55 protein-coding genes and 1 other RNA gene (2 of these 56 cut by a window edge) are annotated in these 57671 nt (G+C 38.2%); 15 read left to right on the top strand and 41 right to left on the bottom strand.

Going from position 1 to position 57671, the window contains the following annotated elements; translation table 11 throughout:
• From AC27GZ_RS06015 to miaE, 3 genes are all read right to left on the bottom strand, one after another.
• Window positions 1-1423 carry the 5' portion of a TonB-dependent receptor gene (locus tag AC27GZ_RS06015; protein WP_487094006.1) on the bottom strand. It extends 950 nt beyond the left edge of the window, so 1423 of the gene's 2373 nt are visible here — the first part of the coding sequence; it begins with the start codon at window positions 1421-1423; its stop codon lies beyond the left edge, outside the window.
• A gap of 34 nt (window positions 1424-1457) precedes the next feature.
• The gene (locus AC27GZ_RS06010; protein WP_487094005.1) at window positions 1458-2096 is read right to left on the bottom strand and encodes a hypothetical protein; all 639 of its coding nucleotides are present in this window, start codon (window positions 2094-2096) and stop codon (window positions 1458-1460) included.
• Between the two features lie 237 nt (window positions 2097-2333).
• A complete protein-coding gene (gene miaE / locus AC27GZ_RS06005) occupies window positions 2334-3125 on the bottom strand; it encodes a tRNA isopentenyl-2-thiomethyl-A-37 hydroxylase MiaE (protein WP_487094004.1) in 792 nt (263 codons plus the stop codon).
• Between the two features lie 114 nt (window positions 3126-3239).
• Between miaE and AC27GZ_RS06000 the strand changes: the two genes are divergently transcribed.
• Complete coding sequence (locus AC27GZ_RS06000; RefSeq protein WP_487094003.1) at window positions 3240-3530, top strand: hypothetical protein; 291 nt, start codon at window positions 3240-3242, stop codon at window positions 3528-3530.
• 282 nt (window positions 3531-3812) lie between these two features.
• The gene (locus AC27GZ_RS05995; RefSeq protein ID WP_487094002.1) at window positions 3813-4412 is read left to right on the top strand and encodes a Yip1 family protein; all 600 of its coding nucleotides are present in this window, start codon (window positions 3813-3815) and stop codon (window positions 4410-4412) included.
• Between the two features lie 175 nt (window positions 4413-4587).
• Here the strand turns inward: AC27GZ_RS05995 and purF are convergent, their stop codons facing one another.
• The 10 genes from purF to fabB all read right to left on the bottom strand — a co-directional run bounded on the left by purF (window position 4588) and on the right by fabB (window position 17885).
• Window positions 4588-6105, bottom strand: a complete 1518-nt coding sequence (gene purF, locus AC27GZ_RS05990; protein ID WP_487094001.1) for an amidophosphoribosyltransferase — start codon at window positions 6103-6105, stop codon at window positions 4588-4590.
• A 47-nt stretch (window positions 6106-6152) separates the two neighbouring features.
• Window positions 6153-6635 (bottom strand): CvpA family protein, encoded by a 483-nt coding sequence (locus AC27GZ_RS05985; RefSeq protein ID WP_487094000.1) that lies wholly within the window; start codon window positions 6633-6635, stop codon window positions 6153-6155.
• 81 nt (window positions 6636-6716) lie between these two features.
• The gene (locus AC27GZ_RS05980; RefSeq protein ID WP_487093999.1) at window positions 6717-7382 is read right to left on the bottom strand and encodes an SPOR domain-containing protein; all 666 of its coding nucleotides are present in this window, start codon (window positions 7380-7382) and stop codon (window positions 6717-6719) included.
• Window positions 7383-7418: 36 nt separating this feature from the next.
• Entirely contained in the window at window positions 7419-8801 is a 1383-nt protein-coding gene (gene folC, locus AC27GZ_RS05975) for a bifunctional tetrahydrofolate synthase/dihydrofolate synthase (protein WP_487093998.1), read from the bottom strand.
• A gap of 29 nt (window positions 8802-8830) precedes the next feature.
• Complete coding sequence (gene accD / locus AC27GZ_RS05970) at window positions 8831-9697, bottom strand: acetyl-CoA carboxylase, carboxyltransferase subunit beta (RefSeq protein ID WP_487093997.1); 867 nt, start codon at window positions 9695-9697, stop codon at window positions 8831-8833.
• A gap of 172 nt (window positions 9698-9869) precedes the next feature.
• Complete coding sequence (gene truA / locus AC27GZ_RS05965) at window positions 9870-10652, bottom strand: tRNA pseudouridine(38-40) synthase TruA (protein WP_487093996.1); 783 nt, start codon at window positions 10650-10652, stop codon at window positions 9870-9872.
• Between the two features lie 167 nt (window positions 10653-10819).
• Window positions 10820-14071, bottom strand: a complete 3252-nt coding sequence (locus AC27GZ_RS05960; protein WP_487093995.1) for a FimV/HubP family polar landmark protein — start codon at window positions 14069-14071, stop codon at window positions 10820-10822.
• Window positions 14072-14327: 256 nt separating this feature from the next.
• Window positions 14328-15347: an aspartate-semialdehyde dehydrogenase gene (locus AC27GZ_RS05955; RefSeq protein ID WP_487093994.1), complete on the bottom strand. Its 1020-nt coding sequence runs from the start codon at window positions 15345-15347 to the stop codon at window positions 14328-14330.
• A 31-nt stretch (window positions 15348-15378) separates the two neighbouring features.
• Complete coding sequence (locus AC27GZ_RS05950; protein WP_487093993.1) at window positions 15379-16515, bottom strand: 4-phosphoerythronate dehydrogenase; 1137 nt, start codon at window positions 16513-16515, stop codon at window positions 15379-15381.
• A gap of 155 nt (window positions 16516-16670) precedes the next feature.
• Window positions 16671-17885 carry a beta-ketoacyl-ACP synthase I gene (gene fabB, locus AC27GZ_RS05945; RefSeq protein WP_487093992.1) on the bottom strand — a complete coding sequence of 405 codons (1215 nt, stop codon included), beginning with the start codon at window positions 17883-17885 and terminating at the stop codon, window positions 16671-16673.
• Between the two features lie 248 nt (window positions 17886-18133).
• On the opposite strand from fabB, the gene mnmC reads away from it, so the two are divergent.
• Window positions 18134-20188 (top strand): bifunctional tRNA (5-methylaminomethyl-2-thiouridine)(34)-methyltransferase MnmC2/FAD-dependent 5-carboxymethylaminomethyl-2-thiouridine(34) oxidoreductase MnmC1, encoded by a 2055-nt coding sequence (gene mnmC / locus AC27GZ_RS05940; protein ID WP_487093991.1) that lies wholly within the window; start codon window positions 18134-18136, stop codon window positions 20186-20188.
• Here the strand turns inward: mnmC and AC27GZ_RS05935 are convergent.
• From AC27GZ_RS05935 to AC27GZ_RS05895, 9 genes are all read right to left on the bottom strand, one after another.
• Entirely contained in the window at window positions 20185-20475 is a 291-nt protein-coding gene (locus AC27GZ_RS05935) for a YfcL family protein (protein ID WP_487093990.1), read from the bottom strand. The genes mnmC and AC27GZ_RS05935 overlap by 4 nt on opposite strands.
• Window positions 20476-20514: 39 nt before the next feature.
• Window positions 20515-21690 carry an ATP-NAD kinase family protein gene (locus AC27GZ_RS05930; RefSeq protein ID WP_487093989.1) on the bottom strand — a complete coding sequence of 392 codons (1176 nt, stop codon included), beginning with the start codon at window positions 21688-21690 and terminating at the stop codon, window positions 20515-20517.
• On the bottom strand, window positions 21678-22229 hold the full coding sequence (locus AC27GZ_RS05925; RefSeq protein WP_487093988.1) for an elongation factor P hydroxylase: 552 nt from the start codon (window positions 22227-22229) through the stop codon (window positions 21678-21680). The genes AC27GZ_RS05930 and AC27GZ_RS05925 overlap by 13 nt, the downstream gene beginning before the upstream one ends.
• 116 nt (window positions 22230-22345) lie before the next feature.
• Window positions 22346-22678 carry a Na+/H+ antiporter subunit G gene (locus AC27GZ_RS05920; protein ID WP_487093987.1) on the bottom strand — a complete coding sequence of 111 codons (333 nt, stop codon included), beginning with the start codon at window positions 22676-22678 and terminating at the stop codon, window positions 22346-22348.
• 10 nt (window positions 22679-22688) lie between these two features.
• Complete coding sequence (locus tag AC27GZ_RS05915; RefSeq protein ID WP_487093986.1) at window positions 22689-22958, bottom strand: K+/H+ antiporter subunit F; 270 nt, start codon at window positions 22956-22958, stop codon at window positions 22689-22691.
• Window positions 22952-23488, bottom strand: a complete 537-nt coding sequence (locus AC27GZ_RS05910) for a Na+/H+ antiporter subunit E (protein WP_487093985.1) — start codon at window positions 23486-23488, stop codon at window positions 22952-22954. The genes AC27GZ_RS05915 and AC27GZ_RS05910 overlap by 7 nt, the downstream gene beginning before the upstream one ends.
• Entirely contained in the window at window positions 23488-25020 is a 1533-nt protein-coding gene (locus AC27GZ_RS05905; protein WP_487093984.1) for a monovalent cation/H+ antiporter subunit D, read from the bottom strand. Before AC27GZ_RS05905 ends, AC27GZ_RS05910 begins: the two co-directional genes overlap by 1 nt.
• A complete protein-coding gene (locus tag AC27GZ_RS05900; RefSeq protein WP_487093983.1) occupies window positions 25017-25376 on the bottom strand; it encodes a Na+/H+ antiporter subunit C in 360 nt (119 codons plus the stop codon). Before AC27GZ_RS05900 ends, AC27GZ_RS05905 begins: the two co-directional genes overlap by 4 nt.
• A complete protein-coding gene (locus tag AC27GZ_RS05895) occupies window positions 25376-28168 on the bottom strand; it encodes a monovalent cation/H+ antiporter subunit A (protein WP_487093982.1) in 2793 nt (930 codons plus the stop codon). The genes AC27GZ_RS05900 and AC27GZ_RS05895 overlap by 1 nt, the downstream gene beginning before the upstream one ends.
• 277 nt (window positions 28169-28445) lie before the next feature.
• On the opposite strand from AC27GZ_RS05895, the gene AC27GZ_RS05890 reads away from it, so the two are divergent.
• The gene (locus AC27GZ_RS05890; RefSeq protein ID WP_487093981.1) at window positions 28446-28919 is read left to right on the top strand and encodes an Lrp/AsnC family transcriptional regulator; all 474 of its coding nucleotides are present in this window, start codon (window positions 28446-28448) and stop codon (window positions 28917-28919) included.
• Window positions 28920-29044: 125 nt separating this feature from the next.
• On the opposite strand, the gene dnaJ is transcribed toward AC27GZ_RS05890, so the two are convergent.
• The 3 genes from dnaJ to grpE all read right to left on the bottom strand — a co-directional run bounded on the left by dnaJ (window position 29045) and on the right by grpE (window position 33339).
• Window positions 29045-30187, bottom strand: coding sequence for a molecular chaperone DnaJ (gene dnaJ / locus AC27GZ_RS05885; RefSeq protein WP_487093980.1), 1143 nt, complete (start codon window positions 30185-30187; stop codon window positions 29045-29047).
• 289 nt (window positions 30188-30476) lie between these two features.
• On the bottom strand, window positions 30477-32402 hold the full coding sequence (gene dnaK, locus AC27GZ_RS05880; RefSeq protein WP_487093979.1) for a molecular chaperone DnaK: 1926 nt from the start codon (window positions 32400-32402) through the stop codon (window positions 30477-30479).
• A 289-nt stretch (window positions 32403-32691) separates the two neighbouring features.
• Complete coding sequence (gene grpE, locus AC27GZ_RS05875; protein WP_487093978.1) at window positions 32692-33339, bottom strand: nucleotide exchange factor GrpE; 648 nt, start codon at window positions 33337-33339, stop codon at window positions 32692-32694.
• Between the two features lie 179 nt (window positions 33340-33518).
• Between grpE and nadK the strand changes: the two genes are divergently transcribed.
• The 3 genes from nadK (at window position 33519) to AC27GZ_RS05860 (ending at window position 36718) form a co-directional block, all read left to right on the top strand.
• Entirely contained in the window at window positions 33519-34400 is an 882-nt protein-coding gene (gene nadK, locus AC27GZ_RS05870) for an NAD(+) kinase (RefSeq protein WP_487093977.1), read from the top strand.
• Between the two features lie 115 nt (window positions 34401-34515).
• A complete protein-coding gene (gene recN, locus AC27GZ_RS05865) occupies window positions 34516-36198 on the top strand; it encodes a DNA repair protein RecN (protein ID WP_487093976.1) in 1683 nt (560 codons plus the stop codon).
• A gap of 109 nt (window positions 36199-36307) precedes the next feature.
• Window positions 36308-36718 (top strand): outer membrane protein assembly factor BamE, encoded by a 411-nt coding sequence (locus tag AC27GZ_RS05860; RefSeq protein WP_487093975.1) that lies wholly within the window; start codon window positions 36308-36310, stop codon window positions 36716-36718.
• Between the two features lie 83 nt (window positions 36719-36801).
• Here AC27GZ_RS05860 and AC27GZ_RS05855 read toward each other — a convergent pair whose 3' ends face one another.
• Window positions 36802-37182, bottom strand: a complete 381-nt coding sequence (locus AC27GZ_RS05855) for an RnfH family protein (protein WP_487093974.1) — start codon at window positions 37180-37182, stop codon at window positions 36802-36804.
• Between the two features lies 1 nt (window position 37183).
• Complete coding sequence (locus tag AC27GZ_RS05850) at window positions 37184-37624, bottom strand: type II toxin-antitoxin system RatA family toxin (RefSeq protein WP_487093973.1); 441 nt, start codon at window positions 37622-37624, stop codon at window positions 37184-37186.
• Between the two features lie 143 nt (window positions 37625-37767).
• Between AC27GZ_RS05850 and smpB the strand changes: the two genes are divergently transcribed.
• The 3 genes from smpB (at window position 37768) to AC27GZ_RS05835 (ending at window position 40799) form a co-directional block, all read left to right on the top strand.
• Window positions 37768-38253, top strand: coding sequence for an SsrA-binding protein SmpB (gene smpB / locus AC27GZ_RS05845; protein ID WP_487093972.1), 486 nt, complete (start codon window positions 37768-37770; stop codon window positions 38251-38253).
• A gap of 85 nt (window positions 38254-38338) precedes the next feature.
• Window positions 38339-38689, top strand: a transfer-messenger RNA (tmRNA) gene (ssrA, locus tag AC27GZ_RS05840).
• A 460-nt stretch (window positions 38690-39149) separates the two neighbouring features.
• The gene (locus AC27GZ_RS05835; RefSeq protein WP_487093971.1) at window positions 39150-40799 is read left to right on the top strand and encodes a M28 family metallopeptidase; all 1650 of its coding nucleotides are present in this window, start codon (window positions 39150-39152) and stop codon (window positions 40797-40799) included.
• Between the two features lie 73 nt (window positions 40800-40872).
• On the opposite strand, the gene AC27GZ_RS05830 is transcribed toward AC27GZ_RS05835, so the two are convergent.
• From AC27GZ_RS05830 to AC27GZ_RS05805, 6 genes are read right to left on the bottom strand one after another with little or no spacing between them, the layout of a single operon-like run.
• Window positions 40873-41742, bottom strand: a complete 870-nt coding sequence (locus tag AC27GZ_RS05830; RefSeq protein ID WP_487093970.1) for a sugar phosphate isomerase/epimerase family protein — start codon at window positions 41740-41742, stop codon at window positions 40873-40875.
• A gap of 31 nt (window positions 41743-41773) precedes the next feature.
• A complete protein-coding gene (locus AC27GZ_RS05825; RefSeq protein ID WP_487094527.1) occupies window positions 41774-43507 on the bottom strand; it encodes a GMC oxidoreductase in 1734 nt (577 codons plus the stop codon).
• 30 nt (window positions 43508-43537) lie between these two features.
• Complete coding sequence (locus AC27GZ_RS05820) at window positions 43538-44173, bottom strand: gluconate 2-dehydrogenase subunit 3 family protein (RefSeq protein WP_487093969.1); 636 nt, start codon at window positions 44171-44173, stop codon at window positions 43538-43540.
• Entirely contained in the window at window positions 44160-45404 is a 1245-nt protein-coding gene (locus tag AC27GZ_RS05815; RefSeq protein WP_487093968.1) for an MFS transporter, read from the bottom strand. Before AC27GZ_RS05815 ends, AC27GZ_RS05820 begins: the two co-directional genes overlap by 14 nt.
• A 58-nt stretch (window positions 45405-45462) precedes the next feature.
• Complete coding sequence (locus tag AC27GZ_RS05810) at window positions 45463-46518, bottom strand: sugar phosphate isomerase/epimerase family protein (protein WP_487093967.1); 1056 nt, start codon at window positions 46516-46518, stop codon at window positions 45463-45465.
• Between the two features lie 51 nt (window positions 46519-46569).
• Entirely contained in the window at window positions 46570-47730 is a 1161-nt protein-coding gene (locus AC27GZ_RS05805) for a Gfo/Idh/MocA family protein (protein WP_487093966.1), read from the bottom strand.
• A gap of 154 nt (window positions 47731-47884) precedes the next feature.
• Between AC27GZ_RS05805 and AC27GZ_RS05800 the strand changes: the two genes are divergently transcribed.
• Entirely contained in the window at window positions 47885-48631 is a 747-nt protein-coding gene (locus tag AC27GZ_RS05800) for a helix-turn-helix domain-containing protein (protein WP_487093965.1), read from the top strand.
• 124 nt (window positions 48632-48755) lie between these two features.
• Window positions 48756-49574 (top strand): thioredoxin domain-containing protein, encoded by an 819-nt coding sequence (locus AC27GZ_RS05795; protein WP_487093964.1) that lies wholly within the window; start codon window positions 48756-48758, stop codon window positions 49572-49574.
• A 21-nt stretch (window positions 49575-49595) separates the two neighbouring features.
• Here AC27GZ_RS05795 and AC27GZ_RS05790 read toward each other — a convergent pair whose 3' ends face one another.
• From AC27GZ_RS05790 to AC27GZ_RS05775, 4 genes are all read right to left on the bottom strand, one after another.
• Entirely contained in the window at window positions 49596-50633 is a 1038-nt protein-coding gene (locus AC27GZ_RS05790) for a phospholipase effector Tle1 domain-containing protein (RefSeq protein WP_487093963.1), read from the bottom strand.
• A gap of 51 nt (window positions 50634-50684) precedes the next feature.
• Window positions 50685-51065: a TM2 domain-containing protein gene (locus AC27GZ_RS05785; protein ID WP_487093962.1), complete on the bottom strand. Its 381-nt coding sequence runs from the start codon at window positions 51063-51065 to the stop codon at window positions 50685-50687.
• A 65-nt stretch (window positions 51066-51130) separates the two neighbouring features.
• Window positions 51131-51379: a membrane protein insertion efficiency factor YidD gene (gene yidD, locus AC27GZ_RS05780; protein WP_487093961.1), complete on the bottom strand. Its 249-nt coding sequence runs from the start codon at window positions 51377-51379 to the stop codon at window positions 51131-51133.
• The gene (locus AC27GZ_RS05775; RefSeq protein ID WP_487093960.1) at window positions 51372-51593 is read right to left on the bottom strand and encodes a DUF4177 domain-containing protein; all 222 of its coding nucleotides are present in this window, start codon (window positions 51591-51593) and stop codon (window positions 51372-51374) included. Before AC27GZ_RS05775 ends, yidD begins: the two co-directional genes overlap by 8 nt.
• Before the next feature lie 193 nt (window positions 51594-51786).
• Between AC27GZ_RS05775 and AC27GZ_RS05770 the strand changes: the two genes are divergently transcribed.
• The 3 genes from AC27GZ_RS05770 to AC27GZ_RS05760 all read left to right on the top strand — a co-directional run bounded on the left by AC27GZ_RS05770 (window position 51787) and on the right by AC27GZ_RS05760 (window position 53374).
• Window positions 51787-52512: a YebC/PmpR family DNA-binding transcriptional regulator gene (locus tag AC27GZ_RS05770; protein ID WP_487094526.1), complete on the top strand. Its 726-nt coding sequence runs from the start codon at window positions 51787-51789 to the stop codon at window positions 52510-52512.
• 242 nt (window positions 52513-52754) lie between these two features.
• Window positions 52755-53180: a hypothetical protein gene (locus AC27GZ_RS05765; protein WP_487093959.1), complete on the top strand. Its 426-nt coding sequence runs from the start codon at window positions 52755-52757 to the stop codon at window positions 53178-53180.
• Entirely contained in the window at window positions 53177-53374 is a 198-nt protein-coding gene (locus AC27GZ_RS05760; RefSeq protein ID WP_487093958.1) for a helix-turn-helix transcriptional regulator, read from the top strand. Before AC27GZ_RS05765 ends, AC27GZ_RS05760 begins: the two co-directional genes overlap by 4 nt.
• A 91-nt stretch (window positions 53375-53465) precedes the next feature.
• On the opposite strand, the gene AC27GZ_RS05755 is transcribed toward AC27GZ_RS05760, so the two are convergent.
• From AC27GZ_RS05755 to AC27GZ_RS05740, 4 genes are all read right to left on the bottom strand, one after another.
• On the bottom strand, window positions 53466-54767 hold the full coding sequence (locus tag AC27GZ_RS05755; protein ID WP_487093957.1) for an ammonium transporter: 1302 nt from the start codon (window positions 54765-54767) through the stop codon (window positions 53466-53468).
• 33 nt (window positions 54768-54800) lie between these two features.
• The gene (locus AC27GZ_RS05750) at window positions 54801-55139 is read right to left on the bottom strand and encodes a P-II family nitrogen regulator (protein WP_487093956.1); all 339 of its coding nucleotides are present in this window, start codon (window positions 55137-55139) and stop codon (window positions 54801-54803) included.
• Window positions 55140-55293: 154 nt separating this feature from the next.
• Window positions 55294-57006 carry a pseudouridine synthase gene (locus AC27GZ_RS05745; protein WP_487093955.1) on the bottom strand — a complete coding sequence of 571 codons (1713 nt, stop codon included), beginning with the start codon at window positions 57004-57006 and terminating at the stop codon, window positions 55294-55296.
• Between the two features lie 144 nt (window positions 57007-57150).
• On the bottom strand, window positions 57151-57671 hold the 3' portion of the coding sequence (locus tag AC27GZ_RS05740; protein WP_487093954.1) for a cytochrome b. 16 nt of this gene lie beyond the right edge of the window; only the last 521 of its 537 coding nucleotides appear in the window; its start codon lies off the right edge, out of view; it ends in the stop codon at window positions 57151-57153.

The following is a 57671-nucleotide window of genomic DNA, read 5'->3' as shown; positions in this document are numbered from 1 at the left end:
TTAAATGCCCAAACATGGCTTGAGAAGTATTATCTATTTCACGGTTATCAAATATAGCAGCACTGCCTTCATAAGGAGCTAGAGAACCGCCAGCATGTAAGATTTGCACGCGCTCTTGCCCTTCTTCAGCAAACCAATACATACCTAACAACCATTTAAGTGATTTACTTTGATTATCACCACTTAACTGCAATTCTTGGCTAAGGCTTTGATTGTCGTAGATAAGGTTGTTGTTTTGAAAACTGATACCAGGTCCCCAACTAAAAGAATGATGAAAGCTACTATCTAATTGACGCCAAGAAGTGATTGACTTAATGAGGCCTATTTCAGTATCCCAATCAACAACTAAGGAGGCTCCGCCCGTTTCAACCTTATTTTGGGGTTTAATCAGATTAGAAAATTCATCAAAATATACTTGATTTTGACGGTATTTATCAGAAGATAGTTGCACTTTACCGAAACAGTTTACATTGGTATTTCTTCCCTCATCGGTTAAACATTCACTAAAACCTGCATTAGCTTGTACTCGATTGGCTAAATTTATAAAAATAGCATCATTGTTTATATTGATCGCTTCAAAGGCGGACGGCGGACTTGTATCTTTGGCAAAATCAACAGAGAAGTTGAGTGTAAAAGAGTCACTATATTGCCAACGAGTTTGCCACCTAGCGGCGAGATTATCGGTACCACCAATGACATAGTCGTCATAATTATTTAGCTTAACATAACCATCTTGTTGCTTACTAAGCAATGAAAGCCGTGTGGTCAGTTTTTCTGAAATAGGAACATTCGCAGTAACCTTAGCACTTAATAAACTCCGCTCTCCAATCGTTATACTGCCATTGATTTCGTTTTGGTCATGCGGTTTTTCAGAAGTTAATAATACAGCACCACCAATGGAGTTTCGTCCGTACAGCGTTCCTTGCGGTCCGCGTAGCACTAATGCAGATTCTAAATCAAGCAAATCTAGTACGCTACCCACCATGCGAGGCATGTACACTCCATCAACATAAAAACCAACCGCAGGGTCTGAAGTGATTAAGAAATCTTGTTGGCCAATACCTCGAATAAAAACGGTAGGCGATGAAGAAGTCCCCGATGTCGCGGCTGATTCGTTAAAATTTACATTAGGAGCACTACGCGATAAATCAACAATAGTAGTCAAGGCTTTTGTTTCAATGTCTTGTGAAGAGAATTCATTCAACGCGATAGGCACTTTATCTAATGCTTCTTCAGTTTTTCGGGCGCTAATGGTGATGACTTCAATAGAGTCATCCGTTGCTTTATCGTCAGCAAGATTCGATGTAGCCTTAGTAACTGATGGTATATTAACCAAGCAAAATATTGATAGTTTTAATAATACGGTCACTCTCAAACTTGCTTTATTCATCAGTTTGTTAAAGCTTACATACAAGTTAATCATTTATTGAGTTCCAATAAGTAAGTGTTGTGTGATTTCACCGTGTTTTCTGTGCTTTGGGTTGTAATGATTTTTTACAGCTATTTAATGAGGGTAGACCATTAAACGCATTTGCATCAAAGGGAGTTAGTTCTAGGTGTTTTATTATGCTAGTTTGCACTTGGCTAATAAAGTTAGGATCTCGACTGTTGATATAATGAAACGTTTGAAAAGCGTGGCTAGCTATTTCCTGATAATAGAAATGGTCATTTTTAGATAAACATAAAACTTTTTTATAAGCAGGGTAAGCTGACAAAACTCCGTCAATTAGCTCTTTCTCTAACATTTTGATAATCAATTGAGCATTATTTATATATTCACAGGTAATCGCTAAATCTTTACATATATGCCGACCTTGTTCGAAACCACTGGGGATTGCATAGATATGATCGGCGCTAATTTGACATTTGTTTTCGTTCAAACAAAATAAGGCAACTTTCACATTAGTGACTGCTGGCTCAATTTTTGTTGTTAGCTGATTAATATCACCAATATATTGAGTGCGAAAAGCTTCTGCTTGAATTTTATTATTTTTAAAATAGGTAAAACTACGTTTAGAGGGAAGATAATAAAAGCGAGGTGTGATATTTAACTCAGCATAAACCGCCGTGTAGAAGTCAGTAAACTGTTTAGCCATTTTGGTACCCTTTATTCCTTCAGGGATATTAATTCGATATTCTTGACTAGCACTCAACGTACTAAAAATGGTAGTCAACAAGACTAGTAAAGTAATAACGCATCGGCTCAAGGCTATACTTCCTCAAATTAAAGTTGATAATACAGTAAACCTGATTCAATTAAGTATAGATGATATCTGACACAGATGTGATTAATACAGCTTTTGTAGAGAACAATTTAATGTTTAACAACTTAATTATGCTTGTGATATGGGCACGCCAGAATGAAACTTAAAATCTTCATCAGGGGTACTAATTAACTCAGCTTCAACTTTCCCAAAATAGGTAATACGTTCACTAATATCCGTATCATCTCCAGCAACCTGTTGAGCTAAGGCTAAATAGTCTTGATAATGACGCGCTTCTGAGCGCAGCAAGGAAATATAAAACTTATTTAAGTCGTCATCTAAATGAGAAGCTAATTTAGCAAAACGCTCACACGACCTAGCTTCAATATAAGCACCGATGATTAGCTTATCTATCAATGCGTTAGGTTCGTAAGTAGTCACATGCCTCATCATTCCTTTGGCATAACGCCCAGCAGTTATACCATCAAAGGGAATATTACGCTTAACCATGATCTCTAACACTTGATAAAAATGGTGTAACTCTTCTTTGATCAATAACACCATCTTATCGATAAGATCTTGGCTATAAGTTGAATTAGCCTGCGTAGTATTACTTTTTGGTAAAAGTGCTTTTGTTAAGTTATTTGCGTTGGCTAATGTGGCTAAATCACCTTTTTTACGGTATAAAAAATCTTCATAAGGCTTAAACCAGTCTAGCAATATTTGATGGCTCTCTTTATCAACAGCATATTTACGGATTAAGAACATAGCTGTTTGCCCAGCCTTTAGCTCACAGGCTAAATGATCGCGTAAAATAACAGGCAGATTATTGACTTTTTTAGCTTCTTCGACCCACTCATCAGGTGTTTCGCATTGTAGAAAAGATCTTATTGGCGCTAAAAGCTCAGAGTATTTGTTCATAAACCTAGTAGTCATCAATCGTCGATTGATATTTATCTAATAAAGACACTATTTTAAAAGCGATTTTATTGAGATACTAGTAAAAGATTACTTTTCACTGACGTTGATCAAACGATGACAAGCACAGAAAAAAATAACTCGGTAAAACAGTTAACCAACCGTCACCAACAGTTAACACATACAGAAAATAGTAAAGTTATTTCCCATGTACAGAGAGAATCTGAAGACTGGTTTATCAACACCTTAATGATTGAAAATGTTGATGTGCCATTTAAGTATAAACGCAAAAAGCTTTATAAAGATTTACAAGGCCAACGTGTTAACATCACTTACTACCCTAGTAGTGAGCAAGTGGCGGGGTTTGATATTGAAATAATGAAAATTGTTCGAATAAAAATAACATAATAGAAATTCATCACTCAAACTAAGTAAGCTATCCCTCACCTTCATCTTATAGCAATAAACACTAACAAAATTTCTTTTAGTTATTTTTAATATAAAAATAACCTATTTGCATTTTATTTCGCTTGTTTTTCAAACAAATCTTGACGAATGCTTAGCCTTATTCCATAAATAGGGTATCGACTATAAAAAATTAATAACGTCGAAGGTTTATTTAGCAACAAAAGAATAAATATATTGAAAATTTGCTAAATAATTAATTGGGGACTGTAAGAGGAAGTTATTATGATATTAAATCATATTTGGGGATTATACGCTCATCCAAAAGAAGAATGGCAAACTATAGAAAAGCGCCATGAAAGCTTAATGTATAGTTTGATGCATATTTTAGTTGTTGCGCTCATACCAGCAATTTGTGGCTATTATGCTGCGGCGCATATTGGTTGGACAATAGGAGTAGGTGAACCGATAAAAGTCAGCCAAGCGAGCGCTCAAATGATGGCAATAGGCATGTACGTGGCATTAATTGCCGGTGTATTCGCCCTAGCCTATTTAATTCAATGGATGGCAAAAACCTTTGATTCAAAACCTAACTACATTCAATCACTTGAATTAGCTGCGTATACCGCTACACCAATGATGATGGTGGGAGTGGCTGCTTTATATCCTGTTCTTTGGTTTGTTGCATTAGCTGGCGTTGCAGCCGTTTGCTATTCAGTCTATTTACTATACTCAGGCGTGCCAATTATGATGAACATTCCTGAAGAAAAAGGTTTTATTTATTCAAGCTCAGTTGTTACCTGTGGTCTTGTATTACTTGTCGGCATTATGGCTTTCACGGTGATTATGTGGGGTATGGGATTTGGTCCTGAGTATGTTGCTTAACCAATAAGTCGACAGTTTAAAGCACTAAGATTAACGACTTTACTAAACGAGTAATTTTAAACGGTTAGCTTCAAAGAATAATCAGAAACTAAAATGGCGCTACATCAATGATGTAGCGCCATTTTTAATGTTAATAAAAATATAAGCCTGCTAACGCTTATATATTGAAAGGTACTTATTCAGAGCCTTCGTTGTGCATATCAATAATTGAATCAGCATTTTTATCTGACTTTTCTTTTGTGGTATTGTTACGCATCGCATCAAGTTTTTCTAAATAATCGTTATTGATATCTTTGGTTATGTAATTACCATCAAACACAGAAGTATCAAATGTCTTAATATCAGGATTATGCGTACTTACAGCTTCAACTAAGTCATCAATTGATTGAAAAATTAATTTATCCGCACCAATTAAAGTACAAATATCGTCTACATCACGGCCATGAGCAATCAGCTCATTCGCACTTGGCATATCAATACCGTATACATTAGGGAAACGAACTTCAGGTGCAGCGGAAGCAAAGTAAACTTTTTTCGCACCAGAAGCACGAGCCATTTCAATAATTTGCTCTGAAGTTGTACCACGCACAACTGAATCATCTACAAGCAAAACGTTCTTACCTTTAAACTCTGCACCTATGGCATTAAGCTTTTGACGAACAGATTTTTTACGTTGCGCTTGCCCTGGCATGATAAAAGTACGACCAATATAACGGTTTTTCATAAAACCTTGGCGGTACGGTAAACCTAGCTCTTGTGCAATTTGCAGAGCAATATCACACGATGTTTCTGGAATAGGAATAACGACATCAATATCGACATCATCCCACTCTCTCGATATTTTTTTACCAAGTTTAGTACCCATTTCAACACGAGAAGCATAAACAGACATTTTATCGATCGTTGAATCAGGTCGTGCAAAATACACAAACTCAAAAATACATGGATTATATTTAGGGTTTTCAGCACATTGTTGGCTATGGATTTGGCCGTCTTCCGAAAAGAAGATGGCTTCACCTGGCGCGATGTCTCGAACAAATTCAAACGAACAAGCATCAAGTGCAACTGACTCTGACGCAATCATGTATTCAACACCTAGTTCACTTTCACGCTTACCAAATACTAAGGGGCGAATACCATTTGGGTCACGAAATGCAACCATACCGTAACCAACAATTAAGGCAACAGTCGCGTAAGCACCACGAACACGCTCATGTACATTACCTACAGCGGTAAAAATATCACTAGGTGTTAAAGCGGCATTCTCACTTTGCTGTAATTCATGGCCGAGTATATTTAATAATAACTCTGAATCAGAAGTGGTATTTACGTGACGGCGAGCTTCAGTATTGAGCCAGCTTTTTAATTCGTCAGCATTGGTTAAATTTCCATTATGAGCTAAGGAAATACCGTAAGGTGAATTGGCATAAAAAGGTTGTGCTTCAGATGAGCTTGAAGTACCTGCTGTAGGGTAACGAACATGGCCAATACCAATATTGCCTTGTAGTCGTAACATATGGCGAGTATGAAAAACATCTTTCACTAAACCATTTGCCTTTCTTAGGCGAAACGTATTGTCATGAATAGTAACAATACCGGCTGCATCTTGTCCTCGATGCTGTAACACAGTTAATCCGTCATATAAATATTGATTAACCGGAGTCTTACCGACAATACCAACAATACCACACATGAATCTTTCTCCGCTTGGAACTTAACTTTTAATACTCGTTATTAGTATTAATTAAGAAAACTTGATGATTGCTTGAGATACTCAAAGAACCATTCGATCACTAACCTAAACTCAGGAATAAGTTGTGAATCTTTCCACCAATCACTTGCTTCTGCCGTTGTAAATGCTTCCATAAAGAATAGCACAGCACTCGTTATAAGCACGCCGCGTAAAGCACCAAATACAATTCCCAACACACGGTCTGTTCCAGACAAGCCTGTTTTACTGACAAGTTGACCGATAAGGAAGTTAACAATTGCGCCTAATATAAGCGTTGCTACAAATAAGATGGCTATTGCGGCCGAGTTTCGCAAAAATTGATCTGAAATATTAGTAAGAAGGTTGGCTAGATTTGCATAAAAAGTACTCGCGATAAAAAAGGCACTAGCCCAAATGATTAATGAAACAGCCTCTTTAACAAAGCCTCGCACTAAACTAATTAACGTTGATATACCTATTAATGCCAAAATGGCATAATCTATCCAAACCATAACTTGAGTTTCTCATTGATTAGAGGCGCGCATTCTACCAGAATAGAATTAAAAATGCCTAAACTTTTTTGCACCAGCGCTTTATTTCGTTGGATAAAAACGTGCTACTTTTCCCTGTACATTAGTCAACTTTTTCAACGCCGGAATTTGCTTTTCTAAAGATGATTTAATTAACTGCGGTCCAACAAAAACTTTGGTTAAGTCACCTTGTTTCGTTTTTATAGGCTTAGTAAAAGCGCTATAACCATTTTTTTGCAGTTTCACTAATAATTCATCAACATTTTTTTTGTGCTTGAAGCTGCCTAACTGAATAACCCATGCTTCTTTATTGACCGCTTTAGCAGGCTGTTCGCCTAAAGTTGGTTTATCAATTGGTGATGCACTTGCTGTGGATGTTTTTGCTAATTGTGATTGGTTACTTTCTGTAATCGCTGTTGGTTTAGTTGCAGGGGTAACTTTGGCTTTTTGATCTTTAACCAGTTTATCCGCACTGCTGTCCTTCTCTTCTTCAGCGTTCTCATCTAGTGCAACTTCATTAACGATCGTAGCTTGTTTTTTAGGGACAAGTTTATCTTCAGGGAAAGGCTTTTTAGTCATTTGACCTGTAAAATTAGGCGCTTTTGGAATAGCCTCAAAGTCTGTTTGATTTGATTTTTTCTTGCCATCAAGCAAGTCAGGTAAAAAGATAATAACAGCAGCTGCAACAATAATAGTACCAACAAGGCGATTTTGAAACGGTGTAGACAAACGAGACTCCAACTTATTTAAACTATAGATTATTAACTAAATTAATAGTTTCCTAATTTCGGCAACAGTGTAAAAAGATCCAAAAACAAGTATTAAATCTGTCTGCTTAGCATCTTGATTAGCTATTTTAAATGCCTGAGTTACATTGTCAAAACAATTGACTGAATTAGTTAGGCCATCTAAGGTGAGTTTCATTGATTCAACACTAGCCGCTCTTGGCGCATTTAGTGGCGCAATATACCATTCATCAACGTGCTCACTGACACTAAGCAAAGTATTGTTTATATCTTTGTCTGCCAGCATAGCTGTAAGTGCAATAATTCTGGTGTATTTTTTTTGTTTTTTTAGTTCAGCTATATGACTAGCTAAATGTTTTCCTGCATGAGGGTTATGGGCAACATCAAGCATAATATCGCACTCTTGATGAAACATTTCTGTTCTACCAGCAACTTTGGTTTGCTCAATAAGCTGATTGACTTTGCTTGTTGTTAATTCAATATTAAGCTGCTTTAACACGGTTAGGGCCGTGGCAACATTGTCACGAGGAATGTGTGTTGGTACTAGATCATGAATAACAAGCTTGTCTTGTGGATTATTACTCTGGGAATATTGCCATTGCCACAGAGCTTGCTCTTTCTCTTGCTCTTGCTCTTGCTCAAAAATGGTAAAATCGCGCTCTCTGACTTTTATCTTTTCAAGCGCAATGATTTGCTCACTTTCAGGTAAAGCGTTATTGATTGCTTGTGCGTGACGTAACACTGATTTGGGCGGTGTTTTGTCACCAATCACTATGACTTGATTAGCACGCATGATACCTGCTTTTTCAAAGCCTATATCTTCTCGGTTATCTCCTAAGAATGCTTGATGGTCAAGATCAACTGCAGTGATGATGGCAATGTCAGCATCAATAATATTTGTTGCATCCAAGCGTCCACCTAAGCCTACTTCTAAAATAATCACCTCTGGTTTTAATGCCATTAACACTAAAAAAGCCGCTAAAGTTGTATACTCGTAATAGCTCAGTGAAATTTCAGCTCTAGCTGATTCGACTTGTTCAAAAGCGTCAATAAAGGATTGATCATCAACATCTCGCCTATTTACTCTAAGCCTTTCATTAAACAGCTCAATATGTGGTGATGAATAGACAGCCACATTAGCAAAGGCTTCTTTTTCTTGTGATGAACAAGCCGCTTCATTAAGGAGCGCATTTTCTAAAAAGGCACAGGTAGTGCCTTTACCGTTTGTACCAGCAACCGTAATAACGGTGGCAAAGCTAAAATCAATGGCTAAACGTTCTGCAACTTGACCAATACGAGATAAGCCAAGGTCTATTTCAGTATTATGAATGGTTTCTAAATAACAAAGCCACTCGCTAAGGCTGTGACAACCTTTTGAGTGGCTTTTTAAATATTGTGACATTTACGACTCTAATATTTATTTATAATGTATTAATCAGCTTGCGAAAAAGGACTAGGCTGCCCCATAAACTTGGCTATCATACGTGCTAAATCATCACGCATATTTCGACGATCTACAATCATATCAATTGCCCCTTTCTCCAACAAAAATTCACTGCGTTGGAAACCTTCGGGAAGTTTTTCACGTACTGTTTGCTCAATAACTCTTGGTCCAGCAAAACCGATAAGTGCTTTGGGTTCAGCAACATTAATGTCACCTAACATTGCAAGACTTGCAGAAACACCACCCATGGTAGGATCGGTTAACACAGAGACATAAGGTAAACCTTTTTCACTCATTTTCGCTAACGCAGCACTAGTTTTCGCCATTTGCATTAATGAGAACAACGCCTCTTGCATACGTGCACCACCACTAGCAGAAAAACAAATAAACGGTAAGTTATGCTTCAGGCAATATTCAACACCTGCAACAAAGCGCGCACCCACAACAGATGCCATTGAACCACCTAAGAATGAAAATTCAAACGCTGCTGCAACAATAGGCATACCATGTAATTCACCTTTCATCACAACTAAAGCGTCTTTTTCACCCGTATTCTTTTGCGCTGAGCTTAATCTATCTTTATATCGTTTAGAGTCTTTAAACTTCAATACATCTTTTGCTTCAAACTCTTCACCGAGCTCTGCACGGTTTGCTTGATCAAGAAAACTATCTATTCGTTTGCGTGCACTAATACGCATGTGGTGATCACACTTAGGGCACACAGAAATTTGTCTATCTAATTCTACCTTGTAAAGTACTGCATTACATGAAGTACATTTACTCCAAACGCCCTCGGGAATATTACGTTTTTGGGTAGATTTTGCTTTCGGGAGAATTTTTTCAATCCAACTCATAATTTTATTTTTGCCTATTGCAACGAATATAAATCAACTTTTTATAAAAAAGTGCTCACAAAAAGTCAATTTTAAAAAGAATGCTAATTTAACCGTGAATTAGAACATACTTTAACCCATGTTTTATATAAAAAACTGGTCTGTTTTGTTAGTTTTTTTGTTAATCCATATTTCAGCGTAAAAAAAGTGGCCCAAATGGCCTTTTGGGTAATCCAAATTGTTCGGGATAATCAACTTCTACAAAGTATAATCCTTCTGGTGGTGCAGTTACGCCAGCCATACACCTATTTTTAAGTGCAAGTACTTCACTAATCCAAGTTGTTTTTTCTTGCGATTGTCCAACACGCATCAAACTTCCGACAATATTTCGTACCATATGATGCAAAAAAGCGTTAGCTTTAACGTCAACAATAATATATTCACCTTGGCGTGAAACCTGACAATGATAAATAGTTCTCACCGGTGAGTGCGACTGACAATGTACAGTGCGAAATGAGGTAAAGTCATGCTTACCAACAAGGTGTTGAGCGCCTTGATTCATGAGCTTTTCATCTAAGGGGTAGTGAAAGTGACTGATACCATGGCTTAGAATGGCTGAACGTAATTGACAATTATGTATGATATAACGATAGCGTCTCGCCGTAGCACTAAATCGAGCATGAAAGTCTTCACCAACTTCTTTAACCCAAGTAACTGCTATGTCACTTGGTAAATGAGTATTTACCCCTAAGGTCCAGGCAACATCTTTGCGCACTTTAGTAGTATCAAAGTGAATAACTTGGTTGGTAGCATTAACACCCGTATCAGTACGGCCAGCACAAACCACTTCAATAGGCTCGTCGGCAATTTTTGATAAAGCAGCTTCTAAGGTTTGTTGAACACTAACGACACTTTTTTGCCGCTGCCAACCACAATAGTTTTTGCCATCATATTCAATGCCTAAAGCATAACGCATGCATACCTCTTATGTACCACTTTTCAAAGTGGCGCATTATATACTCAATCGAGCGTAAGATACAAAATTCAACCGGATTTAAAGACGGTACAAATATAAGGCATTACCAACAGATAATGACGACTCATTTTGTCGCCATTACAATCAGCATTATGTGTCATGTTTTTCTATAGTTTATCGAATAGCTCTTGTGCTTCAAGTTGTTGCTGCGTATCACCTAGCTTTATAATTTCTTGTAGGATAACTTTAGCATTGTCTTGATCACCTATTTCAACATAGACTTTCGCTAAATCTAATTTAGCAGCCATCCCATTTTCATCTAAATCAACATCCACTTGTTTCGCATCATGAGTAAATTCAGAGTATTCATCTAAACCAACATCAATATTAGCTTCATTATAAGGCTCATCTAGTGTTTGAGCTTCTTGGCTTTCAGACAAAATCGAATCTACCGAAACAAAGTTTTTCTCATCTTCATCATTAATGACACCAACACCACTATTAGGATCGTCAAAATCATCGAGAGAAATAGGCGAGTCAAGGATTTCATCTTGATTAAAGTCTGCTGGTTCATTAACTACAGTGGACTCTTCCTCAATATTAGCTAACAACTCATCAAACTCTAAATTGTCTAACTCTTGAATGTCATCAATTTCAGTTGCTTCTGAAATGCTATTTTCTTCACTCGTTTCGCTATCATTCAACAAATCAGCGAGTACATTTTGGTCTGAAAAATCAGGGGTTAATTCAACGGCATGATCATCCGCTTTATCACTAAGTAGTTCAGCCAAAGTGTCTTCATCAAAGGTACCTAACTGCTCATCAGCTAAATCGTCACCAATGTCATTAGCGTCATCTGAAGTTACATTTTCACCTAAACTAGCTGCTTCAACTTCAGCAAGAATATCATCAACATCAACCTCATCAGCTAATTCATCGTCTGTGTCTTCAACTATAAGTTCTTCACTATCAACGTTTTTACCGTGAATGTCACTAAAGTCAACGGCTAACAATGGTGCAACATATTCTTCAGTTAAGTTTTCAATTTTAGCTTTATTAACGCTTTCTTCTTCGCTTTTCTCTTCTTCTTTAGCAACTTCTTCAATACTTTCTTCAGGCACCTCTTCTATTACTGAGGCTTCAGCGAGCTCTTCATCAACATCCATTGATTCAAGTAAAGCATCAATATCATCTGGATCAGTGATTTCCGCTTTGCTATCGTCCGCCTCAGCTTCGTCATCAACATTCATTGACTCAAGTAAGGCATCAATATCATCTGGGTCGGTAATTTCTGCTTTGCTATCGTCCGCCTCAGCTTCGTCATCAACATTCATTGACTCAAGTAAGGCATCAATATCATCTGGATCGGTAATTTCTGCTTGGCTATCGTCTGCCTCAGCAGTTTCTTCGACGCTTTCTTCTACCTCAGTCGCTTCATCAACATCCATTGATTCAAGTAAAGCATCAATATCATCTGGGTCGGTGATTTCTGCTTGGCCATCGTCTGCCTCAGCAGTTTCTTTGACGCTATCTTCTACCTCAGTCGCTTCATCAACATCCATTGATTCAAGTAAGGCATCAATATCATCTGGATCGGTAATTTCTGCTTGGCTATCGTCCGCCTCTACAGTTTCTTCGACGCTTTCTTCTACCTCAGTCTCTTCATCAACATCCATTGATTCAAGTAAAGCATCAATATCATCTGGATCGGTGATTTCTGCTTGGCTATCGTCCGCCTCTGCGGCTTCTTCTACCGCCACCTCTTCTTCATCGACATCCATTGATTCAAGTAAGGCATCAATATCATCTGGGTCGGTGATTTCTGCTTGGCTATCGTCCGCCTCAGCGGCTTCTTCTACCGCTACCTCTTCTTCATCGACATCCATTGATTCAAGTAAGGCATCAATATCATCTGGGTCGGTGATTTCTGCCTGGCTATCGAAATCATCCGCATCATTAGTACTAGCTTCAGCTAAAGGATCTTCAACTATGCTTTCATCAGCAAGCACATCATCAATATTTATTTCTTCGTCATCTTCCGGTAGATCATCTTCAACAGAAAGCTCTTCATCTAAACTGCCCAATAAATCATCAAGATCATTTTGATCTAACTCGTTACCTTCAAGCGGCTCATCATCTGTTGCAGCCTCTTCATTAACGCTTTCTTCAGCAGGCGCTTCTGTTAAGGCATCTAAATCACTTTGGTCTAATTCGTTACTGGTACTCTCTTCTAGCTCACTGTCATCATCAAGTAGAATATCTTCCAAATCATCGAGATCATCCAACTCATCATCATCGTCATCATCTAAATGAATAGCATCGTCATCATCAAGTAAATCAACCGATAAGTCATCATCAAGTAATAATTCGTCATCAAGTGATACTTCGCCATCTAATGACAGTTCATCATCAAGTGATAAATCATCTACGCTAGCAATTTCATCTTCAACTTCTACGGTTTTTTCCGGCTCACTCGTTGTTTTTTGTTCTTTCTCAGGCTGCTTTGCTTCTGGCTCACCCTTTCGACGTTTTAGTAGTAAAGCAACAACAATAATGATCAAAATCGCAGGCAATGTAGCCATCAACACGATAAACCATAAACTTGAAAAAATGTTATTTTTTTCCAGTTCAGCTTGTTGCTTTTCAAGTAGTAACTCTTGCTCTCGAGCTTGTGCTTTTTCAAGTAACGCTTGCTGCAATTGGATCATATCATCCATTTGCAGCTTAATTTCTTTGCCTTTGGCTACCTCTTTTTGCATGGTGCCAAGTTGGTTATTGAAGGTAGATAGACGCTGGCGCAGCTCTTCATTTTCTTTCAAAATGGCTTGTAGGCCATCTATAGAATCTAAAACATCATTTTGAATGCTCTCTAAGCGTTGCTGCTGCTCAGTATCTATTTTTTGTAATTTGTCATTTATCTCAACTTTGACTGTATCTAAGTCTTTTTTCTTAACGGAAGGCTCTTTGGGCTTAGTTGCTGATTTTTGCACCGCCTTCGGTTGCTTCTTCTGCCAAGTTTTTTCATCTTGATCAGATTTTTGTTGCGCTTGGGCAGGGTTAACAGCCATCATTTGATTAAATGACGGTATAGTTAAGTATTGTCCTTCAACAAGATGATTAAAGTTATTATCTACAAAGGCTTGGGGATTAGCTTGAAATAGCGCTTGCATGACTTGATAAACCGTTAAACGGTTATCCGGTCTAACAGTTAAAGCAATTTTCCATAAAGTATCCCTTTTACTAATTGGGCCATACCTTTCATAAGGAAAAACATCACTGCTTTTTGGACCACGCATACGAATACCACGTTCTTCTGCGACTGCCGCCTGTGAATAAACCGGCACACTAACAGTAAGTGTGCTTAGGGTTAGCACACTAAGAACAACCTGCCATAAACACAGGCGTAATAATTTTCGCATCGAGGCTTTCCTAGTTATTATTTTTTCAAAAATTAGTTACTGTCAACACATTGACATCATCAGGCATCCAAAAGTAAAGCAAAATTCATTCCATCAAAATAACGGCAATATTGACATCCTGATACGATAATACCAAATTCAATCATTATTGCTTATTTTTTTAATTCGGAAAACAAAAAACTCGTCGTTGACATTATTACTAATGTTAACGACGAGTTTTAAATTTTCTTGAGTTTTATTAAGTTAGACTAATAACTTAGCTTAAGTATTCTTTCACTAATAATTCGGCAATTTGAACGCTATTAGTTGCCGCCCCTTTACGAACATTGTCGGCAACAATCCACATATTAATGCCGTTTGGATGACTAATGTCTTCACGTACACGACCAACAAATGTTTCATCCTTGCCACTAGCATCAGAAATTTGTGTAGGGAAGTCTTCATCATTACGACGAACAACAACACCTTCTGCTTGCTCTAATAAGTCTTTAACTTCTTCTGCAGAGATTGGCGTTTTAGTTTCAATGTGCAACGCTTCTGCATGACCGTAAAATACAGGAACACGAACAGCTGTAGGGTTAACAAGAATATTTTCATCACCAAAAATTTTCTTGGTTTCCCAAACCATTTTCATTTCTTCTTTCGTGTAACCGTTATCTAAGAACACATCGATTTGTGGGATAACATTAAAAGAAATTTGACGTGAAAAGTTTTTACTTTCTACTGGCTTGCCACTTAATAAATCAGCAGTTTGTTTCGCCAATTCATCCATAGACTCTTTACCACCACCAGACACTGATTGGTATGTACATACGTTAATACGGTCAATACCTACTGCATCTTGAATTGGTTTCAATGCAACTAACATTTGTATGGTAGAACAGTTAGGGTTAGCAATAATGTTGCGGTTACGGTAGTCAGCTAACGCACCTGGATTTACTTCTGGTACGATTAACGGGATGTCTTCTTCGTATCGGAATTCTGAAGTGTTATCAATAACAATACAGCCAGCTTCACCCGCAATAGGTGCAAACTTAGCAGACGTAGCGCCACCAGCAGAGAAGAAGCCAATTTGAGCTTGGCTAAAGTCAAAATGGTCAGCATCAAGTACTTCAATGCTTTCGCCATTAAACTCAATAAACTCACCCGCAGAGCGAGCACTTGCTAATGGGTAAAGTTTATTAATCGGGAAATCTCTTTGCTCTAAAATTTCCATAATGGTTTTGCCAACCAAACCTGTTGCGCCAAGTACGCATACATCAAATTTCTGTGCCATGATCCTCTCTCTACTCGTTGGACTTATACTCTTATGAGTTTTTATTAAAGCCTAAACGATGTGGCACATCGTTATAGGCATCTGGTGACAATGTTACAGTAACAGACGAGAACTCTCGACGTACCGGATAATTTTTTCTTAGCATATCAAAACCCTCAAGGGCTAATTTTTGCCTGAAAATAGCATCATCGCGCCTGACATCATAAACAATTTTAATCAGTTGATTAACTATGCTTTGGTCTATTTCTTCAGTTATCTTAATCTCAGAAATACTCGATTTAGGTAGTAGCTGAGATAACTGCACTGAAGGCAATTTACCTAATTTTCGACATAATGCCTGATAAAGCATCTCTGTGCCACGAGATTTTCCTTCTAAGCTATAACCAGCAATATGTGCTGTAGCTATTTCAGTATAATCTATCAATGGCACTAATACGTTTGGCTCACCTTCCCAAACATCAAGAACAACCTTTAAACCATGCCCTTGCTGCTTCATAGAAAGTAAAGCTTGGTTATCAATAACCTCACCGCGACAAGCACTTATCAATATTTGCTTATCATTTAATTGTTTGAGCCTTTCTTCATTTAGCAAATGGAAAGTAGCATGCTCCCCTTTTAGCGTTTTAGGTACATGCAATGAAATTACATCGCAGGCTAACACTTCATCTAATGACACAAAATCTCTTTTATCTTCGCCACTTTTAGCGAGAATTGGATCGCATATTTTAAATGCGATCCCTAAGGCTGATAACTTTTCAGTTAACCGTGTGCCAGTGTTACCACCTCCGATAATACCTACCGTCAGCTGTGAAAGATCTAACAAATAACGCTCTGCAAGTACGACCAAACAACTCAGCACATATTCAGCCACCGAAATAGCATTGCACCCTGGTGCTGAATAAAAAGAGACATCACGCTTTTTTAAGTAATCTTGATCGATATGATCCATACCAATAGTAGCAGTACCAACAAAACTAAGCTGAGTATTCTCTTTTAATAAATTTTCATTGATTTGTGTGATGGAGCGTACAAGTAATACGTCAGCGTCAGCAACTTGCTCAGAAGTTAGCTCTCGGCCAGAAAAAGCCTGCAATTGCGTAGATTCACCACAGATATTGCTAAAGAACTCTTTAGCATATGGCATGTTTTCATCGAAAAGTATTTTCATTAGAACAGAGGTTTGCAAAACGTCAATTGCACAATTATAGAGTAACTAACCTATCCACGGCTAGCGATAATGATTTGTCTCAATAAAAAAGCCATACTAAGATTCAACTTAATATGGCTCTAAAAAAATAGAGAAAAGGCTAAGTCCTATTTGTACTAACCTTTATATTTTTGCATTACTAACGTTGCATTCGTACCACCAAAACCAAAGCTATTTGACATAACTGTGTTTAAGTCTGTATCTCTTTTTTCGGTAACAATATCTAAACCTTGCGCTTGCTCATCAAGGTTATCAATATTGACTGAAGGAGCAACAAAGTTGTTCTCCATCATTAAAATTGAGTAAATAGCTTCATGAACACCAGCAGCACCTAATGCATGACCTGTCATGGCTTTTGTTGCACTAATTGCTGGAGACTTTTCTCCAAATAATTCTTGAATTGCACCTAGTTCTTTAACATCACCAACAGGTGTAGAAGTACCATGAGTATTTAAGTAATCAACATCACCTTCAACATTTTCCAAGGCTTGTTGCATACAACGCACAGCACCTTCACCACTTGGAGCAACCATATCATAGCCGTCTGATGTAGCGCCGTAGCCAACAATTTCAGCATAAATATGTGCACCACGAGCTAGTGCATGTTCCAGCTCTTCTACAACAACCATGCCGCCGCCGCCAGAAATAACAAAGCCATCACGATCAGCATCATAAGTACGAGAAGCTTGATCTGGTGTATCATTACGACCGGCAGATAAAGCGCCCATACCGTCAAACATCATTGCTAATGACCAATCTACCTCTTCACCACCACCGGCAAAAACAACATCTTGTTTACCCAGTTGGATTAGCTCCATCGCATGACCAATACAATGTGCACTTGTTGCACAAGCAGAGCTGATAGAGTAGTTAACACCTTTGACTTTAAATGGCGTCGCTAAACATGCTGATACAGTACTCGACATAGTTTTTGGTACCGCATAAGGACCAACACGACGAATACCGCGATTACGTAACGTATCTGTTGAGGCAACAATATTGGCTGACGATGCACCACCAGAGCCAGCAACGATACCTGTTCTGACATTAGAGACTTCTTCATCAGTTAACTTGGCATCTTTGATAGCTTGGTCCATAGCAATGTATGCATAACCTGCTGCATCACCCATAAAACGTATAGCTTTACGGTCAATATGATCTTTTATGTCAAGGTTTGGTACACCCCAAACATTACTTTTTAAGCCTTGCTCTGCAAAGCTTTCAGAAAAAGTTATTCCTGACTTACCTGACTCTAATGAAGCTAACACTTCTTCTGCATTGTTACCAATACTTGAGACTATACCGATACCGGTGATCACTACACGTTTCATTTAAATAACCGTTTATATTAAAAATTAATTACAAGAATTTGGAAAATCGGGGCATTATACAAGGATTGCAGCCCTCAACTGGTATTACAAGTTAGCAAAAAGCCAACAACCAGCGTACACATGTACACCATACTAAATTATTGCTGTAAGAATATCTACGCCCTTTTTGTGATTATCGCTGATCTTAATCAAAAACTAACGTAAAATATGCCCATAAATAATAACCCGTTTATTGATTGGCCTTATTTTTGATTAATACAACCTCTGATACTCCTAACCTTCGTTTTCAAAAAGATGGCTCGCCTTATTCAGAGCAATTTGACGATATTTATTTTGATAGCGAATCGGGTTATCAGCAAAGTGAAGCGATTTTTATTCATGGTAATAATATTACCGAACGTTTATTACTAAATAGTGACACATTCACTATTGCTGAAACTGGTTTCGGTACAGGATTAAATTTTTTACTGACCTTACAGTTGTATCAAAAATTACTAACTGAAAAGCCAGAAGCTTCACCTGCTAAAATTCACTTTATTAGTGTTGAAAAGTACCCATTATCTAAATCGCAATTAGCTCACTCTTTAAAAGCGCTGCCTGAACTGGAGCATTTGACTCAATTATTATTAGCCCAGTACGATATATCAGAATACAATCACGAAAACTATCACGAAAACAATGATGTAAACTGTAAAGAATTTACTGCTAGCTTTTTCAATGAACAAGTAACATTAACCCTAATTATTGATGATGCAGCCCTAGGTTTGGAAAAGTTATGCTCCCCCAAACAAGGCTTAGTGGATGCTTGGTACCTAGATGGATTTTCACCAGCGAAAAATCCTGATATGTGGAGTGAATCACTCTTTAATCAAATAGGCCGTTTAAGTAAAGAGCAAGCGAGCATTGCTACTTTTACTGTCGCAGGTTTTGTGAAAAGGCATTTACAACGCGTTGGCTTTAGAACTGAAAAGAAACCCTACACAGGTAATAAAAAAGAAATTTTAACAGGTATTTATCAGCAAAACCCATTATCGAATAAGGGCTACCAACTTAGACCCCAGATCACTAAACCACAACACGTCAGTATCATTGGTGGCGGCATTGCTTCTGCTTGCGCCGCTTTAGCATTAACCAAACAAGGCATAAAAGTTACCTTATATTGTAAAGATGATAGCCTGGCTCAAGGCGGTTCAAGTAATGCTATTGGCGCTTTGTACCCGTTATTACACCAGCAAAAAGACGATATCAGCCTTTTTTATCAACAAGCTTTTTGGCACGCTAAAGCGCTATATAATCAAGTACTTGATGAAGGTTATAACTTCCCTCATCAATGGTGTGGCTTACTAGAAGTTTCTTACAAAGAGGCCTTAGTCAAGAGACAACAAAAATTTGATGAGCTGGCAACGTGGTCCAAAACATTAATCCATAGTGTAAATAGCGATGAAGCTAGTCAGCTATCAAATTTATCACTATCTCATGGTGGCTTGTTTATGCCTAATGCCGGTTGGCTATCGCCACAGCATGCTGTACATCAAATCATTAATGCCGCGAAATCAACCGGTCGGCTGAAACTTAAAAATAATGTGTGTGTAAAAAGCATCTCACAACAAACAACCAATGACAAAAAAACCTGGCAGCTAACAACCAATAAGGGCACATTTAACGCTAGTGTATTAGTAGTTTGTGGGGGCGCAGAAGTTATTGATTTAAATATTATTAATCAACTCCCCTTTAGCGCAGTTCAGGGGCAAGTGACTAGTATGGTTGCCAATGATAAGAGTATTGGGCTTTCAACGGTTATTTGCCATAAAGGATACTTAACCCCTGAAAACGAAGGAATCCATTGTATAGGCGCCACTTTTAATAAAGACAATACAAGTACGCAAGCTACGCCTGAAGATGATGAATTTAACCTTACCATGCTAAAGAAATGTTTACCAAATCAAGCAGATAACATTGCTTGGAAAAAATCAGATATTCACAGCAGTAAAGCAAGGTTACGTTGTATGACACCTGATCACATGCCTATGGTAGGTGCTATGCCAGATATAACAAAGCATATTGAGACTTACTCACACTTAGCCAAGGATAAAAATTGGAAATATCAGCAAGTTGCACCTGTGATTGAGAATTTATATGTGATGATGGGCTTTGGCGCTCGCGGCTTATGCTCAGCGCCTTTAGCTGCTGATATTCTCGCCGCTGATTTATGTGGCACGCCCTACCCTGTTGATAACAATATGCTATTTAATTTAAGCCCTAATCGTTTTGTCATTAGGGATATCATTAAACGAAAAACTTAAACGCTCAACATGTTCTTTAATGATGACCAAAAGTTCTGGACTACTTGAAAATCCTGTGGACTTAGCTCTGTTTTTGCCAGTTGCAGTTTGTCAGCCACAAGTGCGATTAATGCAGGAGAAATATCTTGCTGCTCATCACCAAAATCTGTTGCTGATAAAGATATAAAACCACGCAAATATCCGCTGGCAAACAAAGTATCGCTGTCGATGTCTTTATCGAATAAGCAATCTAAATACTCATATAGTTCAGCAACAGTTTTCAACGGTGAATGGCTAGCTGGTAGCATAATTTTCTCTTTATTTAAAAATGGTTTGTTCGACAAGCTCTACTTAGGGCTTGCAACAGGGTATAGCACTTGATCTTTGTAGCCAGTAACAACCGGCATAAAGCCAGCCAGCATTTCATCAAGCTCAGTGTCACCCGTGTCACTAATCAATGGTCTGTTATCTAACGCAGTTAATTTTGACTTGGTGGCGATGATGATAATCTTTTCTTTGCCTCCTGATTGCGCCAGAATATAACGCAAAATTCGAGGGCTTAACTGCTGATTACCACGGCCAAAAATATGACCTTGACCACCAATTAAAGTAATCACTAACCGAGCAGTTTGTTGCTCGTCTTGAGCTTTCATTAATTGCTGCCATAGTTGCTCTTCACTAACATCATTAGCAATGAGCATTTCATCTTTAACAAGATCGACACCAAGTAAGGTATTATCAAGGGCTAATTCGCCCATAACAAAAGCCGTTGTTGAGCCAGAGCCTATGATAAACAAATCTTCATCATGCTCACGCATTACATCAATGACATCTTCTGCGATATCTTGAAGTACTAGCTCATCAGACTCTTTACCGCCTGATTTAACCGCTTGCACATACCTTAACTCACTGGGTATTTGCATTTCACCGAAACGTTTAGCTTTCACAATGCCTTGTCGAAATAATGATTCATCAATATCCATCACATCACCGTCAGTCAATGTGACTAATTGCTTGGTCACCATCATTTCAATGACACGCCCTGCGGCTGTTGGCGTGATTGCATAAACGCCTGAATGAATTTTGCAACCAGCAGGAATTCCTAACACCGGCGTGGTTGATTTGGCATGTGTTAAGGTAAAGTCTTCAACGGCTTTGGCGATATCACGTGCGGTACCATCACCGCCAGCAAATAAAATAATATCGACGTTATTAGCTAATAGTGCAGCAACCGCATGTTCAGTATCGCAAGCTTGAGTCTCTTCAAATTCGCTTTCATAGCTCACTGTCACATTAAAACCTAAGTCTTTGGCACTTTCAGCTCCCATTTGACCATTGACCGTATAAATATGAATATCATCTTTATAAGGCAACAACACTTTCAATGCCGTTTGTGTGCGCTTGTTAGCTTTTGGTTTAGCGCCTAACTCAATAGCCTTTTGAACCATGTCATCACTGCCTTTTAACGCGACACTGCCACCTAGTCCAGCAACCGGGTTTACGATTAAACCTAGCTTAAACATTGAATATCTTCCGTGTTAGTGAAATTTTCAAGAGTCAAAGGTAAAGGCGTATTGTAAAATTTTGCCAATACCTCGATAAACTGATTTGCCCGTTGAGGAAAGCCCTGCGATAAAAAGATTTGCACCTGTTGCAACACTTTTGTCTTAAACCCTTCAGTATCCGCTTGAAAGCCATTTAGATTATCAGAGGAGACATGAAACTTTTTCTGTGCAGCAACATTGAATGCCCATTCAATAGCCTGTGGAATAATTTCAACTTGCTCGAAGTTTTTTTGCTGTTGCTCGTTTCTGCCATCAGGAACATACCAATAGCCAAAATCTTCCAACAATCGCCTTGCCTCACCTGCTTGACACCAATGAGATATTTCATGAAAAGCACTGGCATAATAGCCATGAGCAAAAATAATTTGATGGTAAGGACAAGTTTCACTTGCGGGTAAATAAATAGGTTCATCACCACCTTTTACTAATCGCGTATTATATTGCCGATAAAAAGTATCATTAAATAAAGTAATGAGATCTTGATAATTATGCTGCATACAAGAAGAAATACGAAGAGTAAAATTTGCGCTATTGTAACGAATAAAGTAAAACGATCAAGTGAATGAGTTTTTAGTTAATTCTAGTTAGCTAAAAACTCACAGTGAGAAAATGATTATACATCTTCCTCGATGTTATCTTTGCCTTTAGTACACTCTATGCTGTCAAGCTTATGATGTATTGCCGATTTGATCATCATATAACAACTGATAGGTGCTGTGAGTAATAAAAATAGTGAAATCAACACCTCTTTCATACTTAAGCCAGTTTGAGTAGTACTAAAAAACACCATCGCCGCCGTTAATAGTGAAGCCATACCTAAGGTTGTTGCTTTTGTCGGCCCATGTAGTCGCATAAAGAAGTCAGGCATTTTTACCAAACCAATAGAGCCGACTAAGATAAAGCAGCCACCAATTAATAATAATATTGAAATTATCCATTCAGTCATAATGAGTACTCTATTCTATTATATCGCCACGTAGTAAGTATTTACATACTGCTACAGTACTTACAAAACCTAACATAGCTATTAGCAAGGCTGCTTCAAAATATAAGGCAGTGTCAAAACGCATACCGTATAAAATGATCAGGGCAATACTATTGATATACATGGTATCAAGAGCAAGTATTCTGTCAGGTATAGAGGGCCCAACTAACAAGCGCCATAAATTAAGTATTAGTGACACACCTATCATTGCAAACACAATTAAAATCACAGTATCTAGCATTGAAAAATCTCCATCAGTGGTGCTTCATAACGTTCTTTAATTGTCTTTATTAACACTTCTTCATCTTCAAGATTTAAAACATGAATCAATAAAAACCTTTCTGTATGCTCTTCATCGTCACTCAGGGTTTCTCTCCAAGGATATACTTCAGCACTTACTGTACCTGGTGTTAATGACACTGTACTTGCCAATATAGTAATTGGCATATCATGAGTTAAATCTAACGGTACTTTAACAAAGCCGGGGGTTAACTTTTTAGTTGGTCCTAAAATTAAAATTGCCACCTGAATATTGGCAGTAATAATGTCATATAAAACTAACATTAAATGACGAAATGCAAGACCTGGCTTGATAACTAACGGTTGCTTAGCTCTAAACGGGTTAGTCGCTAAAGGAATAACTATCGCTAACACTATGGCTAAAATAATATGTCCTGACGAGAGACTGTTATTCAGTAACAGCCAAACAACGAATAATAAAAAACTTAAAAAAGGAGCTGGTAACCAATTAAACTTTGCATCTAAACGCATTATTTATCTCCCGGAAGAATAACATTTATATGATGTTCAACATCATGTAGTTGATTCGCAGCTTCAATAGCATACTCACTTAATGGCCCAGCAAAAATACTTAACAAAGGGACAATACCGATTAATATTAATAATGCCGCTATTTGTTTAGGGTGAATTTTTCTCTGCTCTGGTACAACACTTGATTCACCTTCAGCTGATGCTTCTTTTCGGTGCCAAAATACCGTACTGCCTGCTTTAGTTACCGCAACTAATATGGCAAGGCTGGCAAGGAGATATACTGGCCAGAATATTACACTTTGTTCCGCTTCCAATATGGCATTAAGTAGCCACACTTTCCCGATAAAACCAGACAGGGGCGGCATCCCGATCACAGCAATACCAGAAATCAAAAAGCAAATACCTAATAGTTTGTAATGAAAAATAGCTGGGCCTGCTTTAATACGATCGGCAACTTTTCCACGTTGCTCTACAATCAAACCTGCTAAGATAAATAGAGCAGCAGTAACCAATGTTGAATGTACTAAATAATAAATAGCTGCAGCAGTAGCTTGCACAGTTTGTACCGCAACCAATGCTACTAATGTACCCACAGACACTATCACTAAATTCGCCACTAATTTGCGCAAATCTTTACTGGCTAAAACCCCAACAGCTCCCATCGCAATTGTTGCTAGTGCTAACCACCATAACCAGTTTTGTGCGACATGTGCTAACTCGCCAGCCTGCTCACCAAATATTAACGTGTAAACACGCATCATTGAGTAAACACCCACTTTTGTCATAATAGCAAATAATGCTGCAACAATAGGCATAGCACTCGCATACGTATTAGGTAGCCATAAATGTAAAGGTAATAATGCTCCTTTAAGCGCAAATACAACCAGCAATAATAAGCCACCTATTTTCGCTAAGTAAACGTCGTCACCCTGTAAGGTTGCAACCTGCTGTGCCATATCAGCCATATTCAACGTGCCTAAAACGCCGTATAAGATACCTAAAGCAATTAAGAATATCGCTGAACCAACTAGGTTCATGATCACATAGTGTAGTGCTGCTCGCGTATTTTTCTTATCTCCGCCATGCATTAATAAGGCATAAGAAGCGATAAGCAACACTTCAAAAAATACAAATAAGTTAAACGCATCTCCCGTTAAGAAAGCGCCATTGACGCCCAATATTAGAAAGTGCACCAACGGATGGAAAAAACTACCTTTTTCGTCATCCCCTGCACTGGCATATAAGGTACAAATAATGCCGAGGAATATCGTTAAAATTACTAACAAAATTGATAGCAAATCAGCAACTAAAACAATACCAAAAGGAGCTCGCCAATCACCAATAGCATAAACATATGTACCACTAGCACTAACTTTAGCTAATATTGCTAGTGAAACAATCAGGTTGATAATACCAAGTATTACCGATGTTAAACGTCGCGCTTTGGTATTCTGGCCAAAAGGAGGTAATAATAAAAATACCCCAGCCAACATAGGCAGTAAAACAGGTAAAAATATTAAATGCTGGCTCATACTTTACCCTTTTTAACTTTGTTTGCTTTAGTATCAGGTAACTTTCCATCAACATGATCATTACCTAAATCAGCTCGTCCACGAATAGCTAAAATAACCACGAAAGCTGTCATGGCAAAGCCTATTACAATGGCCGTTAACACTAAAGCTTGAGGTAAAGGATCAGTATATTCGGCACTGTAACCAAGTACGGCAGCCTTATTTAACGTTAATCGACCCGCCGAAAAAAGAAATAAATTAACCGCATATGAAAGCATTGTTAAGCCAAGCACAACAGGAAAGGTTCTAGCACGTAAAATAAGTAACACACCACAAGAGACTAAAACCCCAACACAAGACGCATAAAGCAACTCCATTAAATTTTCACCTCTTCTTTCGATTTATCAGCCGTTAACTTACCAAGACTCGCTAAAATCATTAACGTAGAACCCACTACCGTTATATAAACACCAAGATCAAAAACTAACGCACTGGCAAGCTCAATTTTACCTATCAATGGTATATCAAAATATTCAAACCAAGTGGTCATAAATGGCCTACCAAATAGCCAACTTCCCACCCCCGTAAACATTGCCACCGCAATACCTACAGCAATAATTTTACGGTAATTAATCGTTAATCGCTCTGCAATCCAATTCGAGCCATGGGCGATATATTGAAGAATAAAAGCAACCGCGGTGATAAGTCCTGCAATAAAACCACCACCAGGAAGGTTATGACCACGTAGGAAAATATAAAAAGATACTAATAATGCCAATGGTAATAATGATTGTGAAATACTCGCTAACAACATTGGATAACGCTCTTTAGCCCAAGGTCGCCCTTCGCTGTCATGGGTAGGAATGAACAAAGGCAAGTTAACCAATACTTTATAAATACCTAAAGCGGCTATACCCAGCACACAAACCTCACCTAAGGTATCATAGCCTCTAAAGTCCACCAAAATAACATTCACAACATTAGTACCTCCACCACCAGTTTTAGCATTGGCGAGGAAAAAATCTGAAATAGATTCTAATGGACGTGTGATCAAAGCGTAACAAATACTGGCAACAACTACGCCTATTGCTGTGGATAATGCTATATCACGTAGTGAGCGCATCGAACTAGATTCCCTAGGTGAATGCTGAGGCAAAAAGAATAAAGCAAGCATAAGTAAGACAAGGGTAACTACTTCTACCGTCAACTGTGTCAAGGCTAAATCAGGCGCGGAAAAACGCGTAAAGGCTATTGAAACCATTAAACCAACCACAGAAAGCATCAATAATGAAATCACGCGTGAGTGATACCAAATAACTGTCGCAAACGCGCCAATAATCAATAACAAAGCTCCCATACCGTTGTGAGCATCAATAGGCGTCAGTGTCTTTTGTCCAACCAATTCGTTCATTTCAAATAAAGGTAAACCAGCAAAAATTAACACAACAATAAACATCAAGGTTAAATAACGCTGTAAAGAACCATTTTCAATATTACTGATTTTACTTTGAGTCCATTTCATCAAAGCGGCAAGCCCTTTATCAAACACTTTTTTGGCATTTAATGGCGGTAATGACGCCTGAAATTGGAATAAATATTGGCGCTGACTATATAGTAATAATCCGCCACCTACAGCAATAGCACTCATTAATAATGGTAAATTAAAGCCATGCCATAGCGTCACTTTATATGCAGGTACTTGCCCACCAAGTACCGCAAGAGATGCTGAACGCAAAATATCATCAATAATAAAGTTTGGAATAATGCCAACCACTAAACATAATGCGACTAATATCTCGATAGGAACACGCATATATCGCGGCGGCTCACTCGGCTGTTTAGGTAAACCAATAGGGTCACCATTAAAGAATACGTCGTGAATAAACCGAGCTGAATAAGCAACCGCTAATGCACCTGCAACGGTGGCAAGCACAGGGATAAGCCAAGACATAGAGCCTAATAACTGCTGATGAAGTGTTTCGGCAAAAAACATTTCTTTCGAGAGGAAACCATTTAATAAAGGTACCCCTGCCATTGCAGCAGCCGCAACCATAGCTAAGGTTGCGGTATATGGCATATATCGCCACATACCGTTAAGTTTTCGCATATCTCGCGTACCGGTTTCGTGATCGATGATTCCGGTAGCCATAAATAATGACGCTTTAAAAGTTGCGTGATTAATAATATGGAAAATAGCCGCAACCGCAGCAAGCTCTGTTCCCAAACCCAATAGCAAGGTGATTAAACCTAAGTGACTAATTGTTGAATAAGCTAACAAGCCCTTTAGATCATGCTTGAACAAAGCGATATAAGCGGCAAGTAATAATGTAGCTAAACCGGTAAAACTGACAATAATAAACCAGATATCAGTACCCGCTAACGCAGGATAAAAGCGTGCTAATAAAAACACACCCGCTTTAACCATAGTTGCTGAGTGCAAATACGCACTAACAGGTGTTGGAGCAGCCATCGCATGCGGCAACCAAAAATGAAAAGGAAACTGTGCTGACTTGGTAAAGGCACCTAAAAGAACCAAAATAAGCGCAACCTCATACCAATCATGTGCTTGAATTAACTCTTTACTGGCTAAAATAATATCTAAATCATAACTACCAACTATATTGCCTAACAAAAGCAAACCGGCTAATAACGCAAGTCCACCTGCACCGGTAATAGTTAACGCCATAATTGCGCCTTCACGCGCTTCTGATTTATGCCACCAATAGCTAATCAATAAAAATGAGCTAATACTTGTTAGCTCCCAAAAAAACCATAGCTGAATGACATTGTTCGACATGACAACGCCCAGCATGGCGGTCATAAAGAGCATTAAATAGGCAAACAGTTTAGGTAATGAGTCTTTAGCACTGAGATAGTACCGAGCATAAAAAATGACGAGGATGCCTATAACCAAGATCATATAGACAAATAGCAGGGATAAGCCATCTAAACGAAATGAAATATCAATACCAAGTAACGGTATCCACTCAAAAGAATCACGAATAACTTGGCCAGAAAACACTGCAGGCGTTAAGCTAATAGTCATGAACAAAGCGATGAGTGGCATCAATAACGTTAAAGCAGCTGACTGATTACGTGTTAATTTCCCCGTCCTTGCAGAAAAAATACTGCCAAGCAAAGTTATCACGGGTATCCAAGACAAAGTCATACAAAAACCTTTTTTTCTAGCTATAAGTCACGATAACAATTGAGATAGTCATAATATGTCAAACCACCTAGTACAGGCAAATATTATCATAGTGAACGTTTGTAACGATTTTATCACAGCATTAGACAATTTTTTCATCTAAAATCTAAAAATAATTCGGATATATTAATTAATAGCGTCAAAAATTCAAATTTACTACATAATTAACTGGTTTATTTATTAACATTGAGTATAGTATTTAACCATATAACCTTCTAAAAGATTTAATGAGACTAAAATGAAAAGGCTAGACACTATAGATCTCCGTATTTTAACGCTTTTATATAATGATGCAGACATCACCAATAAAGAGTTAGCTGCCAAAATCGGCATTGCTCCTTCAACTTGTTTAGAGCGTGTTAAACGACTAAAACAAAGTGGCGTTATCAAAGGTGCCTATATTGATGTTAACTTAAACACCATTGGCGGCAACATTGAAGCAATTGCCGCTATTCGTTTACAGCCCTATTCTGAAGAAATAGTAAACCAATTTAGAGACGACCTTTTAAAATACCCTGAAATATTAAATTTATATCATATGGGCGGAAGTTACGATTATTATATTCATATGTCTGTACAAGACAGTGAACATTTGCGTCAATTTGTATTCAAAAATATTACTTCTCGAGATGAAGTTACCACAGTTGAGACATCATTAGTTTTTGAACATAGTCGCAGTGGTGTTTTACCTAACTTTCAAACTGACGATTAACTCACCCTTTTCCCGTAAATATTTTATATCAATAAAAAAAGCCATAAAAAGCATATACTTTTTATGGCTTTATTATTTTTTAACTGAACTAAATAGCCTTAGCTCAGTTTAAGAATCTCGATTGATTAACTCTTCAAATCATCAAAAAACTTTTTCACGCCGTCAAAAAAACCTGTTTCTTTAGGGCTGTGTTTTTTATTGCTCTTACCCATTTTTTCTTCTAATTGACGTAATAAATCCGCTTGATCACCCGATAAATTAACTGGCGTTTCAAGCACAACTTTACACATTAGATCACCTGTAGATGAACTACGAACTGATTTAACGCCCTTACCACGTAAGCGGAACATTTTACCAGTTTGTGTTTCTTTAGGCACTTTAAGCATCACTTTACCACCTAAAGTTGGCACTTCGATTTCTCCACCTAACGCAGCAGTTACGAAGCTAATAGGTACTTCACAATACAAGTGGTTTTCATCACGAACAAATATCTCATGATCACGCACGTTAACTTGTACATATAAATCACCTGCGGGTGCGCCATGCTCGCCTGCTTCACCTTCACCTGACAAGCGAATTCTATCACCAGTATCTACGCCTGCAGGGATTTTAACCGAAAGCGTTTTCGTTTTTTCAACACGCCCTTGACCACGACATGATGTACAAGGATCCGAAATAACCTTACCTTTACCGCCACAAGTTGGACAAGTTTGCTGTACGGCAAATAACCCTTGGCGCATCTGAACTTGACCATGGCCATGACAAGTAGAACAAGTTTTCGCTGAAGTGCCTTTCTTAGCGCCTGAACCATCACAAGGCTCACAGCTGACATAAGTGGGTACTTTAATTTCTAAATTCTTACCTTTAACGGCATCTTCAAGATTTAACTCTACGTTATAACGTAAGTCTGAACCTCTTTGTGTACGTGATTGACGTCCGCCGCGACCGCGACCACCGCCAAAAATATCACCAAAAATATCACCAAAAGCATCACCAAAATCGCCATGACCACCGCCAAAGCCGCCACCACCGTGACCACCTTGTTCAAAAGCTGCATGACCATATTGATCATAAGCAGCACGCTTTTGATCATCTTTTAAGATTTCATAAGCTTCTTTAATCTCTTTAAACGTTTCTTCTTTAGCTTTGTCACCCTTAGTACGATCAGGATGATATTTCATCGCTAACTTTTTATAAGCTTTTTTGATATCGCGATCAGTTGCACTCTTCGATACACCTAATACTTCATAATAATCACGTTTTGACATAAATATATTTCTTTACTTCAAGTTGAATAATTCTGATTTACTTACTTTCTTTTTAATAAAAACGTTAAGAAAACATGAAAATCAGAACCAAAATTTAAACACTTTTCAAATAAGTAACACACAAAAAGCGCCGATTACCGACGCTTTATAAAAAGACTAAATTATCTTTTAATCAATATTGTTGAAGCTAGTTCGCTCTAGGCCAAGGCGAACGCGCGGAGCCTAGTTTACTAGGTGAGCACGTTCAACGCTGGCATTGAGCGAAAGAGCAAAAACAAAATGATTAAAATTACTTATCGTCTTTAACCTCTTCAAACTCTGCGTCAACTACATCGTCAGCTGGAGCACTACCACTGTCAGCTTCTGGCGCCGCGCCTTCTGGTGCACCTTGAGCTTGTGCTTTCGCTTGAGCAATTTCCATTAACTTAGCTGAAGCTTCCATAAGCGCTTGAGTTTTAGCGTCAATTGCTTCTTTATCATCACCTTTAACCGCTTCTTCAAGCTCAGTTAAAGCTGCTTCAATTTTCTCTTTGTCTTCGCTTGGTAATTCGTCGCCAGCTTCTTCAACTTGCTTACGTGTAGCGTGAACCATACCGTCAGCTTGGTTACGAGCAGCTACTAATTCTTCGAACTTAGCATCAGCGTCAGCATTAGCTTCTGCATCATTTACCATTTGTTCTACTTCTTCATCAGATAAACCTGAAGAGGCTTTAATGGTAATTTTTTGCTCTTTACCTGTGTTCTTATCTTTAGCTGTTACATGTAAGATACCATCAGCATCGATATCGAAAGTTACTTCAATTTGTGGTGTACCACGTGGTGCTGGATCAATACCCTCAAGGTTAAATTGACCAAGAGATTTGTTAGCACTTGCTTGCTTACGCTCACCTTGTACTACATGAACAGTTACCGCAGCTTGGTTATCGTCAGCTGTTGAGAAGGTTTGAGACTGTTTAGTTGGGATAGTTGTGTTTTTATCGATAACTTTAGTCATCACACCACCCATAGTTTCAATACCTAATGATAAAGGCGTTACATCTAAAAGAAGTACGTCAGTTACATCACCAGAAAGAACACCCGCTTGAACAGCTGCACCTGAAGCTACTGCTTCATCAGGGTTTACGTCTTTACGTGGTTCTTTACCGAAGAAATCAGTAACAGCAGATTGAACTAGTGGCATACGAGTTTGACCACCAACCAAAATTACATCATCAACATCACTTACTGAAAGATCAGCATCTTGAAGGGCAATTTTTAATGGTTCTAGCGTTGCTTTAACCATATCTTCAACTAAAGACTCAAGCTTAGCGCGAGTTACTTTAATGTTCATGTGCTTAGGACCAGATGCATCTGCAGTTACGTAAGGTAAGTTAACATCTGTTTGTTGCGCTGAAGAAAGCTCACATTTTGCTTTTTCTGCCGCTTCTTTAACTCGTTGCATCGCAAGTGGATCATTTTTAAGATCAAGACCTTGGTCTTTTTTGAACTCATCTACTAAGTAGTTGATTAAGCGGTTATCGAAATCTTCACCACCTAAGTGCGTGTCACCGTTAGTCGCTAATACTTCGAACGTGTGCTCACCTTCAACTTCATCAATTTCAATAATTGAGATATCGAACGTACCACCACCTAAATCGTATACCGCAACAACTTTATCACCTTTTTGCTTATCCATACCGTAAGCAAGTGCCGCAGCTGTTGGCTCATTGATAATACGTTTAACGTCTAAACCAGCGATACGACCAGCATCTTTAGTTGCTTGACGTTGTGAATCGTTAAAGTATGCAGGAACTGTAATTACCGCTTCAGAAACTGTTTCACCTAAATAATCTTCAGCCGTTTTTTTCATTTTCTTTAAAACTTCAGCAGAAACTTGTGGTGGAGCAACATTTTTATCTTTTGCTGTTACCCAAGCATCACCGTTGTCAGCTTTAACAATACCAAATGGCATAATATCAATATCGCGTTGAACTTCTTTATCTTCAAAGCGACGACCGATTAAACGCTTAATAGCGAATAATGTATTTGTTGGGTTAGTTACCGATTGGCGCTTAGCAGGTTGGCCTACTAAAGTTTCGCCTTCTTCTGTGTATGCGATGATAGATGGCGTAGTACGATCGCCTTCTGCATTTTCAATTACACGAACACTGTCACCGTCTAAAACAGCCACACATGAGTTAGTTGTTCCTAGGTCAATACCAATTATTTTGCCCATGATGGGAGCTCCTATTCATTATTTTTACTACGCGGCTTAATTCCACTTGAGTAAAAAGTTAAATCTAATTTGTTGTTGAAATAGTAAGTGGGGTCAGCAATTCACTTTTCAACTATTGATAAGAAAAAAATGTGAAAAAAACGCATTTATCGAAAAATTAGTCGCTAAAAACGTAAAAAATCCGCTAATACTGACTTAGCGGATTTTTATAATTGATGTACTTTCAGATAAAAATGCATCTAAAAGCCCACCTATAAATTTATAGGCTTATGTAATTAGCACACTTTGATTAAGCTTTTGTATCTACAGCTGGAGCTTTTGAAACCATAACCATGGCTGGGCGAATTAATCGACCATTTAACTCATACCCTTTTTGCATCACGGCAATCACTGTATTTGGCTCAACACCTGGTACTTCTTGCATCGACATTGCTTGATGTAATTCAGGGTTAAACGGTTGGTCTTGTGGATTAACCGGTTTGATACCAAACTTCTCTAGAGAGGCAATTAAACCTTTAAGTGTTAATTCAACCCCTTCACTTACTGCATTACTGCTAGCTTCATCGCTTTCATTAGTAGCACGGCTTTCTAGAGCGCGTTCTAAATTATCAACGGTTGTTAACATTTCAGCTGCAAATTTATCTAGAGCAAATTTGCGTGCTTTTTCCACATCTTGAGCTGCACGACGACGAATATTATCAACTTCAGCTTTTGCGCGGATAACAGAATCTTTTTGATCAGTTACAGTCGCTTTAACAGTTGCTAATTCTAACTCTAACTCATTAATACGCTCTTGCTCTGCACTGATAACTTCGTGAGCATGTTCATGCTGTTCTTCTACCTGTGCTTCTGCCTCTTGAACGATATCATCAGCTAACTGCTCTGCTGATTGTTCTGCGCCTTGCTGCTCTTCAGGTTTTGTTGACTCTGTCGTCATAAAAAACTCCAATTAAATCTATATGAACTTTACTATTGCTGCTAATTATGGGGTCACACTTGCTTGATTCAAGCTTTCACCGCAAAAAATAACAAGTATTTTATCAAATGCAAACTTTACAAGCCATGTAAATAGGTAGAAAATTCGTATACATAGATGAACACAGCAAAATAACTGTTATGACTCAACACTATAAAACAATAGGCCTCATCGGTAAGCCTAATCATCAAGGCGCTAGTGCTACCATCTCAGCACTGCACCAATACCTTTTAGAAAAGGGCTATCAAGTATTAATCGAAAACTCAGTAGCGGCATCACTGACTATTGACGATATTAATGTTCGCTCGCTAACAGATATAGGCGAGCAAGCAGATTTAGCCATAGTTGTGGGTGGCGATGGCTATATGCTTGGTGCAGCAAGAGTACTTGCTTGTTTCGATATTAGTGTTATTGGTGTCAACCGAGGAAACTTAGGATTTTTAACAGATTTATCTCCAAACGATATAATTGCACCATTAGCAAAAATACTGGCGGGTGAATCTCGCTCAGAAGAGCGCTTTATTATTGAAGCAGAAGTGTATCGCCACGGTAAACTTAAGAGCTCGAATAGCGCAGTCAATGAAGCAGTGTTACATGCAGGTAAAGTCGCTAGCATGATAGAGTTTGAAGTATACATAGATAATAGCTTTATGTTCAGCCAGCGCTCTGATGGCTTAATTATTTCAACACCTACCGGCTCAACTGCTTATTCAATGTCAGCTGGCGGGCCTATTTTAACGCCTAACTTAAATGCACTTTCTTTAGTGCCTATGTTTCCACACACACTCACTAGCCGCCCTATTGTTGTCGATGGTAACAGTGAAATTAAACTAATTCTGGCAAATGAAAACCAAGAAAGCTTGCAGGTAAGTTGTGATGGACACGTAATATTAGCCGTCATGCCTGGTGATGAAGTAATCATCAAAAAAAGTCCGAATACTATCCGACTAGTTCACCCTCTCGATCATGATTATTTTAATGTATTACGGAGTAAGTTAAGTTGGGGTAATAAGCTTTACTAATATTTTTCTTCAACGGCCTGTCAAACAAAAAGTAGTAAAAAAGATTTGCATCACGACAAGTTACTGTATAAATTAACACCTAAGTATTTATACAGTAACTTGGGTGGGCGCATTTATGCTTTTACAATTAAATATTCAAAATTTTGCTATTGTTAAGTCACTAGATATAGACTGGCAAGCCGGCATGACAACCATTACCGGTGAAACAGGAGCAGGTAAATCGATTGCCATAGACGCCCTAGGTTTATGTTTAGGCGACAGAGCTACCACCAACGTTGTTAGACCTAACTGTAAAAAAGCTGAATTAGCTGCAACTTTTGAAACTAACAATAACTTAAGCGCCCAACAATGGTTGCAAGAGCACGATTTAATTTTAGATCAAGACAGCGAGTGTATACTTCGCCGAGTTATTTCAAGCGAAGGTCGTTCAAAAGCCTATATAAACGGTAGCCAAGTACCATTAGCGCAATTAAGGGAAATTGGTCAGCTACTTATCAATATTCATGGACAACACGACCATCAACTGATTGTTAAATCAAGTCAACAATGCAAACTACTTGATGAATATGCCAACCATCCAACATTGCTTGAATCTGTCAAACACTATGCTAAACAATGGCACAAACTCAATAAAGAGCTAACCCAACTACAAGAAAACAAATTACAGCGTGAAGCAAAGCAGCAATTAATTCAGTATCAAGTAAATGAACTTGATGAGTTTTCCCCTCAACAAGGCGAATTTGAAACCTTAGAAAGCGACTTTAAACGCCACGCTAATGCGCAAGATTTACTTGATACTACCATTCAGTCATTGCAAACATTAGCTGAAAATGAAAATTTCAACGTCATTGATTCCCTTAGGCAATGTAGTGAAAGCATTTCAGCCTTGTCAGCGATAGATCCTCAGCTGAACAATGTTGCGGAAACTCTTACTAACAGTATTATTCAGCTAGAAGATGCTGGTGCAGATCTTAAAGCATATTATCAACAGCTTGAACTTGATCCACAAGCTTATGCCATGATTGAAGAGCGTTACTCTACCACCTTGCAACTCGCTAAAAAGCACAATTTAGCGCCTGAAAATTTAGCCAGCTTTCATCAAAGCCTCAAACAAGAACTTGATGATATCTGTAGTGATAGCTCTAGAATTGACATCGTCATTGAAGAGCTCCATAAAACTGAGCAATATTATCAAGATGCCGCAAATGCATTATCTGCTTCTAGAAACAAAGCCGGTAAAGCGCTGAGTACTTTAATCAGTAAAAGTATGCATGAGTTAAATATGCCTGATGGCCAGTTTGCTATTGCCATAGAGAACGCGGCAATAGAAAACAATAACACGGTATTCCCTAGCAATGGCTTAGATAAAATTGACTTTCAAGTCAGTATCAACCCAGGACAAGCATTAGAAGCCATGAGTAAAGTAGCATCTGGTGGTGAGTTATCGCGAATCAGTTTAGCCATGCAAGTGATTTTAGCTGATAAAGTTGTGACCCCAACATTAATCTTTGATGAAGTCGATGTGGGCATTAGTGGTCCAACAGCTGCAATGGTTGGTAATAAATTGCAACAACTAGCAAATAACACGCAAGTAATTTGTGTAACGCATTTACCGCAGGTTGCCTGTAAAGGACATCAACAACTTTTTGTCAGTAAATTAACAGATGGTGAGCATACAGAAACAAAAGTAACGGAACTTAGTGAGCAAAGTCGCGTCCAAGAAATTGCACGCTTACTGGCAGGTGATAAAATATCTGAGCACAGTTTGGCTAATGCACAAGAGCTATTAGCAAGTTAAATTGCAAACAAAACAAAATTTATTGAAAATAATTTTGTATCTGCAGCCGCGCTTAGTTATTATCCCTGTTCACGCTTTTTTAGCTGTTTATAAAGGTACATAAAATTTCATGTTGTTTCGAGTTTCAATCATAACTATTGCGCTATCTCTTTCTGCTTGTTCAAGTTGGGTTTATCGTGTTGACATACCCCAAGGAAACTACCTTGAACAAAAAAGTATTGATAAAATTCAAGTAGGTATGACCAAAGAACAAGTCAAGTTCATCTTAGGTAGTCCAGTGTTAATTGATGCTTTTGACAATGATACTTGGAACTATGTTTACCGTTTTAAGTCAGGACGTAGTGAAAAGTTAAATATGCAGAAAAAGTTTTCGGTTAAATTTGTAGATAACAAATTGGTATCAGCTGAAGGTGACTTCACATTGTCTGAGAATTTTAATGTACCATTTGATGCACCAGCACAGGAAAAAGATGCTGATAGTGCCGCTAATCAAAAGTTTAATACAACTAACAGTCAATAATACGAGAAATTTCAATTCTAGTATCCATAAAAAAACGGCTTATAAGCCGTTTTTTTATATGAAAACAATTCAAGAGATGCTGATTAATTTTGTTTAGCTAGCGGGTTAACCCTACCGCCGGTAGTTTTGTCTGCCCTACCTTCCAATTTAGCTTTTTCGGCTCGACGCTTCCTCACTTCTTTCGGATCAGCAATTAACGGACGGTATACCTCAATTCTATCAAGATCTTGAACTATTTGATCTAGCTTGACTGCTTTATTCCAGATACCTACTTTATTAACTGATAGATCAATTTCAGGGAATAAATTGATAATGCCTGATTCAATAATCGCTTGTTCTACTGTGGTATTAGCGCTAACAGGTAACGACAATAACTTTTGCTTATGCGGTAAACCATAAACCACTTCAATGTGGATAGTGTCTGAAGCATCGCTACTTGACTGAATATTTGCTTCTAAAGCCATATTAAACACTCACTCCGTAAACCTCTTTTGCCCTTTGCGTGAAAGCTTGCACCATATTATTAGTTAACGTATTAAAAATATGCCCGAAAGCAACATCAAACACTTTACTAGAAAACTCATATTCAAGCGCTAAACTCACCTTACATGCCTCGTCCGATAACGAGGCTAACTGCCAGCTCCCTTGTAATTTTTTAAAAGGTCCATCAACTAAAGATAAATGCACCTCTTTATTAGAGATTAATGTGTTCTCAGTCGTAAACCATTTTTTCAGGCCGCCCTTAGAGACTAACAGTGCAGCAGTCACAGAATTTTCAGTTTGGCTAATAATTTTACTATCACTACAATTTGGTAAAAAATCAGGGTACGCTAAAACATCATTAATTAAATGGTACATTTGTTCTGCACTGTACATCACTAGTGCACTACGGTTTATCGATGGCATTGCTTCTTTATTACCCTTAAAAAATTAACATTGCTATCATAACAAACTCACCTAAAAAGCGCATTATCCAAGAAAAGATAAATTTCTCATTTAAAAGCATATTTTTACCCGTATAATAGCCGCGAGCAATATTGGAAAAGAAAATGGCAAAGAAGAAATCAAAGAGTAAATCTAACAGCAATACCATAGCGTTAAACAAAAAGGCGAGGCACAACTACACCTTAACTGATAAGTTTGAAGCGGGCATGAGTCTACAAGGCTGGGAAATAAAAAGTATCCGCTTGGGTAAAGTGAATATTTCCGATTGCTATGTTCACATAAAAGACAGAGAAGCTTACTTAGTGGGTGCTGAAATACACCCGCTTATATCGGCATCAACGCATGTAGTTTGCGATCCGGTTCGCCCAAGAAAGCTACTACTTAACCGTAGAGAGCTTGATAAACTTATTGGCGCCGTAGACCGTAACGGCTTTTCACTTATCGCCACAGCTATGTATTGGAAAAAATGCTGGGTAAAGTTAGAGTTTTATTTAGGTAAAGGTAAAAAAGATCACGACAAGAGAAGTGATATTAAAGATAGAGAGTGGAAAGTTGAGCAAGGCCGCATGATGAAAAACAAGCAGCTATAACAACTAATTACTTTTTTAGCTTGGTGTTGAATCTTAAGCAGGATATAATTATATCTTGCTGGTGATTAATCATTAGCAAACACTTGGGGCTGATTCAGGATTCGACAAGATTCACGAAACCCGAGGTGCATGTCCAGGGGCGGTTGGCCTGGTAAAAAGCCGCAAAACTATAATTGCAAACGACGAAACGTTCGCACTAGCCGCTTAAGGCTAGCCATCACCTCATAGTCTCACCTATTGTCTCGAGGATTGATGGTCACCCCAAATAGGTTAGCGAGGGAAGCATGCTTGAGGCTGAACCGCGAAATAGTATCAAGCTCACCATGACGAAGCCTGTCGATTGGCGTCTAATTGGTTAAATAAATAATCGACTAAACATGTAGTACCGAGGATGTAGGTTTTTTGGACGCGGGTTCAATTCCCGCCAGCTCCACCAACATAAACCCAGTGAAAGCGCCTGTTTTCATTGGGTTTTTCCTTATAAAACACACCACAAACACACTACTCGACCACTAAAAACGACACTCATACGACACTCGCTTTTTATTGCTTACAGGCTATTTGAAATGCGTTGAATAAACTTCTCGTTTCAGCAACGCCCTTATAAACATTAGTTCGCTATCACTACTGATGTATATATTGATTTACATAATTTAGTTAAAAGGTAGAAAATTACCCCAATAATAAAGCGGAACAATGGTTCTACAATTGTTAAAATCATATTTAACTGATTGTAAATATTAAAAATAATAACATAACTCATCATAAGTCATCTACTACCATGCTGAATTGTGATTGATACTTTGTTGTACATTTTCAAATGTAACTGTACATAGCGCTTCACCGCAAGACACTTTATACTGCTACGATGTTTCAATTTAATAAGTAAAATCAATATGAAAAAAAATCTGATGTTACCACTTCTGTGTTCTGCAGTACTTGCTGGCTGTACTGGCTCATCTTCAACTGAATCGGTTATTGAACAAAACTCTCAACAAGCCATAGAGACGAGCTACAATAGCATCAACGTTGAAGAGTACATTAACCACGTTAAAGTATTATCTTCTGATGAGTTTGGTGGTCGTGCACCATCGAGTAAAGGTGAGAAACTGACACTTGACTATTTAACAGAGCAGTTTCGTGCCATTGGTTTACAACCAGGAAATGGCGATAGTTACTTACAAGAAGTCCCTTTAGTCTCCATTGAAGCGTCGGCAGATATGGTCTTATCTATAAATGGTAAAGACTACCAATACGGTAAAGACATGGTATTAGGTAGCAGCCGTATTACCGAAAAAAGTGAACTAAAATCCTCAGAGTTAGTGTTTGTGGGATATGGTATCAATGCTCCTGAATACAATTGGAATGATTATAAAGACGTTGATGTAAAAGGAAAAACCGTTGTTATTCTGGTCAACGATCCCGGTTATGCCACACAAAATCCTGAGCTCTTTACAGGTAATGCCATGACGTATTATGGCCGCTGGACATACAAGTATGAAGAAGCAAGCCGTCAAGGCGCTGAAGGCGCAATTATTATTCATGAAACTAAACCTGCCTCTTACGGTTGGAATGTTGTTGAAAACTCGTGGTCAGGTCCACAATTTAGCTTCCAGCGTGATGACCTAAATATGGGTAGAGTTGCAGTAGAAGGTTGGATTAGCAACGAGGTAGCTGTTGAAATATTTACCGATGCTGGCTTAGATTTTTCTGAGATGAAAAAACGTGCTGCACAAGGAAGCTTTAATCGTGATTTAGGCGATTTAAATGCCTCTGTGACGGTTAATAATACCATCGAAAAATCTATTTCTTATAACTTTATTGCCACATTACCGGGTAGCGAAGTAGCCGATGAGCATATTATCTATACCGCCCATTGGGATCACTTAGGCACAGACTCATCGAAAGATGGTGATAAGGTCTATAACGGTGCCCGCGATAACGCCACTGGTACTGCTGCGTTAATTAACATTGCCAGCGCCTTTGCAAAATTACCTGAAGCCCCTGCCCGATCAATTACCTTTTTAGCCGTTACGGCAGAAGAGCAAGGCTTACTTGGCTCGAAGTTTTATGCTGCCAACCCAATAATCCCTGCAGCAAAAACGGTTGCCAATCTTAATATGGATGCATTAAATGTCGATGGGCGAAGCAAAGATGTAGCAATTTTTGGTTTAGGACAATCTGAATTAGATAAGTACCTAACTGAAGCTGCAGCTAAGCAAAACCGTATAATTTCAAACGATCCAAAACCTTCAGCTGGTTATTACTATCGCTCTGATCACTTCTCATTTGCCAATGTAGGTATCCCTGCACTTTACGCAAAAGGCGGTGCAATACCTGCTGATGAAGCTACGCGTCTATTACGTGAAAAGTTAGCCCCAAGCTTAACGAGCTGTTATCACAACCTGTGTGATGAATATAGTGATGACTGGGATATGTCAGGAGCGGTAGAAGATATGCAATTATTCTTTGCTGTTGGAGTTGAAATAGCTAACAAAGATGTCTGGCCGCAGTGGAGTAAAACTTCAGAGTTTAAGCGGAAATAGTTTTCTATTAGCAATAAAAAAACACTGGCCTAAACAACCAGTGTTTTTTTATTTTAGCGAGGTAATTTAACCGTTATAGCTGTTTAAGTATTTTATCTAAGCCTTGTTTAGACACAGCAACGGCTTGCATTGGCGTTAAACCATTAGGATACTCTTCTTGCTCAACAACAAACCATAATGTGCCACCAACAGCAATATTGGTTTGAGAAAGTTTTAACCAATCAATTGTATCTTGACCTATTAATGGTAACTTACCTGTTACGCCTTTAGGCAACTTCACTTTGTAATGCGTTGTTATTGTTCTTCCAGGGTAGCGTTTTACATACTCTATCGGATCTTTCCCTGCATACGTTGTCCAACCCACATCTTGCTGTAAAATCACATTTTTATCCGTGTGTTGAGCTAAATAATCCCAATAGGTTGAGCCTTTGTAGTCATTAAATTCATGGTCATGATTATGAAAACCTGTTTTCATGCCTAAAGGGGCTAATTTCTTTTCTAAGGTATTCAAAAGAGCAACAACTTCTTTAATACCTTCAGGGTGCCATGCACGTTCATCCCAACCAACAATCAGCATATCCACACCCAAGGTTTGATAAAAAGCGACGGTGCTATCAAAGTTTTCATCATTAAGCTGTTCAAATGAAACATGGGCGCCACTGCCTTTTAACCCTAATTCATCCAAAATTTGTTTAACTGCTTTCGCATCACCTGAAAATTCACCGAATTCATTGGCAAATTCAACACCGTCAAACCCCATATCAACTAGCTGTGTTAATGTGCTTTTAAAATCTGCTTTCACTTCATTTTTGATCGACCATAACTGTACACTAATTTTTGGTATGGATTGCTGCATAGTGGCCTCTTTATCTGTACTATCTGCACAGCTACTCATTGATAGTATTAGTAAACAACTTACCATTAACGTTAATATTCTCATCATAGTTCTCTTAGTTTGGTACTTATTCATTCAATTAAATTCGTTTATTTTTCATTTCGTTAACTGCGTAATCAACAGCTCTAACCGTTAACGCCATAAACGTTAGTGAAGGGTTTACCACTGCTGTAGAACAAAAACTTGAACCATCAGTCACAAACAAATTAGGAATATCGTGTGTTTGGTTATAAGCATTGAGTACAGATTCTTTAGGATCTCGCCCCATTCTTGCCGTGCCAACTTCATGAATAGCTAAACCAGGTGAATTTTGATCTATAGAGGTATAACTTTTTACCTCTTTCAGGCCTGCTTGCTCTAACATGTCTTTAGCGGTATTTTCAGCATCCATCATCATCAGCTTTTCATTATCAGACCACTGACAATTAATATGCAGTTGTGGAATCCCCCACTTATCTTTTTTACTGGCATGAAGTGAGACATGGTTGTCAAACCTTGGTAACATTTCTCCCTGAGCATGTATGCCAAAGTACCAATCTCCTGCTTGAGTTAGCTGCTGTTTGAACTTAATACCAATGCCATCACTTTTCCCCGTAGATCTCCAATTACTTCGCCCTGAGCCACCTGCAAGTGCATAGCCGCGTTTATAATCTTTTTTATATTTACTTGGTTTAAATTGGAAGTTTGGAATATATATACTGGTTGGCCTTCGACCTGAGTAATACTCATCATGATACCCTTCAATACGACCAAATGCGCCGGCATTGTATACGTGATCCATCAAGTAGTGCCCTAATACACCTGAGCTATTTGCAATACCATTTGGGAAAGTTTTTGATGTTGAATTGAGCATGATTTGCGTTGTACCTAACGTTGAAGCACACAAAAATACTACTTTGGCGAAGTATTCACGCGTGGTTAAGGTATCGTTATCGATAACTTTTACCCCTTTAACGCGATTTGTCTTTTCGTCATATATTAAACTATGAACCACACTATTAGGCGCTATATGCAAATTACCTGTTTTTGCTGCAGAAGGTAACGTTGAACTTTGGGTAGAGAAGTAAGCCCCAAAAGAGCAACCTTTCTGGCATTCATTTCTAGCTTGACACTGAACTCTTCCCTGAGATAAGTGTAATTTAGTAGGTTTAGTCAAATGAGCTGCTCTGCCCATTACCATAGGACGGTCAGGAAATAACGTGGAAAATTTTGCTTTTAAATCGAGTTCAGGTTTTGTCCACTCAAAAGGGGGCAAAAACTCACTATCAGGCAACTGCTCAAGGTTATCGTAATTACCGCTAATACCCGCATGTTTTTCAACATGAGAATACCAAGGAGCAATATCTTTATAACGAATAGGCCAATCATTACCATAGCCATCAAGCTTATTGGCATTAAAGTCATGGTCGCTGAACCGGTAACTTTGTCGATGCCACAACAATGACTTACCGCCTAACTGATTTGCTCTAATCCAAGTAAAATCAGTGCCTTTTTCTGTTGAATACGGGTAATCTTTATCATTCCCAAAAAAGTGTTTAGTCGCATCATTAAAAGCATAACAAAGCTTTTGCACTTTAAATTGCTCTTCAACGAGAGAATCTTCGACTTTCATCCTATTAGGATATTGCCAAACAGGTTTCCCTTCAGTCGGATAATCTTTACGGTGCTCAACTACGCGACCTCGCTCTACCATTAAGGTTTTTAAGCCACGTTCACAAAATTCTTTTGCTGCCCAGCCACCTGAAATGCCAGAGCCAATCACAAGTGCATCGAACTCTTCATTACTTTCATTGATATACATATCCTGATTCATTTTCACTCTCTCAATACCTACTCAGACAACTTAATAAAAGCCCAGTGAACCATAAGATTTACCTACCGATTTATAAGGAATAGAACCTTTAAAACCTCCAGGAACCGCTTGATAAGCCAATGCTTGGGTAGCGCCCACTTCAGTGGTAAAAAAACCAAAAACAATCAATGATTTTAAGTCAGTAAATCGTTTTTTATCCTCTGAGGAAAACCCTAAGTCAGTTTGCTCAACAGCAACTAACAACTCAGTTTGCTGTGTAAGCTTTAATTGCGTAAATGAGTTAGCAAAAATTACCTGACTTTGTTGTTCAATTTTATCGACAATATCTATACCTAGTTGCTGATATCCCTCATCAAAACAAGTAACCAGTTGATTATCAATAAAACCATGAACATCAAGCTCTGCCGCACTAGGCGTATCTGTTTTGGGTAGGACTACCTCACAAATATTGGCTAGCACTTGCATTTGGTGTTGAGAAAACAATAAGCCTGCTTTCTCTGCACTCTCTTTTTTTGCTTCATAATTCAGGGCTACAGCTAAGGCATTTCCTGAAGTAAGCTGAGCAACAGTACTTGCCCCAAGCACCGCGGCAAGCCCTTTCAAAAAAACTCGCTTACTTGAGGTAGTTAACAATGAATCTACCTCTCCAATGTTATGCTTTTTCAATGACCGCTCCTTCAATTGAGTTTGACTTGCGCATATATAAGAAAAAGCCAGCAAATGCCACAATCAATACCATTGGAAATAGTATTAAATTACTTAATGCTGCCTGTCCCATTGCTAAGGCTAATTCATTACCGCTAAGCCCAGCAGCTTCAGCTTGCTCTTTTGCAGAATCAATCCAACTACCAATTACAGGGTTCCACATACTCACCGAAAACATGCCTGCACCGCCGAGTAATGACATCCCTAAAGCGCCTGTTTTAGGCGTGTATTCAGCAGCACAACCTATCATTGTCGGCCAGAAGTAAGTGACACCTGCAGCAAAGACAATCGCGGCAAAGTATACTGCTCCACCTTGAAGCTGCGTCATCAGATATAAACCTAATGTTGTTAATATAGCTGAACCTAACAATACCCCTGGAGGGCTTAACTTATGCACTAAAGGACCTGCAAAGTACCTGCCTACAGCCATTAATCCTGTGACTAACGCTAAAATCAGCATTGGGTGAGCACCAGAAGCGCCTAGAATTTGGTTAATCCATTGGCCTGTACCTAATTCACTGGTAGCTGTTATCGTCATACAAATAACTAAGAAAATATAAAGTGGGTTGAATAAACTCTTAAGGTTTGCCACGGTATTATTTGTTTCATCTTCAATTTCAGGGAAGGTAAAACCTAACATCATGACACCATAAATAATGGTAGGAATTAAGATCACTGAAACTTGCGCTTCCCAACCTAATCCCATAGCAGTCATACCTGCTGAAACAAGAGAGCCAATTACAATGCCACCAGGGAACCACACATGAAATTTATTTAACATGGTCGTTTTGTTATCTGGAAATAATTGTGCAATAAGTGGGTTACAACCTGCTTCTACTAAGCCATTTGCAAAACCCACGAGGAATGTAGAGATCATTAATCCCCAATAACCATCGGCAATAACTGTTAATACAAGTCCTAGGGCGTGACCAATAAAGGCTAACCAGACGAGTTTTTTGGCGCCAATCGCATTATATAAAATACCACCAAACATGGTTGCTAATGGAAAGCCTAAAAAGCCCATACCTGCTATCCAACCAAGTTCTTCAGCTGTTAGTCCAAACTCTACGCCAAGCTCCCCTAATATGCCGGCACGAATAGCAAAGGTCATTGCTGTAACTATCAACGCGATACAACTGATGTTAAAAACGCGTTTCGCGTCTTTCTCTGGTATATGGGCTACTGAGTTCATAATTAATCTCTCATTGTTATAATTATATTTTGTGTTTTTACTATTAAAGTAGTTGTCACTATTTTAATCCTAGAACTTTTCGATTAAATGCTTCATCTACACCTGCTGCCGCAAAGTCATCGAATGCTTTTTCTGTGACGTTGATAATATGCTTAGCAATAAAAGGAGCTCCTTCCGTCGCACCATCAACAGGATGCTTAACACAGCATTCCCACTCAAGTACTGCCCAACCGTCAAAATTGTATTTAGCCATACGAGTGAAAATGCCAGTAAAATCTACTTGCCCATCGCCTAATGAACGAAAACGACCGGGGCGATCAATCCAGCTTTGGTAACCACCATAAACACCCGAACGACCACTAGGAATGAATTCAGCATCCTTAACATGAAATGCTTTAATGCGTTCATGATAAATATCGATAAACTCAAGATAATCTAATTGCTGAAGCACAAAATGGCTTGGGTCATATAAAATATTTGCACGTGGATGGTTATCAACAGCTTTGAGGAAGCGCTCAAATGTTACGCCATCATGTAAATCTTCACCTGGGTGTAATTCATAACAAATATCACAATCTGCTTCATCAAAAGCATCTAATATTGGCAACCAACGTCTTGCTAACTCAGCAAAACCTTGCTCAACTAAACCAACTGGTCGTTGTGGCCATGGGTAAACGGTATGCCATAGTAATGCCCCTGAAAATGAAGCATGAGATTTTAAACCTAAGTTCTTACTCGCTTTAGCTGCAAACATCATTTGTTCAACTGCCCATTCAGTGCGAGCTTCAGGATCATCATTAAACTGATCTGGCGCAAAAGCATCAAAGAGAGTGTCGTATGCTGGGTGAGACGCGACTAATTGACCTTGTAGGTGAGTCGACAGTTCTGTTATTTCTAAACCATGATGTGCGACAATATCTTGTACTTCTTTACAATAATCTAAATCAGTAGCGGCGCGCTCTAAATCAAACAAGCGAGCATCCCATGATGGAATTTGTACACCCTTGTAGCCTATACTTGCTACCCATTCACAAATATTTGGCAAGGTATTAAATGGGGCTTCATCTGACGCAAATTGCGCTAGAAAAATTGCTGGTCCCTTTAAGGTTTTCATATTATTCTCTCGTTCTTATTTTTTATAAAAAATTTACTAACAACTTGTTTATTAATCAGCTAGTAATTGATCTAAGTTGTACCATTTAGTGTCTTGATTTGAGCTATTTACGAATGACTCAACTAGCGCCATGCCTCGAATACCTTCATTAACATCCGGGAAGTCATAGTCTTTATTTGAGGTATATGCACCTGCCTTTACATCACGAACAGCATGAGCAAAATTTAAATAGATATTAGCAAAAGCTTCTAAATAACCTTCAGGGTGACCCATTGGTGTTCTGGTATTGGCTGCTGTACGTTCACTATGCAAGCCACCGGTACGTAATATTTGCATTGGTTTATCAAGGTACTTCATTGTTAAGGTATTTGGCTCTTGTTGATGCCACTCAAGCCCCCCCTTTTCACCATACACGCGAATAGTAAGATTATTTTCTTCACCCGCAGCAATTTGGCTAGCTTGTAATGTACCTTTGATGCCATCTTGCATTTTCAACAACACAATACCGTCATCATCTAAACGTCGACCTTCAACAAATGCGGTTAGCTCTGCACAAACATGGGTAATTTCTTTTCCTGTAACATATTCCACCAAGTTAGCTGCATGACTACCAATATCGCCCATACAACCTGAAATACCTGAACGAGAAGGATCAGTTCGCCAATCAGCTTGTTTATTATCAGCGTCTTGTGCTTCTGATAACCAACCTTGAATATATTCAACAATAACTTTTCGGATTTTACCTATTTCACCATTAGCGACTAACGTTTGCGCTTCTTTTACCATAGGGTAACCCGTATAAGTATGTGTTAAACCATACAATAAACCAGTTTCATCTATGATTTTCTTTAGGGCTTTAACCTCAGTTAAATTTAACGTCGCAGGTTTGTCTGATAACACATGAAAGCCATGCTCAAGTGCTGACTTTGCAGCAGGGAAATGCATATGATTTGGGGTAACAATAACAACAAATTGCATTCGCTCATCAAGAGGAAGTTTTGCTTCAGCAGCAAACATGGTGTCAAAATCTGAATAACAACGTTTTTCATCGAGCATTAACATTTTGCCTGAAGCAATAGATTTTTCAGCTGTACTTGAAAAAGCACCACAGACTAATTCAATCTCGTTATCTAGCTGAGAAGCAATACGATGTACTGCGCCAATAAATGCACCTTGGCCGCCACCAACCATGCCCATGCGAATTTTTTTCATTTTTACGCCTTATATACACACTTAACTAAAAAGAAGCTTATTATTACTATAGGCGTCTGTTTGAAAAATATGTTATTAATAAATCGGTTTTTAATGCGACAAATTCGGCGCTAGATAATTGTGCTGTTATTTTTCATAACAAAAGGCTTTATAAATGAATAGCAAAGGTTTACATAATTTTGTTCACCAAATGGGTATTGAACAATTAATCAAAATGTTTGATTTATTACCTGATGTACTTTTTTGGGTAAAAGACAGTAACCACAGCTTTATACATGCTAATCAATCATTTATAGAGCACCTAGGGGTAAATAGTATAGAAAAAATCATAGGTAAAACGGATTATGACTTTTCGCCCTCTCATATTGCTAAGCAATTTATCAAAGATGATGAAAAAGTATTAGCAGGAAAAAGTGTCACTGAACGTTTAGAAATGAACATAAATCAATCAGGTAACATCGCTTGGTTTACTACTTCAAAGCGACCTATCACTAATGAGGAAGGCAAAATTATCGGCTCTTATGGTATTACACGACACTTAGAAAAGCAGGCTAAAATCCTTTCAAACGTCGAGGATATAAAAGCACCTGTGAATTATATTCGCAAAAATTTTCAACAACAGTTTACTATTGAAGAATTAGCCCAAGTAGCCTGTTTGTCGGTGAGTGCTTTAGAAAGGCGCTTCAAAAAATATTTAGCTAAAACCCCGAAGCAATTTATCAATGAGATAAGACTTGAAAACGCTCGTAAATTATTAGTTGAAACTAATATGCCTATTTCACAAGTAGGCGACGAAACAGGCTTTAATGATCATAGTTACTTTAGCAAACGGTTTCGTTTACTTTTCGGCCAACTTCCTTCTGATTTTAGAAATAATTATCGACATGCTCGCATAATGTAATAAATAAGTTCTCAAGAGAAACAGTCTTTAGCCATAAATAAAAAACATAGTGTTAATTTCATCACCTTTGTTAAACTCAATATCATTCAGGCTTACGCCTTAAACCAAGTAACAAAATAAGACTATGCTCAAAAAAAATTTTTTACTACTCCTGTTGTCCCTCGCAACTTTTACGCTAAAAGCAGCATCAAATACTGAAGATATTCAGGTTACACCGCCAGATATCAAAGTACTGCCTCAATACAAATTTACAGAGACTGACCAGATAGCTCAACAAGTTGAACAAACCTTATTAACAGCGAAAAATAATCAGCAATTAGCACTATTTGTTTTAGGCGCACAGTGGTGTCATGACAGCAAAGGTTTAGCTAAAAACTTCTCTACGCCTGAAATGCAAACGATTTTAGCGGATCATTATCAAACGCTTTTTGTTGATGTGGGCTTTTATGAGAAGGGGTTTGGTTTGGTGAAGCAGTTTAAACAACCTATTTACTACGGCACGCCAACTGTCATGGTAGTTGACCCAAATAGTAAAAAACTTCTAAACAAGGAAACTATGCAAAAATGGTTAAACGCTTATAAAGTGCCTCAACAAACCTATCAAGCTTACTTTAAAGACTTGGCTATTAATAAAAGCATAGAACCGGCACCTAATAAAACCATGCAAAAGTACTTAACACAGATCGATGCATTTGAACAACAACAAGCCATCAGGTTGAAAGCCGCCTATCAAGTACTAGGTCCATTATTAAAAGCTTATGTGGAAAGTGATGAGAAAAAAGCACCACAAAGTTTTATTGACAAATGGCAACCGGTTCAAGATTTTCGCTATAGTGTGCAAAAAGATCTTCAAACATTGAGAACACAAGCAGAACACAATGTACAAACTGGAACTTATGAAGCGCTATCTTTCCCGAATTATCCCGCTTTTGCTTGGGAGTAAACTAGATCTTCCCTGAGTATGTTAATCTAGGCTATGAATCCCGTGTTGGACTTCTCCTAATATTCCATGTTCATCCAACAATTGAAAGCGAGTATTACGAAGAGCATAAGGACGATAACTCATCACTTGCTTGAAGCGCTTGGCAACACTGTGATGAACAATGGGAATATGCTTTGAGACATTATCGTCAACATTAACCCTTAATAAGCGAGGAGCTAAGGTAGCCGCATTAGTTTTGGTGCGAATTTGTGTATGAAGTGTACCAGCTGGCAAAGGCTTAATGGTAAGATCATCAATGCCTAACTCATCTTGAGCCCCAGGCATTTTTAAATGGCTAAAATTAATTTGTGCTAAGTCGAGTACGGTTAAATCTGCCTTAATCTTATTTAACATAAATGACAGTGTAATGTCAGATAAACCATCAAACCAATAGCTTCCCCCTATATCTGAGTGAACACCTGCAAACCACACTTCCAGTACTCTTTTATCTTGATTAAATAATGTTGGCTGAAAAACAATTCGCTTTTCATCCAGTGAAACTAAATGCACTGCTCTGTTAATGTGCTCGCCTAAGGTACCGTTTTCAAAAACAATGCCACTAGCAGGGTAAGTTTCAGGGTTTAAATCTAAAGAGCCGCGTGTAGCTGCAACAGTATCAAAAACGCCCAAAAATTTAACTTCTTGTGTTAGCTGAGCCGCAAACATTCTGGCAATCGCTGCACCGCGACTAAAGCCAAAAATAAAAATTTCATTACCAACTTGATAATGCTTAGCTAAATCATCATTAGCCTGCGCTAAAATGTCTTCCATATCTCCATAAGGAGGGGCAAACATGGCGTTAAATTTTCTTTTTAACCAATGGCCACGAGTTCCTATACCACTGTAATAAAAACTCTGTTGATTAGGGGTATTGATATTTTGACCACTATTCGGGGCTAACTGCCCCCCTAATAAAATATGCAATTTAAGTACATTACTAATACTGGCATCAGCAAAGTAATCATCATAATCTTCAGGTGAATTACAGGTACCATCAAAACAAAAAATAAGCTTTTTCATTGACTTCCTCTAGCTAACCTTACGTTGAAAAGAGTTGTTAATTAATAAAGTTCATTGGTTGAATTGCTGTAACAGCCTGCGCATTGTCTGATTGTTATAGCGATAAATTATATTTTGACTATTAAATAATTGCGGCAGCTCAATAATAAAAATACCAACAATTAATACCAAGCCCAATAGTGAGAAGACACCTGAAAAATACATAATCAAGCCAGCTAACATCAACATCAGATTTAATAAGCCTCGTTGCCACTTACCTAGATAAAAGTGATGTAAGCCTGCTAAAAATGCCCAATTCAGCGCAGCATAAGTGTCAGGATCTTTAATTTGTTTTAGCTCTTGTGCGTAATATTGTCTTTTTTGCGCAACAGATAAATTAGCGACCTGCTCTCGTAATTGATTTTCTTCAAGTACTAGATCTTCATTATTCATTACAACATCCTTATTTAGTTTTTAAATTGCCTTGAAACGCTTTTCAAAGCAAACACACTTCTTAGTTAGTATTTTTCAGGTACTGGATCATCGATAGTTTCAACGCAATCTGGATCGTTACATCGCTTAATTCGTCCAACTCCCATATAAAGCCCTTTAAGTAAACCAAAACGTTCAACCGCTTGGTATGTATAATGAGAGCAAGTTGGTGAGAAGTTGCACGAGGTAGCAAAATACTTAGTTGAACCACCACCTTGTTGGTAGTTTTTGATCAGTTTGAGTGTTATCTGGGTTAGCCCATAAGCGCTAGCCATGATTTCGACCCAAGGTAAGAATTACCGCTTCTCGAGACCAAAATAGCCAAAAGCGTTTTTGTTCAATCACTTGAAAAACAAGCTGCCAACCTTGAGCAGCCTCTTCATTGAGTGTCGCTTCTAGACGCTTTAAAGGTAAGCCACTAGAGCCGAGTAATATAGTTCCGCACCCACCTTCAGTAACATAAACGACTTTATATTCATCATACTTCATTAGACAACTTCCTTGATATTATTAACGGTAACTTCACAGTACAAATTATTAAAATTCACATAATTTATCAAGGATTATATTTAGCCCTAACGACAAATTTTTCCTGAATTACTCGGCTTTCCCTCTAGTCACTGTCTGCCGCCCCTGATAGAATCTAGCTCATTATTTTTTAGACAAAATGAGACGAAGAACAATGGGCAGAGCTTACCAAAACCGAAAATTATCCATGGCAAAAACTGCGGGAGCAAAGACCAAAGTCTATTCAAAATATGGAAAAGCTATTTACGTATGTGCTAAAAATGGCGGAATAGATCCCGATGGCAACTTAGCGCTGCGCAGCTTGATTGATAAAGCAAAAAAAGACCAAGTACCTACTCATGTTATTGAAAATGCAATTAAAAAAGCATCGGGTACTGGCGGTGAAGATTTTGTAGAAGCACGTTATGAAGGTTTCGGCCCAGGTAACTGTATGGTTATAATTGACTGTTTAACGGATAATGGTAACCGCACCATCAAAGATGTTAGACAATGTTTTACAAAAACTCACTCTAAAATTGGCTCATCTGGCACAGTTTCACACATGTTTGATCATCAAGCCGTATTTGCTTTTAAGGGTGAAGATGACGAAGCTGTATTAGAAAACCTAATGATGGCAGATATTGATGTTACCGATGTAGAATTAGAAGACGGTATTATTACAGTTTATGCACCGCACACTGAGTTTTTCAAAATTAAAACTGAATTTGCTAACTCAATGCCAGAGTTTGAACTAGAAGTGGAAGAGATCACTTGGGTTCCACAAACTTACATCAACATTGAAGGTGAAGAAGACTTAGCCAACTTTGAAAAGTTTATCGCCATGCTTGATGATTGTGATGATGTACAAAATGTTTATCACAATGCCGAAGTAAATAACTAACTAGTTACTACCTTAGTCAGTTAAATGACACATTTACAGTCATAAAAGCCCACCTTACTAGGTGGGCTTTTTATTATTCTCATATCAACTTCTTATAAAATTTCACTCATAAAAGTCATCAAAACCAAGCTTTATGTAAAACACACTTGACACAGTAAGCAATTACATCTAAATTAGAGTCAAGCAAACTTTACAATAAGTAAAGCTTATTAAGCATAAAACACAGAAATAAGGATTTAGTAATGAGTAAATCAGAGCAAGTGATAGAAGATGATTATAGTAACCTAAACTGTCAAAACGCACGTCATCTGCGTAACTGGACACTATGCTGGATTATATCAATAGCAATAGCCGCTTTTGCGCCAAAATATCTCTGGGCGTTCAACACCTTATTTAGCACAATAACCGTTGTAATAAGTCTTGCTGTAGGTTTTGGTATGCTTCTAGCGAATCGACGATACTTACGAGGTTTAGACGAGATGCAGCAGAAAATTTTATTCGATGCTATGGCATTAGCTCTAGGGGTAGGATTAGTCGTGGGTTCAAGCTATGAGTTATTAGAAGATATAAAGTTAATTACCTTCGAGCCAGAAATCTCACACTTAATGCTTGTTATGTGCTTTACCTATATAGGTGGAGTTATTTCAGGTAATAGGAAGTTTAAATGAAGAATCGCTTAAAAGTATTACGTGCAGAGCGTGATTGGACCCAAGCTCAACTTGCTTCTGCATTAGGCGTTTCAAGGCAAACAATCAATGCTATAGAAAAAGGAAAATTTGATCCTAGTTTACCTTTAGCCTTTAAAGCTGCTCGGTTGTTTGCTTTGCAAATTGAAGATATTTTTCAAGATGAGGTAGATTAAAAATCATTTTTAATTCTTTTTTAAGAAATAAAAAAGGCAGCTAAAGTTATAGCTGCCTTGATAAGTAATAAAACGATGGAATTAGCGCTAATTAAATATTATAACCGCTTTCATCATGTTCAACTAAATCTAACCCTGTAGTTTCTTGTTCTTGTGATACTCTTAAACCACCGGTTAATACTGCGACTAGTTTAAATAATAGATAAGAAACCAACGCGGTATAAACAATTGCAGAACCTATACCTATTAACTGTACCGTCAGTTGTTCTGACATAGTTGCAATACCTTCAGCAAAACCAAAGCCACTAAAAACACCTAATGATGTTGAAGAGAAAACAGCTGCTAGTAGCGTACCTAAAATCCCCCCCATACCATGCACTGGAAATACATCTAGAGAGTCATCAATATGTAGTTTCTGCTTGATATAAACGGTTGAATAAAAGCAAACAATACCTGCTGACAAACCGATAATAAGTGCACCGCCAGGACCAACAAAGCCTGATGCAGGAGTAATTGTACCTAAACCAGCTACCATACCTGTAACTGCGCCTAGGACACTAGGCTTACCGAATTTTTTCCATTCAATACCTGCCCAAGTTAATGCGCCAGTTGCCGCTGAAATGTGAGTAACTAACATTGCCATTGCTGCATCACCATTGGCTGCCAATGCACTACCACCGTTAAAGCCAAACCAGCCAACCCAAAGCAAGCCTGCACCCGTTACTGTCATTGTTAAATTATGCGGTAGCATAGGTGTTTTTGGAAAACCGTTACGAGGACCGAGTACAACAGCTGCAACTAAGGCTGCAACACCTGCAGTAATATGAACGACAATACCACCAGCAAAATCTAACACCCCCATTTGAGCTAACCAACCGCCACCCCAAACCCAGTGTGTTATAGGAGCATAAACCACTAATAACCATAATCCGCAAAATAACAAAACAGCAGAAAACTTCATTCGCTCAGCAAAGCCACCAATAATCAATGCGGGTGTAATTACCGCAAAGGTCATTTGAAATAGCATAAACAGACTTTCAGGAATATCACCAGCTAATGTGTCTTTGCCAATACCAGCCATCATGACTTTGCTGAAGTCACCAATAAATGCATTACCTTCGCCAAACGCTAAGCTATAACCTAAAACCAGCCATAAAATTGATGAAATACCTGCTATGGCAAAACACTGCATTAAAATAGACAAAATATTTTTACGGTTAACTAAACCACCGTAAAATAAAGCTAACCCTGGCAACGTCATCATTAAAACCAATGCGGTTGCGGTTAAAATCCAAGCAGTGTTTGCGCCGTTTAGCTCGGTTTCTGCAGCAAAACTAATACTTGGTAGAAATGTAATTAAGAGAGCAAATAATGTTGTAATATTTTTTTTCATTTTTGTTAACCAACTTATTTTAATAATCAGGAGTTAGATCGCTTCAACGCCAGTTTCACCAGTTCTAATGCGAATGATTTCTTCAATATTGGTGACGAATATTTTGCCGTCGCCTATACTGCCAGTTTTTGCAGAATCTAGAATAGTGTCTACAATACGATCGACTTGATCAGCATTTGTACCGATTTCAATTTTAACTTTTGGTAAAAAATCAACTTGATACTCGGCACCACGATAAAGTTCAGTGTGTCCTTTTTGTCTGCCAAATCCTTTAACTTCTGAAATAGTTAAGCCCTCTACCCCAATTTCACTTAATGCTATTCTCACCTCTTCAAGCTTAAAAGGTTTGATTATTGCTGTTATTAGCTTCATATATCCTCATTGTTTTTATTGTAATATTGTTACAAATATTAGTACGGAACAGCTAAAAAGCTCAAGCGCTTATTTTATATGATGCTTTGGCATTAGCACTCGAAGTTGCTTTGATTGTCGGCTTCAGTTATGGGTTATTGAAAGGTGACGTAAACTAAAAATCGTCATCGACTTCAAAGGTCATTTCTGCTTTCGTTATAGGATGAACTAAGATTAGCCTTTGGGCATGTAAATGTAATCGTTTAGTTTTTTCTGTAACGCTACAACTATTATGCCCGTATAGATCATCACCTAATATCGGCATATTTAAGCCCTGAGGATGAGCGCAATGAACACGCAACTGATGTGTGCGTCCAGTTTCAGGGTATAGATAGAGTTTACTTTTCCCTTGCGATTGGTTGATAACTTGCCATTGTGTTTTAGCAGGCTTCCCTTGTTCAAAACACACTAATTGTCTGGGTCTGTCATTCAAGTCACTGCGCATAGGTAGTAAAATTTCACCATCACTTTTTGATAACGACTTTTCTATATCACCTTCTAATACCGCCACGTAACGCTTTTTAATTGTCCGTTTGACAAATTGCTGCTGCAAATTCTTTTGCACACGCTTGCTTAAAGCCAGCACCATAAGGCCAGATGTAGACATATCTAGTCGATGTACTATTAAAGTCCCAGTAGCCTGTGGAAACTGTTGCTTAATGCGCAAATATACAGAATCTTCAATATTCTTCCCCGGTACTGATAAAAATTCATTAGGTTTATTTACCACTACAAGATGCTCATCTTGATAAACAATAGGCAAGTCTTTTCCTAAAGCTGGATTTACTAGCAGAGGATTTTCATCCATGGCTATCCCCTCAAGCATGTGCGTCAAAATTGGCTGACATTTCCCTGAGCATGCACCATAAAAGTTTTTATGTTGACGTAAGCTTGATTTAGGTGCCTTTCCCCACCAGAATTCAGCAATAGCTCTAGGCTTTAAATTATGTCTAAACGCATATTGTAATAGCTTGGGTGCGGCACAATCACCTGTGCCCGCCGGTGGAATAGGAAAAGGAGTCTCTTCAAACAGTGTGAGCACATCTTTTTCAATACCAGCAATATTTAATAGCTTATATTGCTTAAATATTTTCTTTTGTAAGCGTGTTGATAACCGCCTGCGTTTATTTTTTAAGTCCGTTATTTCATTGGTTAATAGGGTTAATGTTTGCTGTGCCTTATCAATTACCCCTTGCCAATGCAGTTTTAACGCTTTCAATTGGTTTTTATCGGCAACACTTTCTTTTGCTAATTGTTTCATCTGTTGAGCGATATTTTCAGCACCTAGATCACCTTCAGCATTCGCGCCGTTTTTGACTTGAGCGCGTTTAACCTTACGACTTTGCCTATTTGCAACCATGACTTGTCGGTACTGCTCAAGCTTAGCTTCTTGCTGCGTTAATAATGAATCAAGTGTTTGTTGTGCTTCTTTAAGTTTTGAAGAAGCCATGATGGCTTCTAGTTCTTTATTAATTCTATTAATGACTAAGTTTTCTTTTTGAAAAAAATCATCAGCAGCATCAAGATCAACGATAGCGGGTACAAAATGAATCCCTGTATTTTGATTAGTCATTTTGCCTGAATAAGCAGATAAAAAGCCAATGTTGCCTTGTTCATTTTCCACCAACAAAACACCAAACATTTTGCCAACATCAGCAAGCTCTTGTTGCAGTTTATCGTTAGCGCTCAATTGCTGTTGTAAGGTATGTGCGGCGAGTAAGCACAACGGATGAGGCTCATAGCAAAAAGGAAAAGTAAAACGCTCAGGCAGCGTATAATTGTCGATGCTTTGCGTAAAAGCAGTGAAGCATGTTGGCGGTCGACTCATGGATAGGCTCAATAGTTCTCGTGGGTTGCTTTAATGCAAATCTTTAAGTAATTATACGGGTATTAACCTAAACAGCTACAACCCTTTGATTATATCCCTTTATTTTTAATGGAGTGGCTTTCAGCACATCACTCAAAAAAGACTTTATTTAAAAGAAAACATTCTTCTAATTGTGTCATCTTTATCAATTATATGATGCTTCATCGCGCCAACAATATGTAAAACAATTAAAACTATCACCACAGGCATTAACCATTCGTGTAATGTTCGACCAATGTCAGCTACCGTTTCATTTACCCGAATGACTTCTCCTGTCACTTCATCATAATTTGATGCCATTATTTCAATGCCGAAAACATATATACCACGACCACCAGCACCTGATAACATCATACCTGAAACTGGGTATATCACTGTCATGAGGATGAGCCCCCAATGCACAACTTTAGCAGCAAGTAGCTGTGCTTTTGATGCAACACCTACGGGCGTTGGCCAACCTTCTTTTATTCTGACAATTATTCTAAATACAGCAAAAACAAACACAATAACGCCAACAGATTTATGAATCGGGTATAGATCAAAGGCTTTTGTTTCAGCCATATAAATACCAACGGCAATAAGTACAATCATGCTGATAGCAATAATTAAATGTAATACTTTAGTGA

The sequence above is a fragment of the Colwellia sp. SU-HH00943 genome, from assembly GCF_057546125.1.
This window is presented reverse-complemented; position numbering and strand designations above follow the sequence as displayed.

Bases quoted from the DNA above. Each gene is read 5' to 3' on its own strand.
- AC27GZ_RS05775 (WP_487093960.1), bottom strand. From the start codon at position 51,593: ATGAAGTATGATGAATATAAAGTCGTTTATGTTACTGAAGGTGGGTGC.
- AC27GZ_RS05765 (WP_487093959.1), top strand. From the start codon at position 52,755: ATGAGTAAATCAGAGCAAGTGATAGAAGATGATTATAGTAACCTAAAC.
- smpB (WP_487093972.1), top strand. From the start codon at position 37,768: ATGGCAAAGAAGAAATCAAAGAGTAAATCTAACAGCAATACCATAGCG.
- AC27GZ_RS05890 (WP_487093981.1), top strand. From the start codon at position 28,446: ATGAAAAGGCTAGACACTATAGATCTCCGTATTTTAACGCTTTTATAT.
- AC27GZ_RS05745 (WP_487093955.1), bottom strand. From the start codon at position 57,006: ATGAGTCGACCGCCAACATGCTTCACTGCTTTTACGCAAAGCATCGAC.
- AC27GZ_RS05920 (WP_487093987.1), bottom strand. From the start codon at position 22,678: ATGACTGAATGGATAATTTCAATATTATTATTAATTGGTGGCTGCTTT.
- AC27GZ_RS05895 (WP_487093982.1), bottom strand. From the start codon at position 28,168: ATGACTTTGTCTTGGATACCCGTGATAACTTTGCTTGGCAGTATTTTT.
- grpE (WP_487093978.1), bottom strand. From the start codon at position 33,339: ATGACGACAGAGTCAACAAAACCTGAAGAGCAGCAAGGCGCAGAACAA.
- purF (WP_487094001.1), bottom strand. From the start codon at position 6,105: ATGTGTGGTATTGTTGGTATTGTCGGTAAGACTCCGGTTAATCAATAT.
- AC27GZ_RS06000 (WP_487094003.1), top strand. From the start codon at position 3,240: ATGACAAGCACAGAAAAAAATAACTCGGTAAAACAGTTAACCAACCGT.
- AC27GZ_RS05905 (WP_487093984.1), bottom strand. From the start codon at position 25,020: ATGAGCCAGCATTTAATATTTTTACCTGTTTTACTGCCTATGTTGGCT.
- AC27GZ_RS05750 (WP_487093956.1), bottom strand. From the start codon at position 55,139: ATGAAGCTAATAACAGCAATAATCAAACCTTTTAAGCTTGAAGAGGTG.
- AC27GZ_RS05850 (WP_487093973.1), bottom strand. From the start codon at position 37,624: ATGCCATCGATAAACCGTAGTGCACTAGTGATGTACAGTGCAGAACAA.
- accD (WP_487093997.1), bottom strand. From the start codon at position 9,697: ATGAGTTGGATTGAAAAAATTCTCCCGAAAGCAAAATCTACCCAAAAA.
- AC27GZ_RS05860 (WP_487093975.1), top strand. From the start codon at position 36,308: ATGTTGTTTCGAGTTTCAATCATAACTATTGCGCTATCTCTTTCTGCT.
- AC27GZ_RS05770 (WP_487094526.1), top strand. From the start codon at position 51,787: ATGGGCAGAGCTTACCAAAACCGAAAATTATCCATGGCAAAAACTGCG.
- recN (WP_487093976.1), top strand. From the start codon at position 34,516: ATGCTTTTACAATTAAATATTCAAAATTTTGCTATTGTTAAGTCACTA.
- yidD (WP_487093961.1), bottom strand. From the start codon at position 51,379: ATGGCTAGCGCTTATGGGCTAACCCAGATAACACTCAAACTGATCAAA.
- AC27GZ_RS06010 (WP_487094005.1), bottom strand. From the start codon at position 2,096: ATGGCTAAACAGTTTACTGACTTCTACACGGCGGTTTATGCTGAGTTA.
- AC27GZ_RS05835 (WP_487093971.1), top strand. From the start codon at position 39,150: ATGAAAAAAAATCTGATGTTACCACTTCTGTGTTCTGCAGTACTTGCT.
- AC27GZ_RS05930 (WP_487093989.1), bottom strand. From the start codon at position 21,690: ATGTTTAAGCTAGGTTTAATCGTAAACCCGGTTGCTGGACTAGGTGGC.
- AC27GZ_RS05830 (WP_487093970.1), bottom strand. From the start codon at position 41,742: ATGATGAGAATATTAACGTTAATGGTAAGTTGTTTACTAATACTATCA.
- fabB (WP_487093992.1), bottom strand. From the start codon at position 17,885: ATGAAACGTGTAGTGATCACCGGTATCGGTATAGTCTCAAGTATTGGT.
- AC27GZ_RS05950 (WP_487093993.1), bottom strand. From the start codon at position 16,515: ATGAAAATACTTTTCGATGAAAACATGCCATATGCTAAAGAGTTCTTT.
- AC27GZ_RS05955 (WP_487093994.1), bottom strand. From the start codon at position 15,347: ATGGCACAGAAATTTGATGTATGCGTACTTGGCGCAACAGGTTTGGTT.
- AC27GZ_RS05785 (WP_487093962.1), bottom strand. From the start codon at position 51,065: ATGAATAATGAAGATCTAGTACTTGAAGAAAATCAATTACGAGAGCAG.
- AC27GZ_RS05755 (WP_487093957.1), bottom strand. From the start codon at position 54,767: ATGAAAAAAAATATTACAACATTATTTGCTCTCTTAATTACATTTCTA.
- AC27GZ_RS05795 (WP_487093964.1), top strand. From the start codon at position 48,756: ATGCTCAAAAAAAATTTTTTACTACTCCTGTTGTCCCTCGCAACTTTT.
- AC27GZ_RS05935 (WP_487093990.1), bottom strand. From the start codon at position 20,475: ATGCTACCAGCTAGCCATTCACCGTTGAAAACTGTTGCTGAACTATAT.
- AC27GZ_RS05825 (WP_487094527.1), bottom strand. From the start codon at position 43,507: ATGAATCAGGATATGTATATCAATGAAAGTAATGAAGAGTTCGATGCA.
- nadK (WP_487093977.1), top strand. From the start codon at position 33,519: ATGACTCAACACTATAAAACAATAGGCCTCATCGGTAAGCCTAATCAT.
- AC27GZ_RS05810 (WP_487093967.1), bottom strand. From the start codon at position 46,518: ATGAAAACCTTAAAGGGACCAGCAATTTTTCTAGCGCAATTTGCGTCA.
- AC27GZ_RS05960 (WP_487093995.1), bottom strand. From the start codon at position 14,071: ATGCGAAAATTATTACGCCTGTGTTTATGGCAGGTTGTTCTTAGTGTG.
- AC27GZ_RS05910 (WP_487093985.1), bottom strand. From the start codon at position 23,488: ATGCGTTTAGATGCAAAGTTTAATTGGTTACCAGCTCCTTTTTTAAGT.
- dnaJ (WP_487093980.1), bottom strand. From the start codon at position 30,187: ATGTCAAAACGTGATTATTATGAAGTATTAGGTGTATCGAAGAGTGCA.
- AC27GZ_RS05805 (WP_487093966.1), bottom strand. From the start codon at position 47,730: ATGAAAAAAATTCGCATGGGCATGGTTGGTGGCGGCCAAGGTGCATTT.
- truA (WP_487093996.1), bottom strand. From the start codon at position 10,652: ATGCGTTATGCTTTAGGCATTGAATATGATGGCAAAAACTATTGTGGT.
- AC27GZ_RS05925 (WP_487093988.1), bottom strand. From the start codon at position 22,229: ATGCAGCATAATTATCAAGATCTCATTACTTTATTTAATGATACTTTT.
- AC27GZ_RS05800 (WP_487093965.1), top strand. From the start codon at position 47,885: ATGAATAGCAAAGGTTTACATAATTTTGTTCACCAAATGGGTATTGAA.
- AC27GZ_RS05790 (WP_487093963.1), bottom strand. From the start codon at position 50,633: ATGAAAAAGCTTATTTTTTGTTTTGATGGTACCTGTAATTCACCTGAA.
- AC27GZ_RS05915 (WP_487093986.1), bottom strand. From the start codon at position 22,958: ATGCTAGATACTGTGATTTTAATTGTGTTTGCAATGATAGGTGTGTCA.
- AC27GZ_RS05815 (WP_487093968.1), bottom strand. From the start codon at position 45,404: ATGAACTCAGTAGCCCATATACCAGAGAAAGACGCGAAACGCGTTTTT.
- AC27GZ_RS05985 (WP_487094000.1), bottom strand. From the start codon at position 6,635: ATGGTTTGGATAGATTATGCCATTTTGGCATTAATAGGTATATCAACG.
- dnaK (WP_487093979.1), bottom strand. From the start codon at position 32,402: ATGGGCAAAATAATTGGTATTGACCTAGGAACAACTAACTCATGTGTG.
- miaE (WP_487094004.1), bottom strand. From the start codon at position 3,125: ATGAACAAATACTCTGAGCTTTTAGCGCCAATAAGATCTTTTCTACAA.
- AC27GZ_RS05855 (WP_487093974.1), bottom strand. From the start codon at position 37,182: ATGGCTTTAGAAGCAAATATTCAGTCAAGTAGCGATGCTTCAGACACT.
- folC (WP_487093998.1), bottom strand. From the start codon at position 8,801: ATGTCACAATATTTAAAAAGCCACTCAAAAGGTTGTCACAGCCTTAGC.
- AC27GZ_RS05995 (WP_487094002.1), top strand. From the start codon at position 3,813: ATGATATTAAATCATATTTGGGGATTATACGCTCATCCAAAAGAAGAA.
- AC27GZ_RS05760 (WP_487093958.1), top strand. From the start codon at position 53,177: ATGAAGAATCGCTTAAAAGTATTACGTGCAGAGCGTGATTGGACCCAA.
- AC27GZ_RS05900 (WP_487093983.1), bottom strand. From the start codon at position 25,376: ATGGAGTTGCTTTATGCGTCTTGTGTTGGGGTTTTAGTCTCTTGTGGT.